The organism is Aeromicrobium sp. EU05-FHT14F07 (assembly GCF_058790455.1).
The window spans coordinates 109,463-165,579 of record NZ_JBYTCR010000001.1 but is presented as its reverse complement, the minus strand read 5'-3'; the positions used below and the strand labels follow the sequence as shown (position 1 = coordinate 165,579).

At 71.3% G+C, this 56,117-nt stretch carries 53 protein-coding genes, 1 tRNA gene and 1 pseudogene (1 of these 55 cut by a window edge); 31 read left to right on the top strand and 24 right to left on the bottom strand.

Annotated features, from left to right (window positions below; genetic code table 11):
• From AC3WRM_RS00865 to AC3WRM_RS00820, 10 genes are all read left to right on the top strand, one after another.
• A protein-coding gene (locus tag AC3WRM_RS00865; RefSeq protein ID WP_492246814.1) for a hypothetical protein crosses the window boundary here: on the top strand, positions 1-152 show its 3' portion. Its footprint begins 112 nt before the window's first position; the window shows 152 of its 264 coding nt (coding positions 113-264); its start codon lies off the left edge, out of view; it ends in the stop codon at positions 150-152.
• Complete coding sequence (locus AC3WRM_RS00860; RefSeq protein WP_492246815.1) at positions 149-340, top strand: hypothetical protein; 192 nt, start codon at positions 149-151, stop codon at positions 338-340. The genes AC3WRM_RS00865 and AC3WRM_RS00860 overlap by 4 nt, the downstream gene beginning before the upstream one ends.
• Before the next feature lie 13 nt (positions 341-353).
• On the top strand, positions 354-524 hold the full coding sequence (locus tag AC3WRM_RS00855; protein ID WP_492246816.1) for a hypothetical protein: 171 nt from the start codon (positions 354-356) through the stop codon (positions 522-524).
• A 13-nt stretch (positions 525-537) separates the two neighbouring features.
• Positions 538-699, top strand: a complete 162-nt coding sequence (locus tag AC3WRM_RS00850) for a hypothetical protein (RefSeq protein WP_492246817.1) — start codon at positions 538-540, stop codon at positions 697-699.
• A 154-nt stretch (positions 700-853) separates the two neighbouring features.
• Positions 854-1,039, top strand: a complete 186-nt coding sequence (locus AC3WRM_RS00845; protein ID WP_492246818.1) for a hypothetical protein — start codon at positions 854-856, stop codon at positions 1,037-1,039.
• Positions 1,036-3,132 (top strand): type IV secretory system conjugative DNA transfer family protein, encoded by a 2,097-nt coding sequence (locus AC3WRM_RS00840; RefSeq protein ID WP_492246819.1) that lies wholly within the window; start codon positions 1,036-1,038, stop codon positions 3,130-3,132. Before AC3WRM_RS00845 ends, AC3WRM_RS00840 begins: the two co-directional genes overlap by 4 nt.
• The gene (locus AC3WRM_RS00835; RefSeq protein ID WP_492246820.1) at positions 3,129-4,079 is read left to right on the top strand and encodes a replication-relaxation family protein; all 951 of its coding nucleotides are present in this window, start codon (positions 3,129-3,131) and stop codon (positions 4,077-4,079) included. The genes AC3WRM_RS00840 and AC3WRM_RS00835 overlap by 4 nt, the downstream gene beginning before the upstream one ends.
• The gene (locus tag AC3WRM_RS00830) at positions 4,076-5,095 is read left to right on the top strand and encodes a DNA-methyltransferase (RefSeq protein WP_492246821.1); all 1,020 of its coding nucleotides are present in this window, start codon (positions 4,076-4,078) and stop codon (positions 5,093-5,095) included. Before AC3WRM_RS00835 ends, AC3WRM_RS00830 begins: the two co-directional genes overlap by 4 nt.
• Positions 5,092-5,664: an antirestriction protein ArdA gene (locus AC3WRM_RS00825; protein WP_492246822.1), complete on the top strand. Its 573-nt coding sequence runs from the start codon at positions 5,092-5,094 to the stop codon at positions 5,662-5,664. Before AC3WRM_RS00830 ends, AC3WRM_RS00825 begins: the two co-directional genes overlap by 4 nt.
• Before the next feature lie 127 nt (positions 5,665-5,791).
• The gene (locus AC3WRM_RS00820; protein WP_492246823.1) at positions 5,792-6,067 is read left to right on the top strand and encodes a hypothetical protein; all 276 of its coding nucleotides are present in this window, start codon (positions 5,792-5,794) and stop codon (positions 6,065-6,067) included.
• Positions 6,068-6,155: 88 nt separating this feature from the next.
• On the opposite strand, the gene AC3WRM_RS00815 is transcribed toward AC3WRM_RS00820, so the two are convergent.
• Positions 6,156-6,431: a DUF3892 domain-containing protein gene (locus AC3WRM_RS00815; RefSeq protein ID WP_492246824.1), complete on the bottom strand. Its 276-nt coding sequence runs from the start codon at positions 6,429-6,431 to the stop codon at positions 6,156-6,158.
• 189 nt (positions 6,432-6,620) lie between these two features.
• Here AC3WRM_RS00815 and AC3WRM_RS00810 point away from each other — a divergent pair, with 189 nt between their 5' ends.
• The 3 genes and pseudogenes from AC3WRM_RS00810 to AC3WRM_RS00800 all read left to right on the top strand — a co-directional run.
• Positions 6,621-7,007 (top strand): helix-turn-helix domain-containing protein, encoded by a 387-nt coding sequence (locus tag AC3WRM_RS00810; RefSeq protein WP_492246825.1) that lies wholly within the window; start codon positions 6,621-6,623, stop codon positions 7,005-7,007.
• Positions 7,008-7,051: 44 nt separating this feature from the next.
• On the top strand, positions 7,052-7,702 hold the full coding sequence (locus tag AC3WRM_RS00805) for an ImmA/IrrE family metallo-endopeptidase (RefSeq protein ID WP_492246826.1): 651 nt from the start codon (positions 7,052-7,054) through the stop codon (positions 7,700-7,702).
• Positions 7,699-8,721: pseudogene (locus tag AC3WRM_RS00800) on the top strand (recombinase family protein); the annotation flags it as partial. The gene AC3WRM_RS00805 and the pseudogene AC3WRM_RS00800, both read left to right, overlap by 4 nt.
• Before the next feature lie 162 nt (positions 8,722-8,883).
• Here AC3WRM_RS00800 and AC3WRM_RS00795 read toward each other — a convergent pair.
• On the bottom strand, positions 8,884-9,270 hold the full coding sequence (locus AC3WRM_RS00795) for a hypothetical protein (RefSeq protein ID WP_492246827.1): 387 nt from the start codon (positions 9,268-9,270) through the stop codon (positions 8,884-8,886).
• 229 nt (positions 9,271-9,499) lie between these two features.
• Positions 9,500-9,576, bottom strand: a tRNA-Met gene (locus tag AC3WRM_RS00790).
• 129 nt (positions 9,577-9,705) lie between these two features.
• On the opposite strand from AC3WRM_RS00790, the gene AC3WRM_RS00785 reads away from it, so the two are divergent.
• Entirely contained in the window at positions 9,706-11,139 is a 1,434-nt protein-coding gene (locus tag AC3WRM_RS00785; protein WP_492246828.1) for a serine/threonine-protein kinase, read from the top strand.
• Between the two features lie 2 nt (positions 11,140-11,141).
• Here the strand turns inward: AC3WRM_RS00785 and AC3WRM_RS00780 are convergent, their stop codons facing one another.
• Genes AC3WRM_RS00780 through AC3WRM_RS00770 form a run of 3 tightly spaced genes read right to left on the bottom strand, consistent with a single transcriptional unit; the run spans position 11,142 to position 13,835 of the window.
• Entirely contained in the window at positions 11,142-11,555 is a 414-nt protein-coding gene (locus AC3WRM_RS00780; RefSeq protein ID WP_492246829.1) for a hypothetical protein, read from the bottom strand.
• Positions 11,552-12,739 (bottom strand): fatty acid desaturase family protein, encoded by a 1,188-nt coding sequence (locus AC3WRM_RS00775; protein ID WP_492246830.1) that lies wholly within the window; start codon positions 12,737-12,739, stop codon positions 11,552-11,554. Before AC3WRM_RS00775 ends, AC3WRM_RS00780 begins: the two co-directional genes overlap by 4 nt.
• A 10-nt stretch (positions 12,740-12,749) precedes the next feature.
• Complete coding sequence (locus AC3WRM_RS00770) at positions 12,750-13,835, bottom strand: ferredoxin reductase (protein ID WP_492246831.1); 1,086 nt, start codon at positions 13,833-13,835, stop codon at positions 12,750-12,752.
• A gap of 246 nt (positions 13,836-14,081) precedes the next feature.
• On the opposite strand from AC3WRM_RS00770, the gene AC3WRM_RS00765 reads away from it, so the two are divergent.
• On the top strand, positions 14,082-14,903 hold the full coding sequence (locus AC3WRM_RS00765) for an alpha/beta fold hydrolase (protein WP_492246832.1): 822 nt from the start codon (positions 14,082-14,084) through the stop codon (positions 14,901-14,903).
• 247 nt (positions 14,904-15,150) lie between these two features.
• Positions 15,151-18,534: a S8 family serine peptidase gene (locus AC3WRM_RS00760; RefSeq protein ID WP_492246833.1), complete on the top strand. Its 3,384-nt coding sequence runs from the start codon at positions 15,151-15,153 to the stop codon at positions 18,532-18,534.
• Here AC3WRM_RS00760 and AC3WRM_RS00755 read toward each other — a convergent pair whose 3' ends face one another.
• The 5 genes from AC3WRM_RS00755 to AC3WRM_RS00735 form a co-directional block, all read right to left on the bottom strand.
• Positions 18,535-18,912 carry a hypothetical protein gene (locus tag AC3WRM_RS00755; protein ID WP_492246834.1) on the bottom strand — a complete coding sequence of 126 codons (378 nt, stop codon included), beginning with the start codon at positions 18,910-18,912 and terminating at the stop codon, positions 18,535-18,537. It lies immediately after the preceding gene.
• Positions 18,913-19,592: 680 nt separating this feature from the next.
• Positions 19,593-22,508: a UPF0182 family membrane protein gene (locus AC3WRM_RS00750; RefSeq protein ID WP_492246835.1), complete on the bottom strand. Its 2,916-nt coding sequence runs from the start codon at positions 22,506-22,508 to the stop codon at positions 19,593-19,595.
• Positions 22,509-22,572: 64 nt separating this feature from the next.
• Entirely contained in the window at positions 22,573-23,121 is a 549-nt protein-coding gene (locus tag AC3WRM_RS00745) for a PPA1309 family protein (protein ID WP_492246836.1), read from the bottom strand.
• A complete protein-coding gene (locus AC3WRM_RS00740; protein WP_492246837.1) occupies positions 23,118-24,239 on the bottom strand; it encodes a YlbL family protein in 1,122 nt (373 codons plus the stop codon). Before AC3WRM_RS00740 ends, AC3WRM_RS00745 begins: the two co-directional genes overlap by 4 nt.
• A 35-nt stretch (positions 24,240-24,274) precedes the next feature.
• Positions 24,275-24,697 (bottom strand): molybdenum cofactor biosynthesis protein MoaE, encoded by a 423-nt coding sequence (locus tag AC3WRM_RS00735; protein WP_492246838.1) that lies wholly within the window; start codon positions 24,695-24,697, stop codon positions 24,275-24,277.
• Between the two features lie 96 nt (positions 24,698-24,793).
• On the opposite strand from AC3WRM_RS00735, the gene AC3WRM_RS00730 reads away from it, so the two are divergent.
• Positions 24,794-26,173 (top strand): zinc-dependent metalloprotease, encoded by a 1,380-nt coding sequence (locus tag AC3WRM_RS00730; protein WP_492246839.1) that lies wholly within the window; start codon positions 24,794-24,796, stop codon positions 26,171-26,173.
• Positions 26,170-26,724, top strand: coding sequence for an NUDIX hydrolase (locus tag AC3WRM_RS00725; protein WP_492246840.1), 555 nt, complete (start codon positions 26,170-26,172; stop codon positions 26,722-26,724). Before AC3WRM_RS00730 ends, AC3WRM_RS00725 begins: the two co-directional genes overlap by 4 nt.
• Here AC3WRM_RS00725 and AC3WRM_RS00720 read toward each other — a convergent pair.
• Positions 26,678-27,169, bottom strand: coding sequence for a M48 metallopeptidase family protein (locus tag AC3WRM_RS00720; RefSeq protein WP_492246841.1), 492 nt, complete (start codon positions 27,167-27,169; stop codon positions 26,678-26,680). The two genes, AC3WRM_RS00725 and AC3WRM_RS00720, sit on opposite strands and share 47 nt — an antisense overlap.
• A 408-nt stretch (positions 27,170-27,577) precedes the next feature.
• Between AC3WRM_RS00720 and AC3WRM_RS00715 the strand changes: the two genes are divergently transcribed.
• Together AC3WRM_RS00715 and AC3WRM_RS00710 are read left to right on the top strand one after the other, a co-directional pair.
• Positions 27,578-28,378, top strand: coding sequence for a hypothetical protein (locus tag AC3WRM_RS00715; RefSeq protein ID WP_492246842.1), 801 nt, complete (start codon positions 27,578-27,580; stop codon positions 28,376-28,378).
• 25 nt (positions 28,379-28,403) lie between these two features.
• The gene (locus AC3WRM_RS00710) at positions 28,404-29,777 is read left to right on the top strand and encodes an ABC1 kinase family protein (RefSeq protein ID WP_492246843.1); all 1,374 of its coding nucleotides are present in this window, start codon (positions 28,404-28,406) and stop codon (positions 29,775-29,777) included.
• Positions 29,778-29,990: 213 nt separating this feature from the next.
• Here the strand turns inward: AC3WRM_RS00710 and AC3WRM_RS00705 are convergent, their stop codons facing one another.
• Positions 29,991-30,629 (bottom strand): LysE/ArgO family amino acid transporter, encoded by a 639-nt coding sequence (locus AC3WRM_RS00705; RefSeq protein ID WP_492246844.1) that lies wholly within the window; start codon positions 30,627-30,629, stop codon positions 29,991-29,993.
• 69 nt (positions 30,630-30,698) lie between these two features.
• On the opposite strand from AC3WRM_RS00705, the gene AC3WRM_RS00700 reads away from it, so the two are divergent.
• Positions 30,699-31,586, top strand: a complete 888-nt coding sequence (locus AC3WRM_RS00700) for an ArgP/LysG family DNA-binding transcriptional regulator (protein ID WP_492246845.1) — start codon at positions 30,699-30,701, stop codon at positions 31,584-31,586.
• Here AC3WRM_RS00700 and AC3WRM_RS00695 read toward each other — a convergent pair.
• Positions 31,567-33,609: an ATP-dependent helicase gene (locus tag AC3WRM_RS00695; RefSeq protein ID WP_492246846.1), complete on the bottom strand. Its 2,043-nt coding sequence runs from the start codon at positions 33,607-33,609 to the stop codon at positions 31,567-31,569. The two genes, AC3WRM_RS00700 and AC3WRM_RS00695, sit on opposite strands and share 20 nt — an antisense overlap.
• A 152-nt stretch (positions 33,610-33,761) precedes the next feature.
• Between AC3WRM_RS00695 and AC3WRM_RS00690 the strand changes: the two genes are divergently transcribed.
• Positions 33,762-34,004, top strand: coding sequence for a mycoredoxin (locus AC3WRM_RS00690; protein ID WP_067855885.1), 243 nt, complete (start codon positions 33,762-33,764; stop codon positions 34,002-34,004).
• A gap of 229 nt (positions 34,005-34,233) precedes the next feature.
• The gene (locus AC3WRM_RS00685) at positions 34,234-35,541 is read left to right on the top strand and encodes a dicarboxylate/amino acid:cation symporter (protein WP_492246847.1); all 1,308 of its coding nucleotides are present in this window, start codon (positions 34,234-34,236) and stop codon (positions 35,539-35,541) included.
• Positions 35,542-35,593: 52 nt separating this feature from the next.
• Here AC3WRM_RS00685 and nudC read toward each other — a convergent pair whose 3' ends face one another.
• The 5 genes from nudC to moeZ form a co-directional block, all read right to left on the bottom strand.
• Complete coding sequence (gene nudC, locus AC3WRM_RS00680; protein ID WP_492246848.1) at positions 35,594-36,484, bottom strand: NAD(+) diphosphatase; 891 nt, start codon at positions 36,482-36,484, stop codon at positions 35,594-35,596.
• Positions 36,481-39,627, bottom strand: a complete 3,147-nt coding sequence (locus tag AC3WRM_RS00675; protein WP_492246849.1) for an ATP-dependent helicase — start codon at positions 39,625-39,627, stop codon at positions 36,481-36,483. The genes nudC and AC3WRM_RS00675 overlap by 4 nt, the downstream gene beginning before the upstream one ends.
• Positions 39,624-42,884 (bottom strand): ATP-dependent helicase, encoded by a 3,261-nt coding sequence (locus AC3WRM_RS00670; RefSeq protein WP_492246850.1) that lies wholly within the window; start codon positions 42,882-42,884, stop codon positions 39,624-39,626. Before AC3WRM_RS00670 ends, AC3WRM_RS00675 begins: the two co-directional genes overlap by 4 nt.
• Positions 42,885-42,915: 31 nt before the next feature.
• Positions 42,916-43,218, bottom strand: a complete 303-nt coding sequence (locus AC3WRM_RS00665) for an MGMT family protein (RefSeq protein WP_492246851.1) — start codon at positions 43,216-43,218, stop codon at positions 42,916-42,918.
• Between the two features lie 829 nt (positions 43,219-44,047).
• Entirely contained in the window at positions 44,048-45,220 is a 1,173-nt protein-coding gene (gene moeZ, locus AC3WRM_RS00660) for an adenylyltransferase/sulfurtransferase MoeZ (protein WP_253027166.1), read from the bottom strand.
• Positions 45,221-45,390: 170 nt separating this feature from the next.
• On the opposite strand from moeZ, the gene AC3WRM_RS00655 reads away from it, so the two are divergent.
• Genes AC3WRM_RS00655 through AC3WRM_RS00645 form a run of 3 tightly spaced genes read left to right on the top strand, consistent with a single transcriptional unit; the run spans position 45,391 to position 47,002 of the window.
• Positions 45,391-46,032 (top strand): TetR/AcrR family transcriptional regulator, encoded by a 642-nt coding sequence (locus AC3WRM_RS00655; RefSeq protein ID WP_492246852.1) that lies wholly within the window; start codon positions 45,391-45,393, stop codon positions 46,030-46,032.
• Positions 46,033-46,076: 44 nt separating this feature from the next.
• Entirely contained in the window at positions 46,077-46,313 is a 237-nt protein-coding gene (locus AC3WRM_RS00650) for a DUF3107 domain-containing protein (protein ID WP_492246853.1), read from the top strand.
• A 56-nt stretch (positions 46,314-46,369) separates the two neighbouring features.
• A complete protein-coding gene (locus AC3WRM_RS00645) occupies positions 46,370-47,002 on the top strand; it encodes a DUF2461 domain-containing protein (protein ID WP_492246854.1) in 633 nt (210 codons plus the stop codon).
• Positions 47,003-47,059: 57 nt separating this feature from the next.
• Here AC3WRM_RS00645 and AC3WRM_RS00640 read toward each other — a convergent pair whose 3' ends face one another.
• Positions 47,060-47,818, bottom strand: coding sequence for a ferritin-like fold-containing protein (locus AC3WRM_RS00640; RefSeq protein WP_492246855.1), 759 nt, complete (start codon positions 47,816-47,818; stop codon positions 47,060-47,062).
• 209 nt (positions 47,819-48,027) lie between these two features.
• On the opposite strand from AC3WRM_RS00640, the gene AC3WRM_RS00635 reads away from it, so the two are divergent.
• Positions 48,028-49,524 (top strand): DEAD/DEAH box helicase, encoded by a 1,497-nt coding sequence (locus AC3WRM_RS00635; protein WP_492247077.1) that lies wholly within the window; start codon positions 48,028-48,030, stop codon positions 49,522-49,524.
• A gap of 58 nt (positions 49,525-49,582) precedes the next feature.
• On the opposite strand, the gene AC3WRM_RS00630 is transcribed toward AC3WRM_RS00635, so the two are convergent.
• Positions 49,583-50,341, bottom strand: a complete 759-nt coding sequence (locus tag AC3WRM_RS00630) for a ParA family protein (RefSeq protein ID WP_492247078.1) — start codon at positions 50,339-50,341, stop codon at positions 49,583-49,585.
• 66 nt (positions 50,342-50,407) lie between these two features.
• On the opposite strand from AC3WRM_RS00630, the gene AC3WRM_RS00625 reads away from it, so the two are divergent.
• The 4 genes from AC3WRM_RS00625 to AC3WRM_RS00610 are packed head-to-tail and all read left to right on the top strand — an operon-like array spanning position 50,408 to position 53,344.
• A complete protein-coding gene (locus AC3WRM_RS00625; protein WP_492246856.1) occupies positions 50,408-51,163 on the top strand; it encodes an SDR family NAD(P)-dependent oxidoreductase in 756 nt (251 codons plus the stop codon).
• The gene (locus tag AC3WRM_RS00620) at positions 51,160-51,999 is read left to right on the top strand and encodes an alpha/beta fold hydrolase (protein WP_492246857.1); all 840 of its coding nucleotides are present in this window, start codon (positions 51,160-51,162) and stop codon (positions 51,997-51,999) included. Before AC3WRM_RS00625 ends, AC3WRM_RS00620 begins: the two co-directional genes overlap by 4 nt.
• Positions 51,996-52,616: a sulfite oxidase-like oxidoreductase gene (locus AC3WRM_RS00615; protein WP_492246858.1), complete on the top strand. Its 621-nt coding sequence runs from the start codon at positions 51,996-51,998 to the stop codon at positions 52,614-52,616. Before AC3WRM_RS00620 ends, AC3WRM_RS00615 begins: the two co-directional genes overlap by 4 nt.
• Positions 52,613-53,344 (top strand): FAD-binding oxidoreductase, encoded by a 732-nt coding sequence (locus AC3WRM_RS00610; RefSeq protein ID WP_492246859.1) that lies wholly within the window; start codon positions 52,613-52,615, stop codon positions 53,342-53,344. Before AC3WRM_RS00615 ends, AC3WRM_RS00610 begins: the two co-directional genes overlap by 4 nt.
• Positions 53,345-53,459: 115 nt before the next feature.
• Here the strand turns inward: AC3WRM_RS00610 and AC3WRM_RS00605 are convergent, their stop codons facing one another.
• Genes AC3WRM_RS00605 through AC3WRM_RS00595 form a run of 3 tightly spaced genes read right to left on the bottom strand, consistent with a single transcriptional unit; the run spans position 53,460 to position 55,728 of the window.
• On the bottom strand, positions 53,460-54,107 hold the full coding sequence (locus AC3WRM_RS00605) for a TetR/AcrR family transcriptional regulator (RefSeq protein WP_492246860.1): 648 nt from the start codon (positions 54,105-54,107) through the stop codon (positions 53,460-53,462).
• A 47-nt stretch (positions 54,108-54,154) separates the two neighbouring features.
• Entirely contained in the window at positions 54,155-54,919 is a 765-nt protein-coding gene (locus AC3WRM_RS00600) for a DUF4166 domain-containing protein (RefSeq protein ID WP_492246861.1), read from the bottom strand.
• The gene (locus AC3WRM_RS00595) at positions 54,916-55,728 is read right to left on the bottom strand and encodes a hypothetical protein (RefSeq protein ID WP_492246862.1); all 813 of its coding nucleotides are present in this window, start codon (positions 55,726-55,728) and stop codon (positions 54,916-54,918) included. The genes AC3WRM_RS00600 and AC3WRM_RS00595 overlap by 4 nt, the downstream gene beginning before the upstream one ends.
• Positions 55,729-56,117 lie beyond the last annotated feature (389 nt).

The following is a 56,117-nucleotide window of genomic DNA, read 5'->3' as shown; positions in this document are numbered from 1 at the left end:
ACCCTGAGGAGCACGACGACCTCGAGGCGAACTTCGCGGCGCACATCGCCTCGATGCGCAGCCAGGTGAGCGACTTCGCTGACAAGCTCGCCGGAGACGACCCGCTGCTGCGTGAGCGGCTGCGCGTGTTCGAGGGTGGTGACCTCCCGTGATCGCCTTCCTGCTCATTCTGCTGGTGCTCGGCGTCATCAGCTTCGTCGTCTGGTGCGCCGAGTCGACGGAGGCGGAGCTGCAGGAGCAGCAGCGCCGCGCCGAGCTGACCATCGACCGCCAGGCCGAGTCGGCCAAGCGGGCCATGAACGACGCGGCGGGTCAGTCCTGGCGCAATCTCGTGGACTAGAGAGGAGACGGACATGCTCACGTTCTGCTCGCACATCGAGTGCCTGGACAAGGAGCTGGCGTTCCTCGCCGAAGTCGACAGCAGCTTGTCGCAGCAGGCGGTGGTCCACGCGGTGTCGTACCGGCGGCTGTCCGCTCGCTTCCGCCGCGACTTCGCCGGACAGGCGACGCATCGTGAGCCGTGAACAGGGCAGGAGCGTGGGCGAGCGCATCGTGAACTTCTGTATCGGTGCGCTCGTCTGCGCCATCTGCCTAACGCTGGCGTCCGACCTGTTGCTGTCGCTCTGGCCGTGGCTGGTCGTCATCGTCCTCAGCGGCAGCGTGGCGACGGTCTTCTACTGGCGAAATCGGCGCTGGTAGTCCAGATCAGCCAGCCTTCCGCTCGCTGTTGTCGAATGCACAAACTGCATTGACCGTTGCATAAATGCAACGCATAGTAAAGGCAGACCGTTGCATAAATGCAACATGTGTCGCCAACGCCAAAGCACCAACCCTGAAAGGAGGTCTATTTCGCATGTCCACAAACAAGCCATCCAAACCAACGAGGCGTCGTCGTGAGCGTCGTGCTCGCATCCGTGCGGACGTTCGCAAGCAGCCCGACCTCGCCCGCATCGCCCTCACCATCCAGGCGTTGGCGCTCGCGCAGGCCGAGAAGGAGGCCCAAGCCGAGGCCGACGCTCACAAGGAGAAGTCCTCGTGAGCGGGCCCTTCATCTGGACCGACCTCTTCATCCCGGCCCCCGTCAGCGAGGACGCTGCTCGCGCAGCCCTGTCCTCACTGGCGGGGCTCAGCGGACAACCGCGCATCGTTCTCGAAGCCACTGGTCGGCAGGGTGCGGTCACCTGGAAGCTCGGCGCCAACGCCACCGATACGCCGCGCATCCTTCGCGCGCTCGGCGGCCAGCTGCCCGACCTACGCAGTCAGCGCCGCGCCTCCACCTTCGACGGACTGCGAGCCGACACCGCCGCCGCACTCAAGGTCCGCGGTGACCGCGCAGCGCCGCTCAACCACAACGCCATTCAGCCAACGACCCGCGGCGTCCTCACCGTACTGGCGAGCGCACGAAAGGGAGAGCTCGTTCATCTCCAGCTTGTCCTTGGCCCGCGTTCTCGTCCGAGTCGGCCACTCCCCCCGAACCGCCGCCAGAGTCCGAAACGACTCGAGCACCGCTTCGCCTGCGGGGTGCGCGTTGGCGCCTCCACGTCGGACCCGGCCCGCTCACGCAGCCTCATCGAAGGAGTCATCGGAGCGCTCCGTCAACTCGAAGCACCGGGCCTCCGACTCAGCGTCAGCCGCGCCTCGCTCGGTCAGTTCTCGTACGCCAAGAGTCCACTCGTCTGGTCCAACTCCCTCAGCGTCTCGGACCTCGTCCCCCTTACTGGCTGGCCCGTCGCTGCTTCGTCGGATCGGCTGCCCGGTGTCCGGTCGCCGCATCCGCGGCTCCTCACCCCGTCCGACGCGGTGGCGCGCAGCGGTCGGTCAATCGGCGTCTCTTCTACCTCGTCCACTCGACGCGTCGCGCTCTCTGTCGAAGACTCACTCCGCCACCTGCACCTCATCGGGCCAACCGGCGTCGGCAAGAGCACGCTGCTCACACACCTCGCGCTGCAAGACATCAACGCCGGTCGCGGCGTGGCAGTCATCGACCCGAAGGGCGACGTCATCGACGACCTCTTGACCCGGATCGACGAGCGTCACCTCGACCGGGTCGTGGTGCTCGACGCCCGCGATCAGATGCCAGTGGGGCTCAACCCGCTTACGGGCACGAGTGACCCCGATCTGGCTGCCGACGTGCTGCTGGCGTTGTTTCGCTCGCTCTACGGCGAGGGCTGGCTGCCACGAACACACGAGCTGCTCCAGGCCAGCTTGCTGACGCTGGCACGTCGCGGTGACGCCTCGATCGCCATGCTGCCGCTGCTGCTCTCTAGCCCCGGCTTCCGTCGCTCCATCGTGGGGCAGGCGAGCACGGACGACCCAATGGGGCTCGGTGCGTACTGGGGGTGGTACGACGCCATCTCAGACGCCGAGCGGCAGCAGGCCACCGCGCCGCTCCTACGTCGCCTCCGACCCATCCTCATGCGCCCCGGCATCCGCGCCATCTTCGGGCAGCGCAAACCCAAGTTCGACATGCGCGACGTCTTCACCAAGAAGAAGGTGCTCCTCGTCAGCCTCGCCAAGGGTGCCGTCGGGCCCGAGGCCGCCGACCTGCTCGGCTCCATCGTGGTGTCGCAGCTCTGGACGGCCGCGCTTGCCCGAGTCGATCTGCCGTCGGCGAAGCGCCATCCCGTCATGGTGCACATCGACGAGGTGCAGGACTACCTGCGACTGCCCGGCGACCTCGGTGACGCGCTCGCCCAGGCCCGTGGCCTCGGCGTCGGCTACACGCTGGCTCACCAGCACCTCGACCAGCTGCCGCAGCAGCTGCGTAGAGCCGTCCTTGCCAACGCTCGTTCCCGCGTCGCCTTCGGGCTGCCACACGCGGATGCCCGCGACATCGCGGCGACGACGCGCGGACGCCTAGTGCCTCAGGACTTCGAGTCGCTGCCGGCCTTCGCTGCCTACGCCTCGCTCCTTAGCCGCAACGAACCCGGCGACTGGGTCAGCGTCACTACCGAACCGCTCCCCCAGGCGCTGCGGACCGCCGACGAGCCGAGAGAGCGCTCCCGCCAGCGCTACGGCCAGCCGCTGAGCGAGGTCGAAGCCGATCTGCTCGGCCTCATCGAGCCACCGCGCTCGTCCCGCGAAACCTTCGGCCGCGCTCCGCGTCGTCCCGCAGATGGAGGCTCCTCATGACCCGTTACATCCCCGGTAGAGGGCTTCCGCTCGCCCTTCCGCTCGGCACCGAGCCGGATCGGACATCTTCGCTGGTCAGGGCAGAGTTCCGCGCCCTTCGGGGGACGAATACTCCGGCGACTCTGTCTCCGGAGCTCACCCCCAGCAAGCGTCGCCGCCGCGTCGACGCTGACGTGCTGGCCCGCATCGCCGAACTCATGCCAGAGCGCGACTGGGAAGTGCTCCGCCGCATCTCTGAGCACCGCTACCTGACGACCCACCACATCCAGTCCTTCGTCTTCACGACCCTCGGCACGCCTGAGTCTGCTGCTCGCACGACCCGGCATGTGCTGCAGCGCCTGGCCCGTAACGCCCTGATCCGGGTAACCCAGCAGCGCGTCGGCGGCAGCCGTGCTGGCAGCGCCGCGAAGGTCTGGCAGCTTGCCCCAGCCGGCGCTCGCCTCATCCAGGACGACGGCGCCACCAAGCGCACCCACGAACCATCACTGCGCTTCCTCAAGCATTGCCTCGCGATCGCCGACGTCCACCTCGGTGCGCTCGATCTCGAGAAGATCAGCAACGTCACCAAGGTCCACGTCGAAACAGAGCCGACCTCGTGGCGGCGCTACACCGGTCCTGGTGGTGAACCGCGCTGGCTGCAACCAGACCTGGCGGTGATCATCCACCTGACCGACTTCAGCGACCGCTGGTTCATCGAGGTCGACCTCGGCACTGAGTCGCTGCCGACACTACTCAAGAAGTGCGGCCAGTACGAGGCCTATCGGGCGAGCGGCATCGAGCAGGAGACGCACGGCGCCTTCCCGCTGGTGCTCTGGATGTTCAGCCGGAGCGACCGGGCAGAGAAGCTGAAGGCTGCCATCCTGCGTTCGCCGCGCCTGACGCCTGAGCTCTACCGCTTCGCCACCGCCGACACCGTGCAGGCTGTGCTCCGGGAGCCGCTGCCATGACGAGACATCTCCCCCGCAATCAGATCCTGACCGGAGACGCCACCGAACGGCTCGCCGACCTCCCGGACCACTCCATTGACAGCCTCGTCACCAGCCCGCCGTACTTCCGCCTCCGCGACTACCAGGCGACCGGACAACTTGGCCTCGAGTCACATATCGACGACTGGGTCAGCCACCTCCGCGCCGTGCTGCAAGAAGCCGCCCGTGTCCTCGTTCCGACCGGCACCGTCTGGCTCAACCTCGGCGACAGCTTCAGCACGCACAAAAGAGAAGGGGCGACGCGTAAGAGCCTGCTCTTTGGTCCCGAGCGATTAGCACTGGCGCTCATCGAGGACGGATGGACGATCCGGAACAAGGTGGTCTGGGCCAAAACCACCACCGTGCCCTCCAGCGTCACCGACCGCCTCAGCACTCGCTACGAACTCGTCTACCTGCTGGTCCGCTCCCGCACGTACTACTTCGACCTCGACAGCATCCGCGAGCCGCACACCAGCCGCGTCCCGAAGAAGCGCGCCATCACCATCCGCGACGAGCGACCGGCCTGGCTCGGCCCCAACAGCGACGGCGACAGCGGACTCGCCAAGCTGCATGCCCGGGGTATCCGGGGCCACCCGCTCGGCAAGAACCCGGGCGACGTCTGGCGGCTCGGCGTCAGCGGCTTCCGCGGCGCCCACTTCGCGACTTTCCCCGAAAGTCTGGCGCGCCGCATGGTCGAAGCAGGGACGCCGCGTATCCGCTGCAGCCAGTGCCGCGCGCCGTGGACCCGAAAACTCATCCGCACCGGGGACGCAGCAGAACGAGCACCACCACGCCCGACCTGCGACCACGAGTCCGCCGAACCGGGCATCGTGCTCGACCCGTTCATCGGGTCAGGGACAACTGCCATCGCCGCAAGCAAGCTCGGCCGCGACTGGCTGGGTATCGAGCTCAACCCGGACTTCGTCGAACTCGCCAACGAGCGCATCGAGCAGGCGGTCCGCCACCCATCAACAAGCAACCGAAAGGAGGTGTCATGAATGAACAGCAACCAGCAAGTCCAGAGCACGAATCAACCCCGGACTCGCCTCGAGTCTGGATCGCCAGCTTGGCCGACTACAACGCCGGCCGGCTCCATGGCGACTGGGTCGACGCGGCCGTCGAGGGAGAGGAACTCGTCGCCGCAGCAGAGGCCATCCTCGCGACGAGTCAAGAGCCTGGGGCAGAGGAGTGGGCCATCTTCGACTTCGACAACTTCGGTCCGTACCGCGTCGGTGAGTACGAGGACCTGCACCAAGTGGCCGCCGTCGCCCGAGGGATCGCCGAGGACGGGGAAGCCTTCGCCACCTACGCCCAGCTATCCGGCGCACGTGGCGAGGACCTCGAGACTGGCTACGTCGAGGCCTTCGTCGGTTACTGGCACTCCCTCAGCGCCTTCGTCGACGACCTACTCGACGATCTCGGCATTCGTGAGTCACTCGCCGACTCGTTGCCCGACTGGCTCGCAGCCCACGTCTCAATTGATCGCGACGGCGTGCTGCGAGACCTGCTGGTCGACCTGCACTACGAAGACGCCTCGGACGGCGGCGTCTACATCTATCGGCTCTGACCGACGGCCTCATCGGGGGCCTGCGACCGCTGATTGCGACGGCATCCGCCGTCGCCGGTCGCACCACCCCGAGGAGGTGCTCCGAGCAACACCCTCGGACAAGTCCCTCAGGAAGGAGGAGAGGCACATGAAGACACTCGCCGTACGACTGGAAGATGAGCAGCACGCTCGTCTGACCATCCTGTCGAAGCTCGCCGAAGTGGCCGTCACGGACACCATCCGTACTGCCATCGAGGAGCGCCTCACCAAGATGTCGAACGACCCAGAGATCTCAGCCAAGGCTGAGTCGCTGGCCGCCGAGATCGACCGTGAAGCTGCCGAGCAGCGCGCCGCCATCGCCGGACTCTTCGGAGATGGCACCAAGCCGCGCACAAGCTCCCGCTCGAAGAGCGCCGGAGCCTGAGGTGAAGTCACGCCTCTCTCGCGACAGGAACCGTCGACGCTGCCCACCCGGCACGTCGCTCGGTTCCTGTCGCGCTGAACAACCAGAACTAGAAGCGGGGCAGGCTCAGCAGGTTGTCGGTGTACGTGCCGTTCGCCGCCGTCCTCAAGTAGGGCGGGCTGGCATTCACGACGTGCACCTTGACGTCGTACCGGCCGTCAGCCGACACCCGGGCCTCGCCGCCACCGTTGATCCAGTCGACCGCCCGCTGCTTCGTCCACCACGCCTCATTGGAAGTGCCGTACTCAGACCAATAGACATGCGTGATGTGCTCGTGCTGCTGCGAGTCCTTCGGACTCATGCTGATCCCGGTGATGTAGATCAAGGCTCGACTCCCTGGCTGTCGAGGACGCCGTCTGCTCGAACGTCCGCTCTCCTGAGCATCCCCCGTCGCGCTGACAAATCTGCACGTTCGTCCCAGCGGTCAGGCCCGGAAAGCGCAAATTGGGTGGTGCATTTATGCAACACAAGGCGTATAATGAGAGCAGAACCAATTAATTGCATGGAGAATCAAATGGACGAAAAGCAAGCTCGGAAACTCGGGAAAATGCTGCAGCAGTCACGCGAAACTCAAGGGCTCTCAGCCCGTGAAGTAGCGACTCGAAGCGGCCTCGTCGCCTCAAGCGTCAGACGCCTGGAACAGGGCGCGATTGCGAACCCGGGAATCGAGACGCTCAAATCTCTAGCTGACGTGCTCGACCTCGATGCTTCCGACCTCTACGCCACCGCTGGCGTCATGCCGACCAACGGACTGCCGAGTTTCGCGCCCTACCTGCGCAGCAAGTACAGCGACCTTCCTGACAGCGCTCAGGCAGAGCTCGAAAAGACCTTCGCCCGTATCGCTGCCAAGCATGGCTACGACCCCGGCGGGCCGAACCCCGGCGAGGACGAAGCGCAGTAACCAGACAACCAACTAAACAGCCCGACTAGGGAAAGGAGGCTTACATGAACACATCACCATCACCATCACCACTCTCGAGCCTCCGCGCCCTGCTGCCGCACCGCGTCGTGAACTTCGCCGAGGCGCTGCAGATCGCTGAACAGCAAGCCCGCCGACTGGTCGACCTCATTGATGACGTCGACGGCATCCACGAACTTCATGTGGCTGCAATGCCGCGCATCCGCGTCGTGCACGAAGTCCTGCCGGTATCCGGTCTGAGCTACTGGAACGGCAAGCACTGGGTAATTGCTCTCTCGAAGACCGAGAGTGTCACGCGCCAACGTTTCACCTTGCTCCACGAGTTCAAGCACATCGTCGACCATGGTTCGACTGATCTGCTCTACACCGGGGATCGCCGCCACACGGCTGAACAGCAGGCCGAGTCCGCCGCCGACTATTTCGCCGGCTGCGCGCTCGTCGACAAGCGCGCCCTCAAGTCAGCATGGGGCAACAGGGTGCAGCGCGTTGAAGACCTCGCGTCACAGTTCAGCGTCAGCCCCGACGCCATGCGCGTCCGTCTGTCTCAGACTGGTCTCGACGTCGTCGTCGATAAGGTCCCGGCGCCTCGCTGCGCCCGTCCCGTCGCCACCCCTCGATCCAAGGCGCAGCGGTTTCGTGCCACCCGTCCTCGCTACTCCCAGAGGAGATACGCATGAACGACATCGCACTGGCTCCGATCGGTATTCGCCCGATGGCCGTCATCTACCTACGGGTGAGCACCAAGGACCAGGCCTCACGCGGCGGTGAGGCGGAAGGCTTCTCCATCCCAGCGCAGCGCGACGCGTGCCTTCGCAAAGCCGAGTCCCTCGGTGCCGTCGTCGTTGCTGAGTTCGTCGATGCCGGGGAAAGCGCTCGCTCGGCCAACCGGCCCGAGCTCAAGAACATGCTGAAGTTCATCAGACAGAACAAGGTCGCCCACGTCATCGTGCACAAGGTCGACCGCCTCGCTCGTAACCGAGCCGACGACGTCGAGATCAACCTGCAGCTCCAAGCATCCGGCGCACAGCTGGTGTCGTGCTCCGAGAACATCGATGAGACACCGAGCGGTGTGCTCCTACACGGCATCATGAGCTCGATCGCGGAGTTCTACTCGCGCAACCTGGCTGCTGAGTCCAAGAAGGGGATGCGCCAGAAGGTGAAGAACGGGGGCACCGCCGGCATGGCGCCCTTCGGCTACATCAACACTCGTACCCGCAACAACGATGGCCGCGAGGTTCGCACTGTCGAGCTCGACTCCGAGCGCGCCGAGTGGGTGCCGTGGATCTTCGAGCACTATGCATCCGGCGACTGGACCGCAGCCGCACTTCGTGACGAACTCAACCGACGAGGCGTCATGACACGTCCACGTCCAAATCGGCCGAGCCGTCCAATCGCCACCTCTCACGTCCACGCCATTCTTCGCAATCGCTACTACCTCGGGTTCGTCACCTTCGAGGGCGTCGAGTACCCGGGGCAGCACGAGGCACTGGTGTCCGAAGAACTGTTCCAGCGCGTCCAACGCATGCGCGCCGCCAGGGCACAGAGCAAGGAGAAGCCTCGCGTCTTCAACCACTACCTGAAGGGATCCGTCTTCTGCGGGCAGTGTGGTGAGCCGCTGACCTTTGCCAGGTCGCGCAACCGCCAAGGCACCACCTACGACTACTTCATCTGCATCGGCCGCAATAGCCACCGGAACGGGTGCACCTTCCGTGCGATCGAGGCCGCTCAGCTCGAACGGCTCGTACAAGAGCACTGGAAGACCGTCACGATGAAGTCCACGCACGTCGCGCAGATCCGCGCCTTGCTTCTCGAGCACATGGGCATCGTGCTCCCGTCGAGCGCAGCCAACCGCGAGGTCTTAGAAGGAGAGTTGGGTTCCGTCGAACGCGACAGTCAGAAGGTGTTGGAGGCGTACTACGCGGACGCGATCGACGTGCAGGAGCTGAAGAGCGAGCAGCGTCGACTGGCGGTGCGCCGCGGTGCCATCGAGGCCGAGTCCTCGAAGCACAAGTTCGACGAAGGTGTCATCACTCGTTCTCTTGAGCTGTGTCTCGAACTCCTGACCAGTGGTCAGAAGCACTACGAGCAGGCGGACAAGCTCGCACGACGCGAACTCAACCAAGCCATGTTCGAGCACCTCTACGTCGATGACGACGAGATCGTGGCGAGCGACATGAATGAGGCATTCCGGCGACTCATCTCCGAAGACCTCGCCGTCGAACTGGAGAGCGAGCGGAAGACCCACCAAAAGCGTCAGACCAGAACTAGTGGCCTCTACGCTCTGCCAGGGGTCGATGAAAACGCCCACAGGGGTGGCGAGCAGGGCTCATGGGACTTGCCGCCGCGCGCCCGTCGAACACGGCCCGAGGACCGGATTCGACCGTTTCTGACCCTCGAACGCCCTCGGGGTCACCTCTCATGGGAAAAGAAAGAACCACGGCCCTCAGAGGACCGTGGTTCCAACGACTTACTTTTGGTAGCGGGGACAGGATTTGAACCTGTGACCTCTGGGTTATGAGCCCAGCGAGCTACCGAACTGCTCCACCCCGCGTCGCACATAGAACATTACGCCACGGTGAACGGGGATCCAAATCGGGGGTGTGAGACGACGCTCACAGGGGTTCTCTCGACTCGCGAGACCGGCGATCCGCTCCTACCGTCGTGTGGAAAGGAGTCGTCGGTGATCGCAGGTCGGTACAGGCTCGAGCGCGAGATCGGTCGAGGTCGCTCCACGAGCGTGTGGGCAGGCCACGACACCCTTCTCGACCGTCGGGTGGCACTCAAGAGACTGGGCTTCTCGCCCGGCTCCGACGAGGTCGACGCCGCACGCGCCGAGCGTGAGGCGAGGCTCGCCGCACGGGTCCACCACCCGCACGTCGTCTCCGTCTACGACCTCGCCGACGACGGCGACTTCACCTGGCTGGTCATGGAGCTCGTCGACGGGCCGACCCTCGCCGACCTCGCACAGCACGGTCCCCTCGACCTCGGACGTGCCGCCCGTCTCCTGGCCCAGGTCGCCGACGCACTCGCCGCGGCGCATGCCGACGGGCTCGTGCACCGCGACGTCAAGCCGTCGAACGTCTTCGTCACCGGCGACGACGTCGCGAAGCTCGGCGACTTCGGGATCGCCCGCCGCGAGGACGACGAGGCGCTCACCCGCACGGGCCTCATCACCGGCTCGCCCGCCTACCTCTCCCCCGAGATCGCCCGCGGGTCCACCGCCACGGCCGCGGGCGACGTGTGGGCCTTCGGCATCACCGTCTACCGCGTGGTCACCGGCACAGCGCCTTATGACGTGGAGGGTGACGACGTCGTCACCGCCGTGCAGAAGATCCTCGAGGCGCCGGCGCCCGCACTGCCCGCCGACCACCCGCTGGCTCCCGTCGTCGCCGCGTCGACGCGCCATGACCCCGCCGACCGCGCCACCATGCGCGACACCGCCGACCTCCTGCAGACGCTCGCCGCGCCCGGCGGCCTCGGTCACCTCCGGCCTGTGCCGGCCGACCTGGCCGTCGCGCGTGCCGCGACCGCACGAGCGACCGAGTCGACCGCGACGATCCCCGTCCTCGACAGGCCGCGCCCCGCGGTCGCGCAGCCACGAGCCGTCCGCGCGACCACGACCACTCCACCAACGCTCCCGCCACCGGCCCGCCGACGACGCGGACCACGTCGTCGCGACCGGCGCACGATCCTGGTCGCCGCCGCCGCGCTCGTCGCCTTCGGTGCGGCCGGTGCCGGCGTGGTCGCGACGACGGGCGACGACACGGCCCCGGTCGCCGCGGCCACGTCGGCACGCCCACCGCTCACCGTCCAGCAGCGCCTCGAGAAGTTCGCCACCGACTACGTCCAGACGGCCGCCAGCGACCCGCAACGTGGCTTCCGACTGCTCACCGCCTCGTACCAGCAGGCCAGCGGCGGCATCGCCGGCTACACCGACTTCTGGGGACGCGTCAGCGACGTGCGTGTCGAGGGGGTGCGCTCCGACCCCGACCAGATGCGGGTGACGTACACGTACTCCTACGAGATCGGCGGGGTCCGCCGGACCCAGGCCCTGACACTGCTGCTCGCGCAGGAGGGCGACCGCTACCTCATCCGCGGCGCGCTCGCGGCCTGAGCTCAGAGCGTCTCGCGCTCCAGCACCGAGTTCGGTCGGAACGACACCGGCTCACCACGACGCGTGGGGCGCACCAGGTCGAAGCCCGCCGTCGTCACCAGCACCCACCGGCGCGGGCGCTGCGCACGGCCCAGCCTCTGGGCGGGATCGCCGGCCACCTCCCGCGCACACGCCACGTGGCACGGCGGGAACCCGAACTCCCCGTCGAGGGCCTCGTCGGGGGTGCCGACGAACGCGACCGGACGCGTCAACGTCTGGCCGCACACCCCGCAGATCCGGCTCAGGGAGCACCGGATGGCCTGCTTCTTCACGACCTTCTCGTGCGTGCCGCGTCCCTCGTCGTCCACGCACGCGAACGGCAGCGCCGAGCCCTCGACCATCGGACCCGACGCCGCCGTCACCGCACCCTCGCTCACGACGTGGCGGCCGCGTTCGTCCAGCGGCCCAGCTCGTGGCGACGTCCGGGGCGCTCGTCGTCGCGCAGTCGACGACTGCGGGGCGCGGGCGGCGCCGGGTTGTCCTTCGTCCGACGGTTCGGCAGCGACAGCTTCATGATGGTGCGCAGCGTCTGGCCGTACTGCTTGTACAGCGGACCGGTCGTGTAGGGGATGCCGTAGCGCTGGCAGAGGTCCTTGACCTTCACCGAGATCTCCGCGTACCGGTTGCTGGGCAGGTCGGGGAACAGGTGGTGCTCGATCTGGTAGCCGAGCTGGCCGCTCATGACGTGGAGGAGCTTGCCGCCCTCGAAGTTGGCCGACCCGAGCATCTGGCGCAGGTACCACTCCGCGCGCGTCTCGTCCTCCAGCTCCTCCTCCGTGAAGTGCACCGCACCGTCCGGGAAGTGCCCGCAGAAGATGATCATGTACGCCCACACGTTGCGCACGAGGTTGGACGTGACGTTCGCCGTCAGCGTGCTCAGGAACGCCGGACCGGTCAGTGCCGGGTAGACGACGTAGTCCTTGAGCGCCTGCTTGCCGATCTTGTCGCCGATCTGCTTGAGCTGGCGCTTGAGCAGCTTCGGGTCCTTCTCGCCCTTGCGGATGGCCTCGATGTCGAGGTCGTGCAGCGCCACGCCGTACTCGAAGAACAGCGCCAGCAGGGCGTTGTAGATCGGCTGGCCGAGGTTGTACGGCGTCCACTTCTGGTCGCGGCTCATCCGCAGGATCCCGTAGCCCACGTCGTTGTCGTGGCCGAGCACGTTCGTGAACTGGTGGTGGATGTAGTTGTGCGAGTGCTTCCACTGCTCGGCCGGCTGGGTCGTGTCCCACTCCCAGCTGCTCGAGTGCACCTCCGGGTCGTTCATCCAGTCCCACTGGCCGTGCATCGTGTTGTGGCCGATCTCCATGTTCTCCAGGATCTTGGCCGACGACAGCAGGGCCGTCCCGAGCAGCCACGCGGGCGGGAACAGGCTCGCGAACAGGGTGATGCGCCCGGCGGCGGCCAGCCGTCGCTGCAGCGCGATGATGCGCAGCACGTAGTCGCGGTCGGCCTGACCACGACTGGCCTCGACCTCGGCGCGGATCTCGTCGAGCTCACGCCCGATCGCCTCGACCTCCTCGTCGGTCAGGTGGGTGTACTCGCGCACGTCGGCGTAGGCCATGGGTGTCTCCTCAGATCTTGAGCGTGCAGTCGGTGGCGGCGACGCTGATGCAGGTCTGCACGTACTCGCCCTCGGTGTGCTCGTCGCCGCTGCGCAGGTCCTTCACGCGGCCGCTGAGCAGCGGCACGTCGCACGTGTGGCAGATGCCCATGCGACAGCCGAACAGCATGTTGACGCCGGCCTGCTCGCCGGCCTCCAGCAGCGTCGTGGCCCCGTCGACCTCGACGCTCTTGCCCGTGTCGCCGAAGGTGATCGTGCCGCCCTCGGCGTCGGTCTCCGTGGCGCCGAGCGAGAACCGCTCGACGTGCAGGTCCTCGTCGCGCCCGAGCCGCTCGAAGTGCTCGACCAGAGCGTCGAGCATGGGCTGCGGCCCGCACGCCCACGTCTCCCGGTCGGTCCAGTCGTGGCAGACGTCGTCGAGCTGGTCGGGCGTCAGGAAGCCGTCACGGTCGGTGAACCGCTCGTAGAAGGTGAAGCGTTCGTGCTTCGCGGCCAGCTCGCGCAGCTCGGCGAGGAACATCATGTCGTCCTCGTCGACGGCGGAGTAGGCGAGGAAGACGTCGGGCATCGAGTCGCGTCGGTCGAGGGTGCGCAGGATCGACATGACCGGGGTGATGCCGCTGCCGCCGACGACGAACAGCATCCTCTCCGGCGGCGGGTCGGGGAGCACGAAGTCGCCCTGCGGCGACTCCAGGCGCACGATCGTCCCCGGCTCGAGGCCGTTGACGAGGTGCTCGGACAGGAAGCCCTCGGGCATGGCCTTCACGGTGATGGCCACCGTGCCCTCGGAGCGGACGGGCGCCGACGACAACGAGTAGGACCGCCAGTGGAAGCGCCCGTCGATCTCCACCCCGATGCCGATGTACTGGCCGGGCTGGAAGTCGAACGACCAGCCCCACCCGGGCTTGATGACGAGCGTCGCCGAGCGGTCGGTCACCTGCTCGACCCGCTCGACGCGGCCACGCAGCTCGCGCGCGGACCACAGCGGGTTGATGAGCTTGAGGTAGTCGTCGGGGTGCAGCGGCGTCGTGAACGCCTTGCCGACCGCACGCACACGACGCAGCACGGTCGACCTCTCGATCAGTGAGTCAGCCATCGGCCCGCCTCCCCGGTCTCGCGCCCTCCAGGACGACCCCTGTCGGCCGTGTGGTGTGCGTCACGGCGAGCGTACGTCCGTCCAGGAGTCCGCGCTCGGCAACGCGGCACATCCATCCACGGGCTGAGACCATGCGTTACATTGCGTACAATGTAATTGTGCACTTTCGAGTTGCGGCATAGCCGTGGGCGACCAGACTCGAAGGTGCCAGAGCGCACGATCCCCGACACAGACGGAGGAACACCCATGAGCACGCTCGAGACCAACGGCATCCAGATCAGCTACACCGACAGCGGCGGAGACGGCCGCCCCGTCGTCCTCATCCACGGCTGGCCCCTCAGCGGCGCCTCCTGGTCGGAGCAGGTCCCGGCCCTGACCGAGGCCGGCTACCGCGTCATCACCTACGACCGTCGTGGCTTCGGCGCCAGTGACAAGCCCGACACGGGCTACGACTACGACACGTTCACCGAGGACCTCGCCGGCCTGCTGGAGCAGCTCGAGGTCACCGACGCCACCATCGTCGGCTTCTCGATGGGCGGCGGCGAGGTGGCCCGCTACCTCGGCTCGCGCGGCTCGGAGCGCATCCACTCGGCCGTCTTCGCCGGCGCCGTGCCGCCGTACCTGCTGAAGACCGACGACAACCCCGACGGCGGCCTCACGCCCGAGGACGTCCAGGGCTTCAAGGACGGCGTCAGCGACGACCGCGCCGGCTTTCTCGAGGGGTTCATCACGAACTTCTTCAGCGCGAACGACGAGCTCAAGGTGACCGAGGCCCAGCGTCAGGAGGCGCTCGGCCTCGTCGAGCCCGCGTCGACGACGGCCATGCTCGGCTGCGTCGAGGCCTTCGGCACCACCGACTTCCGCGACGACCTCGAGAAGATCGACGTGCCGACGCTCGTCATCCACGGCGACGCTGACGCCGTCGTGCCCTTCGAGGTCTCCGGCAAGCGCACGGGCGAGACGGTGAAGGACGCCACGGTCCACGTCGTCGCCGACGGCCCGCACGGGTTCAACGTGAGCCACGCCGGGGAGTTCAACCGCGTGCTGCTCGACTTCCTGCAGCGCTGACCCCGCCCCGCCCCGGCGGACCACCCGCCGCGAAGGCCCCTCCCGGACCCGTCCGGGAGGGGCCTCGTGCGTCCTGGTCGTCAAGGTGACGAAACGGTTAAGCCCGAGATTGCAGGCTCCTCAGCCCTGGCGCAGCAGCAGGCTCGGGGTGAGACTGTCTCCCATGCCTCGCCCCTCCAGGGCAGGCACGCCTTGTCCCACGGGGGGACGCCGGACCACGGTCCGGTAGCAGAGAGGACGCACCACCTTGCGCACACGCCGCACACGGCTGCTCCGTTCAGGAGCCGCCTCCACCATCGCGCTCGCGCTCGCCATCACCTCGGCGGGCGCAGCGAACGCCGCGAACGACGACCCGCGCGCCAAGGTCGAGCAGGCCCCGGAGCGGGCCGCGCAGACCGACGAGGTCAAGGACGCGCCGGCCGGCGACAAGCTCGGCCAGCCCGACCGCGAGCTGCTCGCCGAGGCGCGGCAGAACGGTGACAAGCGCGTCACCGTCATGATCGCCACCCAGCGCAAGGCCACCGGGGCCGTCGTCGACGCCCTCGAGTCGTCGGGCGCCTGGGTCGGTCGCGTCGACGACAAGCTGGGCTACGTCCGCGCCAGCGTGCCCACGTCGCGCGTGGAGAAGGTCGCCGCGCTCTCGAAGGTCACGGCCGTCGACCTCGACGAGACCATCCCGATCGACGACCCCGCCCCCGGCAAGGTCTCGGCCGACGGTTCCGCGCCCACCAGCGCGCCCGGCGCGAGCACCCCGAACGCGAACCCGTACATGCCCACGCGCGAGACCGGCACGACCGACTTCGTCGCGAAGAACCCGAAGTACGACGGCCGCGGCGTCACCATCGGCATCATCGACTCCGGCGTCGACCTCGACCACCCGGCCCTGCAGGAGACCAGCACCGGCGAGCGCAAGATCGTCGACTGGGTCACCGGCACCGACCCGCTCCTCGACGACGACGGCACATGGCGGGCCATGCTCACGTCCGTCAAGGCGACCCCGACGTTCACCTACGCCGAGCAGACCTGGACCGCGCCGCGCGAGGGCACCTTCCGCGTCAACCGCTTCAGCGAGAGCATCACCGCCGGCAGCGAGCCCGACGGCGACGTGAACCGCGACGGCGACACCACCGACCGGTTCGGCATCCTCTACGACGAGGACACCCACGACATCTGGGTCGACGCGAACCAGGACAACGTCTTCTCCGACGACGAGCTCATGCGCCCGTACAAGGAGAAGTTCCAGGTCGGCCACTTCGGCACCGACGACCCGTCGACCGACATCGTCGAGCGCATGCCGTTCACCGTCGAGTACCGCGAGGACGTCAGTCTCGCGCCCGCCGACCTGCCCGGCACCGCCGACTTCGTCAACATCGGCATCGTCGAGGACGCGCACGGCAGCCACGTCGCCGGGATCGCGGCCGGTCACTCGCTGTTCGGTGGCGCCATGAACGGCCAGGCGCCCGGCGCCAAGATCGTGTCGAGCCGTGCCTGCACGTGGGGTGGCGGCTGCACCGCCGCGGCCCTGCTCGACGGCATGGTCGACCTCGTCACCAACCGCGGTGTCGACGTCGTCAACATGTCCATCGGCGGCCTGCCCGCCCTGAACGACGCGAACAACGCGCGTGCGACGGTCTACGACCGTCTGATCGACGACTACGGCGTGCAGCTGTTCATCTCCGCCGGCAACAGCGGCCCGGGCCTGAACACCATCGGCGACCCGTCCGTGGCCGGCAAGGTCGTGAGCGTGGCGTCGTCCATCTCCAAGGGGACCTGGAAGGCCAACTACGGCTCGGTCGTCTCGGCCGCGCTCGCGCTGCACCCGTTCTCCTCGCGTGGCCCGACGGAGTCCGGCGACTTCAAGCCCAACATCGCGGCCCCCGGCTCGGCGATCTCGACCGTGCCCCAGTGGCTCAAGCAGCCCGACCTCAAGGAGGCCGGCTACACGCTCCCGGTCGGCTACGCCATGTTCAACGGCACGTCGATGGCCTCGCCGCAGGCCGCCGGCGCCGCAGCCGTGCTGCTCTCAGGCACCCTCGCCCGTGAGGTCCCGGTGACGCCCAAGCAGCTGCGCAACGCGCTGTACTCGTCGGCGAAGCTCTTCCCGGGCGAGTCGGTCGCGGGGCAGGGTGCCGGCCAGGTCAACGTGCCCGGTGCGTGGAGCCTGCTGCTCAAGAAGGCCGTCACGGCCGACTACCGCACGGACGCGCCGGTCTGCACCCCGCTGTCGGACTTCCTGGCGAAGCCGGGTCGCGGCACGGGCCTGTACAACCGCTGTGCCGCCGACCAGGGCGGTCAGACGCTGAACAAGGCCAAGAAGTACGACGTCAAGATCACGCGCTCGTCCGGCACCTACCGGTCGGTCAAGCACACGGTCCGCATCGTCGGCAACGACGGCACCTTCCGCGCGCCCACCTCGATCACGCTCGCGCGGGGTCGCACGGTGAGCCTGCCGGTGACCGCCACCGCCAAGACGCAGGGAGCGCACTCGGCGATCGTGGAGATCGACGACCCGGCGACCCCGGTCGTCGACCACCGCGTCATGGTCACGGTCGTGCAGTCCACGGGGCTGACCTCGCCGAGCTTCGCCAAGGAGAACCGCGGCACGGTCCAGCGCAACCGGTCCACGTCGTACTTCGTGTCGGTGCCGGAGGGCGCCAAGGCGCTGCAGGTGAACCTGTCCGGCATCGCCACGCGCAGCCAGACCCGGTTCATCGCGATCAACCCCTACGGCGTCCCGGTCGAGTCGACGGCGTCGACGGCGTGCTACACCAACTTCAGCGACGCGAAGGCCTGCAAGCCGACGTCGCGGAGCTACGCCGACCCGCTGCCGGGCGTCTGGGAGATCGAGGTCGAGTCGCGTCGCACGTCGCCGCTGCTCGACAACCCGTTCACCCTGACCGCCGCCGTCCAGGGCGTCACCGTCGACCCGGCTTCCCAGGAGGTCGCCCCGGCCGCCGAGGGTGGAGCGACCGACCTGGAGTGGACGCTCAAGAACGCGTTCGGTCCGGTCACGGTCACGCCGCGTGGTGGCGACCTGGGCAGTGCCCTCGCGGAGCGCAAGACGATCGACGACGGTGCTCAGCAGACGTACACCGTCGACGTCCCGGAGGGTGCGTCGAGCCTCACGGCGACCATCGGCAGCACGTCCGACGCCGGCGCCGACCTCGACCTCGCCGTCCTCAACGCCGACGGGTCGCTGGCCGGCCAGTCGGCGGACGGTGACTCCGAGGAGTCGGTCACGCTCGACGCACCCGCCGCCGGCACGTACACGGTCGTGGTCCAGGGCTACTCCGTCCCGGCAGGAAGCACCGAGTACGACTACCTGGACGTGTTCTACTCCTCGGGGCTGGGCACGCTCGCGGTCGACGACACGCCCGTCCAGCTGGCACGCGGCGGCTCGGCGGTCGTCCAGGGGTCGCTGCAGCCCACGGCGCAGCCGACCGAGGGTCGCTCGCTGTTCGGCGAGATGCAGGTGGTCTCGTCCGAGGGTGCGGTGCTCGGCAGCGGCACGGTCCGGGTGACCGGCTCGGCTCCCGAGCCGACGCCGTCGGCGACCACCACGACGCCGACCGCCCCGGAGACGGCTCAGCCGCTCGCTCCGCAGGCGACGGCGAAGGACGAGCAGGAGTAGTCAGCCGCGCTCGACCTCGACGACGACGAGCACCGGTCCTCGCTGACAGGTGGTGGTCGCGTCGGGGTCGGGCCGGCCCCGCACGGTGACACGGTCGCCGGCCTCCAGGCCGGCGACCGTTCCTGTGAGCACCCACGTGCGGCCGGTCGCGGCGAGCGTGACGCACCGGTCCTCCGGCGAGCGCTCCACGACGCCCGTGACGCTCTGCAGGCCGGCCGACGGCTTGCCCGTCGGGTCGTCGGGCAGCGTCGGTGTGGGGTCGTCCGGCAGCGACGACGACGGCGCGGGCGCCGCTGTGCCGTCCTGCTCGTCTCCCCCACCGCCGCCCCCGCACCCCGCGAGGACCACCGCCACCAGCACCCACCCGACCCGTCTCATCCCCCCAGCGTGCCACCGCCCCCGAAGCCCCCGCTGGTCGAGCAGCGGCCCCGCGCTAGGGGCACCTCCCGCGGCTCCGCGCTGCTCGACCAGCGAAACCGTCCGCTGGTCGAGCAGCAGCGACGGCGAGCGCCAGCGAGCTCGTCGCTGCGATGGAGCCGTCGCACAGGGGGCGTAGCCGCGACGGAGCGAGACCACCCGGCAACGGATCAGCGTGGACCGGCCCCCAGCGAACCCCCAGAGTGGCCTCGATACGCCCGAAGCACGCTCGTTCCTCGCGGCTCCGCGCTACTCGACCAGCAAAACGCTCCGCTGGTCGAGTAGCGGCCACGCGTGAGGGACGAACGCCGTGGACGCGTATCGAGACCACCCGGCAACGGATCAACGCAAACCGGCCCCCAGCGAACCCCCAGAGTGGCCTCGATACGCCCGAAGCACGCTCGTTCCGCCCCCGCAAGCGGGAGGTGCCCCCAGCGCTCCGCGCTACTCGACCAGCGAAACGCTCCGCTGGTCGAGTAGCGGCACGAGCGACGAAGGAGCTCCGTGCCGCGTATCGAGACCACCCGGCAACGGACCAGCGCGGACCAACCCCCAGCGACAGCCCAGAGTGGTCTCGATACGCCCGACCGGGCTCCTTCGTCGCCGGTCGGACTACTCGACCAGCGGAACCCCGGGCGGGGCTACTGGTCGGACTGGCCGAGGGCGTCCTGGGCGTTCTCGACCGCTGCGTTCATCTGGTCAATCCGACGCTGGTACTCGGCGAGGTCGCCCTCCTCGAGGGCCTTCTGGGCCGCGGAGTAGGCCGCCGATGCGTCGCGCAGGTACTCCTGGGTCGTCTTCGCGCCACCGTCGCCACCGCCGCCGGTGCCGCCGCCCGAGGACTCCTCGTCGGGGTCGGGCACCGACCCCTCGGCCAGGCCGAGCGCGACGCGCAGCGCCTCGTCGAGGGTCTGACCGAAGCCGACCTCCTCGCCGAAGGACGCCGCGACGAACTGCAGCACCGGGTACGTGCCCTCGGTCGCCTGCCGTCGGATGTAGACGGGCTGCACGTACAGCAGCGCGTCGCCGACCGGCAGGGTCAGCAGGTTGCCGTTGAGGACCTGCGCGTCGGACTGACGGAACTGCAGCAACGCCTGGGTCACGCCGCGGTCGGAGCTGAACTGGTTGGCGATCTGGCTCGGACCCGGCACCTGCGTGTCGCTCGGCAGCTGCAGGATCTGCATCTTGCCGTAGTCCTCGCTCGACGCCTCCGAGTTCACCGACATGAACGCAGCCAGGTTCTGGCGGCTGTTCGGGAGGTAGACGCTGGTCAGCGAGAACGCCGGGTCCTCCTGGCCGGGACGGGCCGTCGTCAGGAAGTACGGCGGCTGCTGGGTCTTCGTCTGGCCCGACGGGGTCGCCGGGTCCTCGGGCACACGCCAGCGCTCACCGTCCTCGTAGAACGTCTGCGCGTCCGTCACGTGGTAGCGCTCGAGCACGTTGCGCTGGACCTTGAACAGGTCGACCGGGTAGCGCAGGTGCTCCAGCAGGCTCTGGTCGATCTCCGAGCGGGGCTCGACGACACCCGGGAAGACCTTCATCCACGTCTTGAGGACCGGGTCCTGGGTGTCCCACTGGTACAGCTTCACGCTGCCGTCGTAGGCGTCGACCACGGCCTTGACGGAGTTGCGCATGTAGTTGACGTTGTCCGTCGGCAGCGCGGCCTGCGACGTACCCTGCGTCAGCGTGTCGTCGGTGGCCTGGCGCAGCGAGCGGCGCTCGCTGTAGGGGTAGCTGTTGCTCGTCGTGTAGCCGTCGACGATCCACACCACGCGACCGTCGACGACGGCCGGGTAGGTGTCGCCGTCGACCGTCAGCCACGGTGCGACCTTCTCGACGCGGTCGCGGGGGTGCCGGTCGTAGAGGATCTTGGAGTTCTCGTTGACGCGGTTGGAGAGCACGATGTTGGGCTCGGCGAACTTGAACGCGTAGAGCACCTTGTGGAAGAGGCTGCCGACGGGCACGCCACCCTCGCCGTCGTAGGTGTTCTGCGTCGCGCTCTCGGCGCCGTCGTTGCCCGACCCGCCACCGCGCGGGATGTCGACCTCGATCGGTGCGGCGCCGTCCGGACGACCGACGATCGAGTACGACGGGGAGCTCTCGCCGAAGTAGATCCGCGGCGGCACCTCGGTCTCGATCTCACCGACCGGCGGGATGTCCTTCTCGACCCACACGGGCTCGCCCTGCTCGCCCCGCTGGTTGCCGCGCGCGGCGATGATGCCGTAGCCGTGGGTGTAGACGGTGTGGTCGTTGGCCCAGTTGCGCTGCGAGTCCTGCAGGCCGCCCAGGTCGAGCTCGCGGGCCGCGATGATGACGTCCTGCGGGATGTCGTCGTCGCCGAGCTTGTAGCGGTCGACGTCGAGGGTGTCCGGGACGGTGTAGTAGCCGCGCACCTGCTGCAGCTGCTGGAACGCCGGCGAGATGAGCGTGGGGTCGAGGAGCCGGGTGCTGACGCGCGACTCGGCCGACGCGTTGAGCTCCTGCGGCGTCAGCGTCGTGTTCGCGGTGTAGTCCTCGGTCTCGACGTCGGCGACGTCGTAGGCGTCGCGGGTCGCCTCGATGTTCCGGGCGATGTACGGACCCTCCTTGTCCGGCTCCGACGGCCGCACCTGGAAGGACTGCATCACGTAGGGCCAGACACCGCCGATGAGCACCGAGGTGAGGAGCAGCAGGCCGAGTCCCACCCCCGGCAGCACCCACGACTTCACGAAGACGGACGCGAAGAACAGCACGGCGCACACGAGCGCGACGCCGATGAGGATGTTCGCCGCGGGGATCCGGGCCTTCGCGTCGGTGAAGCCGATGCCGGTGAACAGACCGGACCCGTTGACGGCCAGGTTGTAGCGGTCGAGCCAGTAGCCGAACGCCCGCAGCAGCACGCCGAACCCGACCAGCACCGCGAGGTGCACCTGCGCCGCGCGCGTGAAGCGCGGGCCGCGACCGGCGAACCGGATGCCGCCGAAGACGTAGTGCACGAAGACGCTCACCAGGACGGCCACGACGACCAGGGCGAACAGGAACGAGGACAGGAAGTTGAGCCACGGCAGGTCGAAGACGAAGAAGCCGATGTCCTTCTTGAACTGCGGGTCCTGCTGGCCGAAGGACGTGCCGTGGCGCCACAGCTGGAAGGTCTCCCAGCGCGACGACGCGACGGAGCCGGCGAAGACCGTCAGCACGACCGCGAGCACGACGAGCGCCGGACGCTTCACCGGCGAGAGCGCCTGCCGGTACCGGAACGCGGGGTCGTCGCGGCGCACCGGGAGCGCGTCCGGCTGGAGCCGGTGCGCGAGCCACGCGTTGGCGGCGACGACGAGCCCGAACAGCAGGCCGAGCACCGCGAACAGGCCGACCCGGTTCACGATCACCGTGGTGAACACGTTCGAGTAGTCGACGGACCGGAACCAGAGCCGGTCGGTCCACACCGACGTGAAGATCGACCCGAGGAACAGCAGCGCCGCCAGGGTGACGAGCGTGGGCACGAGCACCTTCCGGCGCTTGTCCACCCCGCCGGGCGTCGGCTCGGGTCGGGGACGGGGGGTACCGAAGATGTCGCTCACGGGGCTCCAGGTGTCGTTCTGGGGTCGGGTCCAGCGGTGGGGCTGACGGTGGGGCGAGCCTACGTCAGGCGTTCAGGTCGAGGGTGCGGAGCAGGGCCTGCACCAGACCGGGCACGAGGTCGGGGCCCTCGAGGAGCGCCGCGTCGGCGGGCGTGCGGGCTCGGACGGCGCTGTGCCGCTCCCCCGTCCGGTCGACGGCGGCCACGAGGCGCACGTCCTGGCGGGCGGGGTGGCCGGCGGCAGCCTCCGCGACCGCGGCCGGGTCCGACGGCAGGTCCTGCTCGGCCTCCGGCGGCAGCATGATCCGCTCGACGACGACGGCGCACCCGTCGACGGCGTCGGGCCACTGGATCTCGTCGAGCACGTCCTCGAGCGGTCGTCCCTCGAGGTGCAGTTCCTGCTCGATCGTCGTGAACCCGTCCGGAGCGTCACGCAGCGGGACGGCGAGCTGGGCGGCGAGCGACGGCTCGGCCTCGACGAGTGCGGCCGTGCGCACGAGCGCGTAGAGGCGGGGCGCCTGGTCCCACCCGTCCGCAGCCACGTGCGCCTCGACCTCGAGCGCGGCCAGCCGCAGCGGCGTGGAGGGCAGTGGCTCCTGCTCGGGCGTGGTCACGAGCACGTCCTGACCCGGGCGTCGGGGTCCTTCGCGAGCGCCTCGAGCTCCTTGACGGCCTCGTCGAAGGTGGCGACGCGCACGAGGGTCATGCCGTGGTCCGAGCCCTGCGCGGCCTCCGCGCAGTTCGCGTCGGGGACGAGGAACACCGTGGCGCCCGCCGCGGCGGCACCGGCGATCTTCTGGCGCACCCCGCCGATGGGACCCACGGTGCCGTCGGGGCTCATGGTGCCGGTGCCGGCGATCTTGCGCCCACCCGTGAGCGAGCCGGGCGTGAGCCGGTCGTAGATCGCGAGCGCGAACATGGTGCCGGCGCTGGGCCCGCCGACCTCGTCGCCGACGTTGTTCTCGACATCGATCGGGAAGTCGTAGACGGTGCCGAGCGAGACGCCCACCCGCGGGACGGATGCGTCGCGCGGGTCGGGGCGGGTGGTCACGTCGACGGTGCGCTGCTTGCCGTCACGGACCACGTCGAGGGTGACGGTCGCACCCGGCTTGACCCGACCCACGGCCTCGACGACCGACGCGGAGGACGGCGTGCGTCGACCGTCGACGGCGGTGATCTCGTCCTTCGGCTTCAACCGGCCCGCGGCGCCACCGTCCTGCGCGACGGCGGCGACGGACGACCGCTCGCCCACGCGGTAGCCGGCGGCCCTCAACGCGACGACGAGCGAGCTGTCCTTGGAGCTGGTCAGCTGCGCCTGGCCCTCGGCCTTCGACGCCGCGGCGGACTCGTCGTCGGGGTAGACGATGTCGCGGGGCACGACGGCCACGTCGGAGGTGAGGAACGCCTCGACGACCGACCCGAGGCTCACGTGGGTGTCGGCCCGGGTGACGGACACCGTGGTGAAGTCCAGCGCACCGTCGACCGGGTAGGTCTTGACGCCCTTGCCGAACGTGAACATCTGCCGGCCGCCGATCTCGCCGAACGTGTCGAACGCCGGACCGGGGCGCATCGTCACGTAGGGGGCGGGCAGCAGGAACGCCACGCAGGTGAGGGCGACGACGCTCACGCCTGCGACGAGCAGGGTGACGTAGCGCCGCCCGAGGCGGTGGGCGTCGGGGTCCAGCGGGGCGCCCTCGGGCACGGCGGTGTCTCGTCCAGGGTCGTCGGGCACGGCTCCACCCTAGAGTTCGGCGACAACCCGGCCGGTCAACAGGCCCCGACCCACACGGCGTCGCCGGTCTCGAACGTCTGGTGCTTCCAGACCGGGACCTCCGCCTTGAGCTCGTCGATGAGCCGGCGGGCACCGACGAACGCCTCGGCGCGGTGGGCGGCGGAGACGCCGACGACGACCGCGAGGTCGCCGATCTCCAGGTCGCCCACCCGGTGCACCGCGGCCACCGCGACGACGTCCTCCTCGGCCGCGACCCGCTCCGCGACGTCGCGCAGCCGCTCGACCGCGCTCGGGTGCGCGCTGTACGACAGGGCGCTGACGTCCTGCCCGCCGTCGTGGTCGCGCACCGTGCCGACGAAGAGGGCCACGCCGCCGGCGTGCGGGTCGCGCACCGCGGCGAAGACCTCGTCGAGGCTCAGGGCGGTGTCGCGGACGTCGACCAGGCGGACCGTGCTCATGGGACACCACCGTAGTCGGCGCGACCGCGCCGCGCCGCCCAGCGCGAGCGGCGGCGAACGCCCCGCCCCGTGGGGCCGCCTCGATACGCTGGCGTCATGGCCGACACACCTGACGACCGCGACGACTCCTCCTCCGAGGAGAACCGGGAGCCGCAGCAGCCCAACCCCTTTGCCGGGACCCCCTTCGAGCAGGTCTTCGGCGCGCTCGGCGGGATCCCGGGCGCCGCCGGCGGCCCCGCCGGACAGGCACCCGACCTCGGCGCGATCTTCGGGCAGATGCAGCAGCTGTTCAGCGGCGCCACCCAGGACGGCTCGGTCGACTTCGACACCGCGCGCGACGTCGCGCGCCGCACCGTCGCCGCAGCCGGTCCCGACCCGTCGCCGCACGCGGGCCAGGTGGGGGCGGTGGCCGACGCCGTCCGGCTGGCCGAGACGTGGCTGGACCGCGTCACGGACGTGCCCGCGGCCACGACGTCGTCCGTCGCGTGGAGCCGTGCGGAGTGGGTCGAGGCCACCGGCACGTCCTGGCGTCGGCTGGTGGAGCCGATCGCCGACAACGTCGTGGGGGCGATCGCCCAGGCCATCCCCGACGAGGCGCGTGCCATGGCCGGTCCGCTCATCGGGATGCTGAACCAGGCCGGCAGCGCCATGTTCGCGCAGCAGATCGGACAGGGCCTCGCGGGCCTGGCCACCGAGGTGCTGTCGTCCACCGACATCGGCCTGCCGATGGGTCCGAGCCGCGTGGCCGCCGTGCTGCCGCACAACGTCGAGGCCTTCGGCGAGGGGCTCGAGCACTCGTCGGCCGACGTGCTGCTCTACGTCACGTTGCGCGAGTGCGCGCACCACCGGCTGTTCGCGCACGCTCCCTGGCTGGAGCAGGCCCTGGTCGGTGCCATCGACGAGTTCGGTGCGGGGACGCACATCGACGTCGAGGCGATCGAGGCGCAGGTGCGCGAGATCGACCCCAGCCGCCCCGAGGCCATCGCGGAGGCGATGCAGGGCGGCCTGTTCGAGCCGCGCCGCACCCCCGGCCAGCAGCACGCGGTCGAGCGGCTCGAGACGCTGCTCGCGTTCGTCGAGGGCTGGGTCGACGAGGTCGTCTCGCAGGCCTCCCGGGACATGCCCTCCGCGCCCGCCCTCGCCGAGGCGGTCCGCCGTCGCCGTGCCACGGGCGGTCCGGCCGAGCAGACGTTCGCGTCGCTCGTGGGTCTGGAGCTGCGCCCACGGCGTCTGCGCGACGCCGCGAACCTCTGGGCGGCCGTCCGCGACCGTCAGGGCCCGGCGGCCCGTGACGCCGCCTGGACCCACCCCGACCTCATGCCGACCGCGGCCGACCTCGACGACCCGTTGGGCTTCGCGAACGGCGAGTCCGGCGACGACGACTTCGACGCCGCCCTCGACGAGCTGCTGTCCGGCGAGTCGGGCGACGGTGCCCACGACCGCGACGACGAGCCCGGCACCGGCGACGCGCGGTGAGCCTGCACGCCGACGCGACGCGCACGCTGGCGGCCTGGACGGCACCCGACGCAGGGCAGGAGGAGCTGCGCGTGTCGTACTTGGCGCACCTCGCCGCGCACCCGGACGGGATGCTGCGCCCCTGCCGCCCGGACCACCTGACGGCCAGCGCGCTGGTGATGACCGCCGACGCGCGGCGGGTGCTGCTGGTACGTCACCGCAAGGCCGGGCTGTGGCTGCAGACCGGCGGGCACTGCGAGGCGGACGACGCGAGCCTGGTCGACGCCGCGGCGCGTGAGGCTCTCGAGGAGACGGGCATCGACGGGCTGCAGGTCGACCCCGAGCCGCTCCGGCTCTCGCGGCACGCCGTGCCGTTCTGCTCGCCCGGGGGCCACCACCTCGACGTCCAGCTCCTCGCCGTGGCCCCGGTCGACGCCGAGCCCGTCGTGGCCGACGGGGAGGACCCGGTGGCCTGGTTCGGCGTGGACGAGCCCGTGGACCCGACCGACGCCGACACCCTCGCGCTCATCGCTGCTGCCAGGACACGCCTTCGAGGAACCCCTCGGCCTTGACCGCGTGCGGGTAGTCCGCGAGCAGCGCCCAGAACCTCGGTGAGTGGTTGGGCTCGAGCAGGTGGGCGAGCTCGTGCAGGACGACGTGGTCGACGACGTAGTCGGGCATGTCGCGCACGCGGTGGGAGATGCGGATCGCACCGGTCGCGGCCGTGCAGGACCCCCACCGCTGCGTCTGGTTGGTGACCCACCGCACCGAGCTGGGCACGGCACGACCGTCGAGGTACCGGTCCGACAAGGTGCGCGCCCGGGCCATGAGCTCGTCGTCGCCAGCAGGGGTCCGGGCGACGCGGGCGTCGAGACGGGCCACGAGCCGCGCGACCTCCTCACGCTCCTGCTCCGGCGACAGGTGGGCGGGCACGAGCACGATCGTGCGGTCGCCGTCGCGGTACGCCTGGATGGTGCGACGACGTCGCGTGCTGCGCCTGATCTCCACCTCGCCCACGTCCTCGACGGTAGCCGAGGGCTCAGACCGGCGAGGAATCTTCGTCCACATCCCCCGCTCGACGACGCCGCCGTCCCACCGCAGGTCAGAGGGCGGTTCCATACCGTTGGAACGTGTCGTTCCACGGGCCCCGCCCCGTCTGTCCACCCGTCGTCCACACCGGTGGACGGCGATGCGCACATCTTCCCCACAGGCTTGTCCACAGGAGTGGACAACGGTTCTGCCAAGTCGGTTGACGCGCCCCCGTCGTACCCCTACGGTGTCCTCAGCCGGGCTCCCGAATCAGGTCCGCAGGGGAAGGCAGACCCTCGGGAGCCCGGCTCTCGCACGTCCGGACGCAGCGAGGCCTCTCCCGACGCTGTGGACGTCCGCTGGTCCGAGCCTCTCGGGCCACGCAGGGTGGGCCTCATGACGTTGCGGCCCGTCCTGCTGCCCGGGGGCGACGTCGTGCGTCGTGACGCGCGGACGTTGACGGTGGCGGGCCGGCCAGGCGTGGTGCTGGCGGACCGACCTGGCCTCGTCGCCCTCCTGCGGCTGCTCGACGGTCGCAGCCTGGCGTCGGTCGCGGAGCTGGCTGTGGAGAGGGTGCCGGAGCTCGAGGACGACCCGCGCGCGGTCGTGCACGAGCTGCTGGCCCGTGGCGCGTTGCGGGCGGGCCCGCCGCCGACGCCGCCCCGGCTCTCGGTCCGCATCCGCGCCTGGGCGGGCAGCGAGCACGTGGCGCAGGTCGTGACGTCGGCGGTCGACGCGCTGGGCCTGCGCCCCGACCCGGTCGGCGACGCCGCGCTGCTCGTGCTCGTCGCCGCGGGCGAGCCGGACCGGCAGTGGGTGGCGCGAGCGGTGGAGACCGGTCTGCCCGTCCTTCCCGTCGTCGTGGACGAGCACCGGGCCCGGGTCGGGCCCCTGACGCTCGCGGGACGCACGTCGTGCCTCGGGTGCCACGACGCCGCCCGCGCCACGGCGGACCCGACCTGGGCGGCGGTGGTGCGGCAGCTGGGTCGCCCACTCGTCGCCGCTCCTCCGCCCTCGCCCGCACCGGCCCTGCTGCACCGCGTCGCGGCCGTGGTCGCCGAGCAGACGGCCGCCTGCGCCGGACCGGATCGCCCCGAGACGGTGGCAGGAGTGCTCCACCTGCACGGACGCGACGTCGTGCGCGAACCGGTCCCGGTCCACGAGGGCTGCACGAGCCTGCTCCATCGGGACGCCTGAGCCGATGCCACCTATCCTGGGAGACGTGGAGCCACAGGAGCCGGACGACGCCGCCGACGAGCGCGACACCGGTCGCCGGAGTCGGTCGTCGCTCCCGGTCGGCGCGTTCACCCGTGGTGCGAAGCTCGCCGCGCTCCCCGTCGGCTTCGCCGGCCGCACCGCTCTCGGCGTGGGTCGGCGGATCGGGGGCGCGCCCGCCGACGCCGTGCTGACCGAGGTGCAGCGACGCACCGCCGAGCAGGTGTTCAGCGTGCTGGGCCAGCTCAAGGGCGGCGCCATGAAGATGGGCCAGGCCATGAGCATCTTCGAGGCGGCCCTGCCCGAGGAGATCGCCGCGCCCTACCGCGAGACCCTCACGCGCCTGCAGGACGCCGCACCCCCGATGCCCGTCGACGTGGTGCACCGCCAGCTGTCCGCCGAGCTCGGCGCCGACTGGCGCGACCGGCTCGTCGAGGTCGGCGACCAGCCCGCCGCGGCGGCGTCGATCGGGCAGGTGCACCGCGGCCGATGGCACGACGGACGCGAGGTGGCCGTCAAGATCCAGTACCCCGGGGCCGCGAAGGCGCTGCGCTCGGACCTGCGCCAGCTCTCGCGCATCTCGCGTCTGCTCGGCGTCCTCGCGCCAGGCATCGACGTCAAGGCGTTGCTGCAGGAGCTCGAGGACCGCGTGGTCGAGGAGCTCGACTACACGCTCGAGGCAGCCGCGCAGCAGCGCTTCCACGAGGAGTACGCCGACGACCCGGACGTCTTCGTGCCCGGCGTGGTGCACGGGACCGAGCGCGTCCTCGTGAGCACGTGGATGGAGTCCACGGGCTCCCTGGCCGACCTCATCCGCGACGGCAGCCAGGACGACCGCGACCGCTACGGCGAGCGGTACGTCCGGTTCCTGCTCACCAGCCCCGACCGCGTCGGGCTGCTGCACGCCGACCCCCATCCCGGCAACTTCAGGGTGCTGCCCGACGGACGTCTCGGCGTCGTCGACTTCGGCGCGGTGGCGCACCTGCCCGACGGTCTGCCCCCCGCGCTCGGGCCCCTCCTCACCGCGGCGCTGTCGGGCGACGCGCAGGCGGTGACCGACCACCTGCGCAGCGAGGGGTTCCTGCGGCCCGGCACGAAGATCGACCCCGAGGTGATGGCCGGCTACATCGCGCCGTTCGTCGAGCCTGCGGGCGCGCCGGAGTTCACGTTCTCCCGGGCCTGGCTGCGCGAGCAGGCGGGCCGGGTCGGGCTCGGCGGCGAGGGGATGTCGACGTCGATGAAGATCAACCTGCCGCCGGAGTACCTGCTCATCCACCGCGTCTGGCTCGGTGGCGTCGGCGTGCTGTGCCAGCTCAACGCGACGGCACCGTTCCGCTCGATCCTCGAGGAGTCGATCCCCGGGTTCGAGCCACCGGACTGAACGCAGAGCGCACGCACGATCCTGCCTTCGCGCGCGAGGGCTTGAACGCTTCTGCGTTCACGACGGGATCCCGTCACCAACGCAGCCTCCTCGACCCGCCGACACACGAACGCAGCATCGTGCGTCCACCCCGCGCCGACGTCACAGCCCGAGACCCCGGACCAGCGCCCCGTCCGGCCGCCCGGTCGAGGCCCTGGGGATGACGCACGACGCTCAGCGGAGCACGAGGCCCGCGGCCAGCACGAGCATGACGCAGCCGATCGTGCCGTCGAGCAGTCGCCAGGCGCGCGGCTCGCGCAGCCAGCGGCCGAGGTGACGCGCGCCGAAGCCGAGGGCCGTGAACCAGACGACGCTGCCCGTCATGGCACCTAGAGCGAACCATCCGCGGGCGTCGCCGTGCGAGGCTGCGACCGAGCCCAGCAGCACCACGGTGTCGAGGTAGACGTGCGGGTTGAGCCAGGTCAGGGCGACGGCCGTGAGACCGACCCGTCCCGCGCTCGACCGGACCCGCACGGCCACCGCGCCGCCGGCCGGACGACGCGCCTCGTCCTCGACCTCGAGCGACTCCCCGGGCCCCGTCGCGGCCCGGCGCAGCGCGAGGACCGCGTAGGCGGCGAGGAACGCCGCGCCGCCCCAGCGGGCCGCGTCGACGAACCACGGCACCGACTCGACGAGCCGGCCCAGCCCGACGACCCCGACGGCGACGAGCACGACGTCGGAGAGCGCGCAGACGGCGACGACGAGCCCGACGTGCTCGCGGCGCAGCCCCTGGCGCAGGACGAACGCGTTCTGCGCGCCGATCGCGACGATGAGGGCAAGACCGGCGCCGAGGCCGGAGAGGAGACTGGTCACGCGGCCACGCTAGGACGCCATCACCTTCAGGACCAGCGAAGAATTCTTCACCAGCATTAGCATGGCTTCATGTGGTCCGATCCCGTCGCCGTCCGCACCGTCGCTGCGGTGGTGGAGGCCGGCACGTTCGACGCTGCCGCTCGCGCGCTGCACGTGACCCCGTCGGCGGTCAGCCAGCGGGTGAAGGCCCTGGAGGAGTCGGTCGGTCAGCGGTTGCTCGTGCGTACGACGCCCGTGCGACCGACGGCCGCCGGGGAGGTCGTGCTCCGCTACGCGCGCCGTCTCGCCCTCCTCGACGAGGACGCCGCCACCGAGCTCGGCCTGGCCGGGGCGCGGCTGCCGCGGATCGCCGTCGCCGTGAACTCCGACTCCCTCGCCACCTGGTTCCTCGAGGCGCTCGCGCGTCTCACCCGCACGAGCGACGTGCAGGTGGAGCTGTACCGCGAGGACCAGACCCGCACCGCGCGCATGCTCGAGGACGGCACGGTGATGGCGGCGGTCACCGCCCGCGCCGAGCCCGTGCCCGGGTGCCGGGCCGTCCCGCTCGGCGCACTCACCTACCGGGCGATGGCGTCGCGCGGCTGGCTGCAGCGCTGGGCTCCCGGGGGCGTCGGCGAGACCGAGCTGCGCACCGCGCCGCGCGTCGACTACGACCCGACCGACTCGCTCCAGGCCGACTGGCTGGCCGCGCACGACGTCGACGCCTCTCTCACCCCACGCCACCTGGTGCCGTCGCCGCACGACTTCGCGCGGGCCGTCTCCCTCGGGCTCGGCTGGGGGCTCCTGCCCGCCGAGCATGCCGCGATGTACGGACCCGACCTCGTTGACCTCGGAGGTCCGACGATCCGCTCCCCGCTGTCGTGGCAGCGCTGGCGGACACCCTCGGCCCTCCTGGACCAGCTGACCGACGCGGTGGTGGCGACCGCAGCCGAGACGCTCAGCCCTGCTGGGCGATGACCTCCAGCACGGCCTCGCCGTAGCGCTCGCGCTTCGTCTGGCCGATCCCGGGGATCCCGACCAGGCCGTGCACGTCAGCGGGCCGCAGCTCCGCCAGCGCGAGCAGCGTCGCGTCGGTGAACACCACGTACGCCGGGACCTTCGCCTCCGCCGCGGTCGCGCTGCGCCACTCGCGCAGCCGCTCGAACACCGCGCGCGCGTCGGCGTCGAGCGACTCCAGCTCGACGTTGCTGCGCTTCTTCGGTCGTGGGCCGACGGAGCCGCCGCGGGCCGGGTGGTCCGGCGGCAGCAGCGGGTCGAGGAACCGGGTGGGCTTGCGACCCTGCCGTCCACCGGGCCTGCGGGCTCGCGCCCAGGAGATGGTCAGGTGGCGGCGGGCCCGGGTGACCCCGACGTAGAACAGCCGGCGTTCCTCCGCCACCGCCCGCGGGGTGTCGGCGTGGGTGATGGGCAGCATCCCCTCGTGCATGCCGACGCAGAACACGGCGTCCCACTCCAGGCCCTTGGCGGCGTGCAGCGTGGCGAGGGTGACGCCCTCCGCGGTGGGCGCGTGGGCGGACTGGGCGCGACGGTCGAGGTCGGCGAGCAGCTCCGTGAGCCCGGCCTCCGGCCGGGACTCGGCCAGGTCGTCGGCCATCGTCACGAGCGCGTGCAGCGACTCCCACCGGTCACGTGTGGCACCGGGGCCCGACGGCGCGGTCTCCGTGTGTCCCATGCTCGCCAGGACCGCGCGGACCTCGTGCCCGAGCCTGCCGCGGTCGGGTGCGTCGACGTCGACCGTCGCGTCGGCACCGGCCTCGCCCGCGCGCGCCGCACCGCGCAGGAGCGTGACGGCCTGACGCACCTCGGCGCGCTGGAAGTAGCCCTCGACCCCGCGCAGCGTGACCGGGACGTCGCGCTCGCCCAGGGCCTCCTCGAAGGCCTCCGACTGCGCGTTGATCCGGAACAGGACGGCCATCTCGCGGTAGGGCACCCCGGAACGGTGCAGCCGCACCACCTCGTCGGCGACCGCGGACGCCTCGCTCGGCTCGTCGCTGTACCCCAAGTACCGCACGGGCTCCGCCGGGGCGGCCTGTGCCTGGAGCGGTCGGCCGTGGGCCTCGCCCCGGACGCCGTCGAACACCGCGTTCGCGACCGCCACCACCTGCGGGGTGGAGCGGTAGTTGCGCACCAGCGAGACCCGTTCGGCGTCGGGGTAGCGCTGCGCGAAGTCGGCGAGGATCTGCGGCGACGCCCCGGCGAACGTGTAGATGGTCTGGCGCGGGTCGCCGACGACGCACACGTCGTCGCGTCCGCCGAGCCACAGGTCGAGCAGCGTCGACTGGAGCGGGTTGACGTCCTGGTACTCGTCGACGACGAACCACCGGTACTGGCGCCGGACCTGGGCGGCGATGCGCTCGTCGTCGGCGAGGATCGCGGCCGTGATGAGCAGGATGTCCTCGAAGTCGATGCGGCCCCGCTCGCGCTTGACGTCCTCGTACGCGGCCATGACGGCGGCGACCCGCCCGGGGTCGAGGTCGGCGACCTCACGTCCGCGACGGCGTGCGACGTCGGGGTAGTCGGCGCCGCGGACGTTGCTGACCTTGGCCCACTCGACCTCGCCGGCGAGGTCGCGGATGACCGCGTTGTCGGGCCGACGGATGCCCTCGCGGCTCGCGGCCTCGGCGACGAGACCGAACTTCGAGCCCACCACCTCGGGCAGCTCGGTGCCGTACACCTGCGGCCAGAAGTACCGCGCCTGGCGCAGCGCCGCGGAGTGGAACGTGCGGGCCTGCACGTGGGGTGCGCCGAGCTGGGCGAGCCGCCCGCGCATCTCCCCCGCGGCACGGGTGGTGAACGTGAGCGCCAGCACCTCGGTCGGCACGTACAGCCCGGTCGCGACGCCGTAGGCGATCCGGTGGGTGATGGCGCGGGTCTTGCCCGTCCCGGCACCGGCGACGATGCAGACCGGGCCGCGCAGGGCCTCGGCGGCGGCCCGCTGCTCGGGGTCGAGGTTCTCGAGGAGGTCCTCGGGGCTGGGCACGCGGGCACTTCTCCTTGGTCGGTCGGGGACGGGCGGGGGGTGCGGCGACGGGGCGGCGGGACGGAACAAGCTTGGCCGTGGTGTCGTTGACCTCCGTGGCACCGGTGTCGTCGACGCCGGTACGACCAGCCTAGACCGCACAGGAGACAACGATGACCGGCGACTTCACCCTCTACTCGACCCCGTGGTGCGGCTACTGCCACCGGCTGAAGTCGCAGCTGCAGCGCGAGGGCATCAGCTTCGAGGAGGTCGACATCGAGCAGGTCCCCGAGGCTGCCGCGATCGTCGAGAAGGCCAACAACGGCAACCAGACGGTGCCCACCCTCGTGTTCGCCGACGGCACCGCGCTGACGAACCCCTCCGTGGCCCAGGTCAAGGCCCAGCTCGGCGTCTGACCCGCCCAGGGGTCCGGCGGTCCTCCGACGACCCCGGGCCAGCGCGGCGCTCGACCTGAAACCGACGTCTCGCTCCGACACGGTTCATGAAACCTTGATGTCGCTGGAGCGTGCTCGAAACACCCGGCCTGGAACGTAGGGGCGTCACGATCCGGGCCCGTGGGGGGACGCAGGTGTGGTTGCCCCTCCGTCGAGCGGGCCCTCGTCCCGCACCACCGTCGGAGGCCCCATGACCCTGCTCAAGCACCCCGCCACCCAGATCGGCGCAGCCGCCCTGCTCGGCATCGTCTTCGGTCTGGCCGTCGGCGACTGGGCGGCGAACCTGAAGTTCGTCGGTGACCTGTTCATCCGGCTGATCCAGATGTCGATCGTGCCCCTGGTGATGGCGTCGGTGATCGTCGCGACGGCGGGCATGAGCGGCAGCGGCACCGGGCGGCTCGCGGCGCGGACCTTCGGGTGGATGATCGGCTTCTCCTGCGTGGCGGCCGTCCTCGGATGGGCCCTCAGCAGCCTGCTCGAGCCGGGGTCGGGGATGACCTTCGACGGCCGGCTCGACCCGGCGCTCGAGGGCTCCGCCCAGGCCGCTGCCGACACGGGGTGGCAGCAGACCCTCCTCGGCTTCGTCTCCACCAACGTCTTCGAGGCCATGTCGACGGCGACCATGGTTCCGATCATCGTGTTCTCGCTGCTCTTCGGCCTGGCGCTCCGGACGACCATCAACCAGACCGGCAGCACGCTCGTCCTGGAGGTGCTGTCGAGCGTCCAGCAGGTCGTGCTGACGATGATCCAGATCGTGATGCGGATCGCCCCGATCGGTGTCTTCTGCCTCCTCGCCGCCCTGGCGGGCGACGTCGGCTTCGCCGTCGTCACGACCTCCTTCGCCTACCTGGGCACGACGGCGCTCGGCGTGCTGCTGCTCCTGGTCCTGTTCGTCGCGGTCGTGGTGGTGCGCACCGGCATCGACCCGAGGCGCCTGCCGAGGAAGGTCGCCGACCAGACGGCGATCGCCGTCACCACCACGAGCTCGGCCGTCACGTATCCCACCGTCCTGACGACCGCGATCGACAAGATCGGCGTGAGCCCCCGCGTCGCCAACTTCACCCTGTCGGTCGGGCTCACGATGGGCTCCTACGGCGCGGTTCTCAACTACGTCGTCGTGGTCATGTTCCTGGCGCAGGCAGGCGGCGTCCAGCTCGGGTGGGGCGACATCGTCCTGGGCATGGCGCTGGCGGTGCTGCTCAACATGGGCACCATCACGGTCCCCGGCGGGTTCCCCGTGGTCGCCACGTTCCTGACCACCTCGCTCGGCCTCCCCCTGCAGGCCGTGGGCCTCCTCATCGCCGTCGACTGGTTCACCGGCATCCTGCGGACCTTCCTGAACGTCAACGGCGACACGCTCGTCGCCGTCCTCGTGGCGAGCGCGGAGGGCGAGCTGGACCGTGACGTCTACGACGAGCGTGCCGTCGACGGCGTCCGCGACCGCGACCGTGACGCGACCGTCACGCAGGGTGACGAGATGACGTCGCGAGATCGGTGAGGGCCGGGTGCCGGCCGAGGCGCAGGACGGGACGAGGGCGACGCAGCGTCAGTCAGTACCAGCCAGCCGGGACGCGCTCGCCCAGCCAGCTCTCGATGAGCCAGCTGGAGATCGAGACCCCGCTCGGCGGGAGCAGCAGCGTGCCCGCCTCGCCCTGCGCCAGCAGCTGCTCGCGCGTGACCCACTGGGCCGCCGCCATCTCGACGCCGTCGACCTCGATGTCGGTGGCCGTCGCCCGGCCGAAGAAGCCCACCATGAGGCTGGCGGGGAACGGCCAGGGCTGGCTGCCCGCGTAGGACACCTCGCCGACGACGACACCGGACTCCTCGGCGACCTCGCGGCGGACGGCGTCCTCGAGCGTCTCCCCGGGCTCGACGAACCCCGCGAGCGTCGACCAGCGTCCCTCCGGCCAGCTGGCCTGGTGCCCGAGGAGCGCGCGGTCCTCGTCGTCCGTGACGAGCATGATCACGGCGGGGTCGGTGCGCGGGAAGTGGTCGGTGCCGCACACGGTGCACCGACGCAGGTGACCGGCCGACCGGATCTCGGTGGCACCGCCGCAGCGCGGACAGAACGGGGTGGCGGCGAGCCACCGCGCCATCCCGACGGCGTGGACCGCCAACGAGAGGTCGTCGGCACCCAGGAGGGGCGCGAGGACGCGGATGCTCACCGGTGTCAGCTCCTGCGGCACGCGCTCGACGACGACGGCGGCGTGCGGCACTCCGGCGAGCTCGCCGAGGAAGATCCACGTGCCCTCCGGAGCCTCCTCACGCGACAGCCAGCGCAGGGCGGGTCCGTCGACCGTCGCGACGTGCTCACCGCCGAGCACCAGGACCCGCACCCGCGGACCGTCCCACGCGTCGTCGGCCCGCAGCAGACCGGCGCGGTCGTGGCGGGCCCGGTCGAAGGCGAACGGCGGGGTCGCGGACGAGGTCGAGGCGCTCACCCCGCCAGGTTAGGCCCGAGGCCGTCGCCCGGCGCGAGCAGCGCCTCGAGCGCCTCCCGGTCGAGGAGTTCCTCGGGTGCGTAGCGCACCACCGTGCCGAGTCGCACGTAGTAGAACGCACCCGAGACCTGCGCGGGGTCGAGACCGTGCAGCTCGGCCCACGCCAGCCGGTACAGACTGAGCTGCAGCGGGTCGGCGTCGGCCTGGCGACTCGTCTTCCAGTCGACCACCTCGAACCCGCGGCCGGTCGGCGTGGTCGTCGCGAACACGGCGTCGATGCGCCCGACCACCTGCTGGCCCGCCAGCAGCATCGAGAAGGGCGCCTCGATCGTGTGCGGCGTGCGGTGCCCGTACGGGCCCGCCTCGAACCGCTCGATCACGTCGGCGAGCTCGGCGTCGTCCGCGAGCTCGACGTCGCCCTGACCCGGCAGCTCGGTGGGCTCGAGCAGCGGTCGCTGGCCGTAGTGGGACTCCACCCACGCGTGGAACCGGGTGCCGAACCGCGCCGCGCCCGAGGGCTGGCGCGGCATCGGCCGTGCGAGGCTGCGCGCGAACGACGACTCGTCCTGCGCCAGCGCCAGGACGGACGTCGCCGACAGCGTGGACGGCAGCTCGACCGGCCGGCCCTCCGCCTCCGCCGACTCGGCCTCCGCGAGCAGCAGGTCGATCTCGAGCGACAGCTCGGCCACCCGGTCCCCCGGCACCGGCAGCTCGGGCACCGGCGCCCCGCCGCCGTCGAGCGCCGCGAGGACCTCCTCGGCCAGCGCGCGCCGCCCGTCGAGCGCCGGCGGCTCGACCGGCCACGCGATCCCGTCGGCGACCACGAGGTGCGGGTTGGTCTCGTCCTCGGCGGGCGGTTCGGCCCAGTGCAGCGGGTCGAGCCCCTGCTCGGCCAGCCAGTCGCGCGTGGTGAGGAGGAAGTCGGAGGGCCCGAGCGGCTTCAGCTGGGTGCGTCCCCACCAGTGACCGCTCACGACCACGCGCTCCTTGGCGCGGGTGTAGGCGACGTAGCCGAGGCGCAGCTCCTCGAGCAGGTCGGCCTCCCGACTCGCCGCGCGCAGCTCGCGGCCGGCGGCCGGAGTCCACTCGGCGAGGTCGGGCAGGCTCGCCGCGTCGCCACGCAGCGACGTCGGCAGCGCGCTGCCGTTCGTCAGCCAGCTCGGCCGACCCCGACCGGACGGGAAGACGGTGCCCGAGACGAGCGGCACGAAGACCGCGCCCCACTCCAGGCCCTTCGAGCGGTGGATGGTCAGCAGCTTGACCGAGTCCGCCTCCGAGGGCGTCGTGACCTCCATGCCCTCGTTGAAGTCGGACTCGGCTCGCAGGTAGGTCACCAGGCCGGTGAGCGACGCGTAGCGGTCGGTGGCCCCGTAGTCGGCCACCGCGTCGAGGAACGTCGCGAGGTTGTCGGACGCACCCTCGACGTCGCCCGCCTCGAGCTCGACGTCGAGGTCGAGCGCACGGACCGCCCGGCGTGCGAGGTCGAGCAGCGGCTCGCCGACGTGCGCGCGGACCCGGTGGACGACCCGCGACAGGTCGGCGAAGCGGTCGAGCGCCCGCGGGTCGTAGGGCAAGTCGCCGGGGTCGTCGAGCGCCTCGGCGAGCGAGACGACCTCCGTGGGGTCCGTGCCCTCGACCGCTCGCGCCAGCTCCTCGGCGAGCGTGGCGTCGTCCTGCGCCCCGTGCCCGCGGCCGCTCAACGTCGCGGCGCGTCGACCGAGGAGGGCGAGGTCGCGCGGTCCGACGTTCCAGCGCGGCCCGGCCAGCAGCCGCAGCACTGCCGGGTTCGCGGTGACGTCCTCGACGACCTCGAGCAGGGAGACGACGTCGAGCACCTCGGGCTGCACGAGCAGCCCTGCCAGGCCGACGATCTCGAACGGCACGTGCGCGTCGCGCAGCGCCTTGACGATCTCCCCGTTCTCGCGGGCCACCCGCACGAGGACGGCGATGTCGGCCCAGGGCCGGCCGGCCTCGTGCTCGGCGACGACGCCGGCCACGAGGGCGGCGATCTCCTCGTCGACGGTGCGGTGCAGGGCGACGTCGACCCGTCCGGTCAGGTCGGCCGCCGAGACGAGCGGGGAGACCACGGACGACGACGCGTAGAACGGCTGGGCGAGGTGGTTGGCGGCGGCGATGACCTCCGGCGCGCACCGTCGGGTCTCCACAAGGGCGAACTGGCGACCCCGGCTGCCGTCGGCGGCCGGGAAGTCGTCGAGGAACTCCTCGAGGTTGCCGGTGGCGGCTCCCCGCCAGCCGTAGATCCCCTGCGCGGGATCACCGACGGCCGTGACGGGAAGGCCCGAGAACAGCGCCTGCAGCAGGTCACGCTGGGCGACCGAGGTGTCCTGGTACTCGTCGAGCAGCACGACGTCGTAGCGCTCCCGCAGGGCGTCCCTGACCTCCGGCAGCTGCGCGAGCTGGGCGCCCCACGCCATCTGGTCGGAAAAGTCCATGACGCCGTCGGCCGCCTTGGCGGCGCGGTAGGCCTCCACCAGCAGGCTCAGCTCGCTGCGCTTGAGCGCGGTCAGCGCGGCGTCGCGCAGCAGCGCGGGCTTGCCGACGGCCTCGAACTCCGCGACGACGGCGGCGTCGTGCTGGCGCAGCTGCTCCGGGCTGACGAGGTGCTCGGACAGCTGGGAGTCCAGCGCCATCACCTGGCCGACCAGCGTGGGCACGTGGGTGCCGATGAAGCGCAGCTCGCGGTCGTAGGAGGAGATGACGCGGGCCATGCGCTGGAACCGCGACGCATCGGTGACGACCTGCAGGTCCGGCTCGATCCCGAGCCGCAGCCCGTGCTCGGTGATGAGCGACCCGGCGAACGCGTGGTACGTCGAGGCCGTCACGTCGCCCCACGGGTCGCCCGGGTCGGCGGGCAGGTGCTCCAGGCTCGCCCGGATCCGCTGCCCGAGCTCCGCGGCCGCCTTGTTCGTGAAGGTCAGTCCGAGGATCCGCTCGGGTGCCACGCCGAGGTGCCCGACGAGCCACAGCACCCGCGCCGCCATGACGGTCGTCTTGCCCGACCCGGCACCGGCGATGATGGCGCCGGGACGGTCGAGCCCGGCCGTGATGGCAGCGACCTGCGGCTCGGAGAACGGGATGCCGACGAGGTCGCGCAGGTGGTGCGCGTCGCGGACGAGGCTCATCCCTGCTCCTCCCCCGTGACCGTCCCGCGCTGCCGGACGAGGATGCTGGCACCGTCGTCGTGGGCGGGACAGACGCGACGGAACTGGCACCAGCCGCAGGCGTTCGGCGAGGCCGTGGCGACCAGCTGCTCCTCGGCCACCGTGCGCACGCTGCGGCGCAGCTGCTCCACCGCGAAGAACGGCTGGTCGTCGCGGGGGCCGTCCTGCGGCTGGACCTTCGGTGCACCGGAGGCGTCGACGCGCAGCTGCACCAGCTCGGCACCGGCCGCCCGTCCCTCGGGGGCGACGTCGGCGGTGGCCCCGTGCTCGACGGCGAGCTGGTAGACGCCCAGCTGCGGGTGCACGGCGATGTCGCGCGAGGACGGCGGGTTCTTGGAGGTCTTGAGGTCCACGACGTGCACGCCCCCCTCGTCGTCGACCTCCACGCGGTCCATCGATCCGCCCAGGCGGACCGCCCGGCCCTCGCCCTCCACCTCGACGTCGAACGGGTGCTCGGCCGCGACCACGGTGCGCGGGTTCTCGGTGTGCCAGGTGGCGAACCGGCCGAGCGCGTCGACGGCGGCCGCCTTCTCCCGGGCCCCGACCCACGGGGGCAGGTCGAGCTCGTGCCAGACGTCGTCGAGGTGCGCCGACATCGCGGCGACGTCGGGGGTGGCACCGGTGCGCACCACGTCGGCCGCGATGGCGTGCACGATCGAGCCGAAGCCCTGCGCCGACGTGGTGGCGTGTGCGCCACGGGCCTCGTGGTCGAGGAACCACTGCAACGGGCACTGCTCGAGGGCGGACACCTGGCTGCCGGAGAGCCGGATCGGCTGGTCGGCGGGCCGCAGCGGTGCGTCGGAGGCCGTGCGGGGCGCGAGACCCCACCACCGGTCCGGGTGGGCCGCCCGGCCCGCCGGGTGCCTGGCCAGGCGGGCGAGCTGCTCGGCCACGCGCCGACGCTCGACCGGGTCGTCGGTGTTCTCGCCGATGCGTCGGAGCTCGGCCACGGCGGAGCGCAGCGACAGCGCACGGCGCGGCCGGTGCTCCGTCTCGGGCAGGGTCCGCCGTGCCGAGCGGCTCTCGTCGGGACGGGTGAGGGACGTGTGCAGCTCGCCGACGAAGCGCGACGGCTGGTCGCCGTCGTCGGACCCGCTGGCCACGGCGGTGACCACGAGCCGCTCCCGGGCCCGGCTGCACGCGACGTAGAACAGTCGACGCTCCTCCGCGATCGCGGCACGGGTGCTCGGGTACGGCGCCACGCCGTCCCTGGTCAGCCGTTCGGGCTGCAGGAGGCTGCTGCGCAGCCGCGTGTCCGGCCACTCGCCGTCCTGGACCCCGGCCACGACGACGAGGTCCCACTCCAGGCCCTTGGAGCGGTGCGCGGTCATGAGCCGCACCGCGCGGGTGTCGTCGGGGGCCTGGGCCAGCGTGTCGGACGGGATCTGCTGCGCCTCGAGGGCGAGGACGACCTCGCCCACCGAGCGGTGGGCCTCCCGCTCCTCGGCGCGGGCCGCCTCGGCGAACAGCGCGCAGAGGGCGTCGAGGTCGTGGTGCGCGCGGGCCGCCCCCTCCCCGCCGGACTCCGCCTCGGCGCGCAGCCGCTGTGGCCAGGCGGTGCCGTCCCACAACGTCCAGAGCACCTCCTCCGCGGACGCGCCGGCCGCGAGCTGCTCGACGGCGCGCACCAGCAGGCCGCTGACCCGTCGCGCCTGCTGCACGGCGATGCCCTCCGGTCCGTCGGCGGCGAGCGTGGCGAGCCGCGGCGGGTCGGCGAGCACCTCGGCGACGAGGAGGCGCGAGGGTCGGGGCCGACCGTGCTCGGCGGCGTCGTCGCGGCGCAGCACCCGGCCGAGCCGTCGCAGGCCGGCCGCGTCCATCGCCCCCAGGGGGCCGGTGAGCAGCGACGTGGCCGCCTCGGGGTCGAGCGGCTCGCCCGCGTGCAGGGTCTGCGCCGCGTGCAGCGCGGCGAGCAGCGTGCGCACGGCCGGCTCGACGGCGAGCGGGAGCTCGTCGCCGGCCACCTGGACCGGTACCCCTGCGGCGGAGAGCGCCCGGTGGAGCCGGTCGAGGTGGGCCGAGGACCGGACGAGCACCGCCATGCGGTCCCACGGGACGGGACGGTCGGCCACGAGGTGCGCCTCGCGCAGCAGCAGCGCCACGTGCTCGGCCTCGGCCGTGGCGGAGGAGAAGGTGCGGACCTCCACGGCGCCCGAGCGCGCGGGGTCGGTGGCGGGCGAGCGCAGGGCGGCGAGACGCTCCCCGTCGGGACCCGGGACCGCTCCACGGTTCTCCACGACCGAGCGGACCGCCGCGGCGATCGCGGCACCGTAGCGGTTGGTGCGCGCGAGGGTGAGCACCGCGGGCTCGCCCCGCGGCGTCGCGAACTGCTCCGTGAAGCGCAGGATGCCGGTGACGTCGGCACCGCGGAAGCCGTAGATGGACTGGTAGGGGTCGCCCACCACCACGAGGTCGCGCCCGTCGCCGGCGAGCGCCTGCAGCAGCGCGACCTGCAGCGGGTCGGTGTCCTGGAACTCGTCGACGACGACGAGCCGCAGGCGGTCGCGCCAGCGGCGCCGGCACTCGGGGTCCTCGAGGAGGGTGACGGCCTGGAACACGAGGTCGGTGTGGTCGATCGTGTTGGTGAACGCGGCCACCGAGGTGACGTCGTCGAAGAAGCGGGCGGCGGCCTGCCAGTCGGCCCGCCCCGTCCGCTGCCCGACGGCGAGCAGGTCGACGCTGTCGAGACCCTGGGCGCGGGCGGCGCCCAGCAGGCGTTGCAGCTCGGCCGTCAGGCCTCGCGTGCGCAGCGCGGGCCGCAGCGCCTCCGGCCACTCCTGCGGGTCGGTGCCGGCGAGGAGGTCGGCAAGGACCGCGTCCTGCTCCGGCGCGCTGAGCAGCGAGACGGGGCTGCGGAAGTCGGTGGTGTCCTGCTCGGCACGCACGAGCGCGTAGCAGAAGGAGTGGAAGGTCATGGCCGGCGTGGTGGCCACGGTGCGGCCCAGGCGTCGGGCGATGCGCGCCTTGACCTCCTGCGCCGCGGCGCGGCTGAACGTGAGCACGAGGACCTGGTCGGCCGCGAGCGCACCGGACTCGACACGCTGCGCCACCAGCTCGACGAGCGTCGTCGTCTTGCCGGTGCCGGGACCCGCCAGCACCTGGAGCGGGCCGCCGACCGTCGCGACGTGGTCGAGCACCGCCTGCTGGCTCGGGTCGAGCACCACACGGCGCGCCGACGTCGCGGGCTCGGGGCGCTGGAGGTGGTACTGGACGGTCACGAGACCATCCCAGCAGAGGGCTCCGACAGCCTCAGGACGCCCCCGCCTCGCCCCACAGCGCCTCGGCGACGTGGACGCGGCCGTTGCGCACCGGCGTGCCCTCCTCCGCCCAGCGCTGCTGGGCCTCCATCATCAGCGGGGCGGGCAGCGTGCCGTCGGCCCGCGGCACCCGCCACCAGCACACGGCGTGCCCGTACAGCGACATGATGCGCCCGACGTAGCGGGGCCCGTACCCACCCGCCAGCACCTCCGCCACCCGCCCGTAGGGCAGCACCCTCCCGGCCGGGATCCGCTCCACCAGCCTCAGCACCCGTTCCACGTACTCCTCGTCCACCCCTTGATCATGCCTGGCGCGAGGTCTGGTCCTGCGGCTGCGGCGGTCGGGCTTGTCGTCGACCTGCGGCTGCGCTGGTGTGGGTTCGTGGTCGGGTGGGTTGTGTGGGCGTGGCTCACCGCTCGGGTGGGGCTGCGTCGGTGCGGCTCACCGCTCGAGTGGGGCTGCGTCGGCGCGGGTTCTCGTGGAGGTGGTCTCCGAAAGGGCCTCGACCGGGCGGCTGGCGGGCCGGTGGTCTGGGTTCTCGGGCTGCGGCCCGCGTCGGACGCAAGAATCTGCATTCGTGCGTGCCGGCGGTGGATCTGCCACCTTCTGAGCGCTCTTCAGGTGGCGCATCCACCGCTGACGGGGCCAGACGGGTGAAGGATTCTTCCTTCTCGTGGAACGGTCCACGAGAAGGAAGAATCCTTCGTCACCCCAACGCAAAGGGCACCCAAGATTCTGCATTCACGCGAACCAGACCGAACGCTTCTGCGTTCACGACGGGATCCCGTAGCAAACGCAGCATCCTTGCCCCTCCCGCACACAAACGCAGCATGTTGCGTCCCACGCAGGCCACAGCCCGGGACCCGAAGCCGACCCCCGCCCAGCCGCCCGGTCAAGGCCCTTTCGGAACGCAGGACGAGTCAAAGCCGCGCCGACGCAGCCCCACTCGACCACGAAGCCGCACCAGCGCACCCCCACCCGAGCGAGGAGCCACACCGACGCACCCCCACCCGAGCGGTAAGCCGCTCCACCGCAGCCGCAGACCGACGCGAAGCACCCCCTCACACGCACCGACGCCGCGGGCGGGTGCTCGAGGCACCCGACCCGCGGCGTCGGGGTGGGGTCAGTACGACGGCTGGCTGGGGTCGATCTGGTCGACCCAGGCCACGACACCGCCGGCGACGTGGACGGCGTCCTTGAAGCCGGCGCCCTTGAGGACGGCGAGGGCCTCGGCGGAGCGGACGCCCGACTTGCAGTGCAGCACGATCTGCTTGTCGTCGGGGAGCTCCGAGAGCGCCTTGCCGTTGAGGAAGTCGCCCTTGGGGATGAGGATCGAGCCGGGGATGTGGTTGATGTCCCGCTCGACCTGCTCACGGACGTCGACGAGGACGAAGTCGCGTCCACCGTCGTTGCGCTCCTTCAGCCACCCGTCGAGCTGGGCGACGGAGATCGTCGACCCGGCCGCGGCGTCGGCGGCCTCGTCGCTGATCGCACCGCAGAACGCCTCGTAGTCGCTGAGCAGCTCGGTCGGCAGCTCGCCCTCGGGGTCGCGCTGGATCTTCAGCGTCGTGTACCGCATCTCGAGCGCGTCGTACACCATCAGACGGCCGATGAGCGGGTCGCCGATGCCGGTGATCAGCTTGATCGCCTCGGTGACCATGATCGACCCGATCGACGCGCACAGGACGCCGAGCACGCCGCCCTCGGCGCACGAGGGGACCATGCCGGGCGGCGGCGGCTCGGGGTAGAGGTCGCGGTACTGCGGACCCTCCTGCGCCCAGAACACCGACACCTGGCCCTCGAAGCGGTAGATCGAGCCCCACACGTACGGCTTGCCGAGGATGACGGCCGCGTCGTTGACGAGGTAGCGCGTGGCGAAGTTGTCGGTGCCGTCGACGATCAGGTCGTACTGGCTGAAGATGTCGAGGACGTTGTCGTTGTCGAGGCGCGCCTCGTGCACGATCGTCTTCACGTACGGGTTGACCTCGGCGACCGACTCCGCGGCACTGACGGCCTTGGGCCGGTCGATGTCGGACTGGCCGTGGATGATCTGGCGCTGCAGGTTCGACTCGTCCACGACGTCGTCGTCGATGATGCCGAGCGTGCCGACGCCGGCGGCCGCCAGGTAGAGCAGGGCCGGCGACCCGAGCCCGCCCGCGCCGATCACGAGCACCTTGGCGTTCTTGAGCCGCTTCTGACCGTCCATCCCGACATCGGGGATGATCAGGTGCCGGCTGTAGCGGCGGACCTCGTCGATGGTCAGTTCGTCGGCGGGTTCCACGATGGGGGCGACCACGGCTGCTCCTCGCAGTGACGGTGAAGGGGACGTCCGGCACAACGCCGGTCGTGTCGTCCATTGTTCCCCGACCGTCCGACATGCGGTACCGACGTCCGTCCCGTGGACGCCAGGCGCCGACACGGGTGCGCGCCGACGAGCGTGTGGGGACCGGGCACTAGGCTGTGCGGGTGAGCGAGACCCCGATCCTGCGCACGCGCGCCGGCCGACTGCCGCGCCGCGCCCGCCGCGCCCAGCTGCTGGAGGTCGCACTCGAGGTCTTCGTCGAGCAGGGCTACCACGCCGCCTCGATGGACGAGATCGCCGAGCGCGCCGGTGTCTCCAAGCCGGTCGTGTACCAGCACTTCCCCGGCAAGCTCGACCTCTACCTGGCCCTGCTGGAGTCCTCGTGCGACGAGGTCGTCGACGACATCAAGCGCGCCCTCGCGTCGACGCAGGACAACCGTCACCGCGTCGAGGCGACGATGCAGCTCTGGTACCAGTACGTCGCCAACCAGGGTGCGGCGTTCCGCCTGGTCTTCGAGTCCGACCTGACCAACGACCCCGACGTGCGCGAGCAGGTCGACCGGGTCGTGCGCGAGTCGGCGCTGGCCATCGCCGAGGTCATCCGCGAGGACACCGGCCTGCCCCAGGACGCCGCCTACCTGCTGGCCGTCAGCCTGGTCGGCATGGGTCACGTGGGCGCCCGCAACTGGCTCGCCGAGGCGTCGTCGCTGTCCCAGCAGGACGCCGTGCGCCTGGTCGGGCGGCTCGCCTGGCGGGGCATCGGCGGGTTCCCGCGCGACGTGACCGACGCCGACGGCGCCGAGTAGCCCCTTCTCCACCCGCCCCACCCGCACGTCAGAGAGGACCGACCATGGAGGTCAAGATCGGCGTCCAGAACGCCGCCCGCGAGCTGTCCGTCGAGACCAGCGAGGCGCCCGACACGGTGCTCGCGAAGCTCGACTCCGCCCTGAAGGACGAGGCCGTCTTCAGCCTCACCGACGACAAGGACCGCACGGTCGCCGTGCCGGCCGACAAGGTCGCCTACCTGTACTTCGTCGCCGACACCGGCCGCAAGGTGGGCTTCGGCGCGGTCACGCAGGAGAACTGAGGTCTGCGGGTGCCGCCACGCAGCGGCACCCGCAGCCCCGGCCTAGGCTCGCTCCCGTGATCTTCGCAGGCTTCCCCGTCGCCGCGCTCGACTTCTACGACGACCTCGAGGTCGACAACACGAAGACGTTCTGGGAGGAGCACCGGCACGTCTACGACGAGGCGGTGAAGGCCCCGATGGTGGCGCTCACGGCGGCCCTGGAGGACGAGTTCGGCCCCGCCAAGATCTTCCGGCCCTACCGCGACGTCCGGTTCGCGAAGGACAAGACGCCGTACAAGACCCACCAGGGCGCGTTCGTGGCCGTCGCCCCCTCCACCGGCTACTACGTCCAGGTTGGCGCCCCCGGCGTGCGCACCGGCGTCGGGTTCTACCAGGCGCCGCCGGCGCGGCTGGCGTCGTTCCGCGAGGCCGTCGACCACGAGAGCTTCGGGGTCGGGCTGCAGCGGATCCTCGGCCGGCTCGAGCGTCAGGGCTGGACGGTCGGGGGCGACGCCGTGAAGACGGCCCCGCGCGGCTGGCCGGCCGACCACCCGCGCATCGACCTCCTGCGGCACCGCTCCCTCACGCTCGGCCACGACCACGGCTTCGCGCCGTACCTGCACACCGCGGAGCTGCTCGACCACGTGCGCGCCGACTGGCGCGCCGGCAAGCCGTTCCTCGACTGGATCCTCACGCACGTCCGGGGGTAGCGGCGCGGACGCACGCTGGGCCCGAACAGCTGCCCGTCGGTCTCGTTCCGTCGCGGCTCAGGCGGCGAGACCGAGCCGCGCCATGCGCTCGGTGTGCGCCTCGGTGATGCGGGTGAACATGCGTGAGATGGCGGTGAGGTCGAGGCCAGGGGTCTCCACTCCCCCGACGAGCACGGCGCTCAGGGCGTCGCGCTCGGCCACCAGGGTCTGGGCCTGGCGCAGGGCCTCGCCCATGAGCCGACGTCCCCAGAGCGCGAGCCGTCCGCCGACCCGCGGGTCGGCCTGGATCGCGGCGCGCACCTGCTCGACGACGAACTCCGAGTGCCCGGTGCCGCTGAGGGTGTCGATGACCGTCGTCCGCGTCACGGGGTCGAGGTAGGCGGCGATCTCGCGGTAGAAGTCGGCCGCCAGGCCGTCACCGACGAACGCCTTCACGAGGCCCTCGAGGAAGTCGGCGGGCTTCGTCTTGCGGTGGAAGTCGCCGAAGGTCGCGGCGAACGGCTCCATCGCGTCGAACGGGTCCTCGCCCATCTCGACGAGGCGGTCGCGCAGCACCTCGAAGTGGTCGAACTCGGCGGCGGCCATGGTCGCGACCTCCACCTTGCTGCGCAGGTCAGGAGCCATCTGGGAGTCGGCGACGAGCCGCTCGCAGGCGCTGATCTCGCCGAAGGCGAGCACGCCGAGGAGCTCGACGACACCGCGCCGGTACTCGGGGTCGTCGAGGGCGCTGGCGAGCGGCGCCGACGGAGTGGGATCGTCGGGCGTCGCCGCGTCCTCGGGGGCCGACGGGTCGCTCGACTCTGCGTGGTGGGCCATGCGCCGCAGCGTAGCGCTCCCCGGCCACACGCCTCCTGATTCCCGGGACGCACGCCGCAACCGGTACCCTGGTGGAGCCCTTGGGGCCGTATCTCCGTCGTGAGCTCTCGGACGCACCGCCGTCGACGCCGCCTCACGACTCGACCCGAGCATCCTTTGTTCCCTCACGAATTAGAGATCCTGTGACCACGTTCACCGACCTGGGCGTCATGCCCGAGATCGCCGACGCGCTCGACGCCGTCGGCATCAGCAGCCCGTTCCCCATCCAGGAGATGACCCTCTCCGTCGCGCTGATGGGCACCGACCTCATCGGCCAGGCGCGCACCGGCACCGGCAAGACGCTGGCGTTCTCCATCCCCGTCATCCAGCGCACCGTCGCGCCGCACGATCCCGACTATGACCAGCTGGCCGCGCCGGGCAAGCCGCAGGCGCTGGTCGTCGCCCCCACCCGCGAGCTCGCGCTCCAGGTGGCCAACGACATCAAGACGGCGTCGGCGAACCGCGGCACCCGCAACCTCACGATCTACGGCGGCGTGCCCTACGAGGGTCAGCTCGAGGCGCTCGAGCGGGGCGTCGACATCGTCGTCGGCACGCCGGGACGCATCCTCGACCTCGCGAACCGTCGCGCGCTCGACCTCTCGCACGTGAAGTCGCTCGTGCTCGACGAGGCCGACGAGATGCTCGACCTCGGCTTCCTGCCCGACGTCGAGGCGATCCTCGCGAAGACCCCGGAGACCCGCCAGACGATGCTGTTCTCGGCCACCATGCCGGGCGCGATCGTCTCGCTGGCGCGCAAGCACATGCGCCACCCCATGAACATCCGTGCGGAGTCGCCGGAGGAGAACCACACGGTCCCCGCCACGGCGCAGTTCGTATGGCAGGCCCACGAGCTCGACAAGCCCGAGGTCATCGCCCGCATCCTGCAGGCCGAGGACGTGCAGCGCGTCATCATCTTCACGCGCACGAAGCGCACGGCGCAGCGCGTGGCCGACGACCTCATCGACCGCGGCTTCCCCGCGTCGCCGCTGCACGGCGACATGGCGCAGGGTGCACGTGAGAAGGCGCTGCAGGGCTTCCGCGACGGCAAGGTCGACGTGCTCGTCGCCACCGACGTCGCCGCCCGCGGCATCGACGTCGCCAACATCAGCCACGTCATCAACTACAACTGCCCCGAGGACCACAAGACGTACGTGCACCGCATCGGTCGCACGGGTCGCGCGGGCGCCTCGGGCATCGCGGTCACCTTCGTCGACTGGGCCGACCTGTCGCGCTGGAAGCTGATCAACGCCGAGCTGGACCTGCCGTTCGCGGACCCTCAGGAGACGTACTCGACGTCGGACCACCTCTTCCACGACCTCGGCATCGACCGGTCCGTGAAGGGCCGGCTCAAGCCCCCGTCGCCGAAGGAGCCCCGCAAGGACGGCGACCGCGGTGGCCAGGGTGGTCGCGGTCAGGGCGGCGGACGCGGCCGTGAGGGTCAGGGCGGACGCGGCCAGGGCGGCGGACGTCCGCAGGGCGAGCGCTCCTCGGCTCCCCGCACCGACCAGCCGAGGGACGAGCAGCCGAAGGACGGCCAGAACGGCGAGGGCACCGGCTCGAGCCGCAACCGCAACCGTCGGCGCCGTCGCACCCGCAGCGGCCAGAAGGTCGAGGGGCAGAACGGCCAGGGCGGCGCTCCGGCGTCCGCGCCGGTCTCCGCCGACTGACCCACCGCGACACGACGAAGGGCCCCACGCCGTGCGTGGGGCCCTTCGCCGTGCGGCCTCAGAGCAGGCTCTTGGCCACCTCGCGGTAGGCGTCGGCTCCCTTGTGGTTCTTGTGGACGCTGAGGATCGAGCGGCCGATCGCGGGCGCCTCGGCGAACCGGATCGACTTCGGGATGGGCGGGCTCAGGACGGGCAGCTCGAACTGCTCCTCGATGGAGGCGAGCACGGCGCGGGCGTGGTTGGTCCGCCCGTCGAACATCGTCGGCAGCACGCCCGCGACCTCGAGCTCGGAGTTGATGAACTGCTTGACGTCGTGGACCGTGTCGAGCAGCTGGAGCACCCCGCGGTGCGAGAGGGTCTCCGCCTGCAGCGGGATGACGACCTTCTGCGACGCCGAGAGCGCGCCGACGGTGAGCACGCCGAGCGTGGGCGGGCAGTCGATGACGACGAGGTCGTAGTCGTCGGCGACCTTGTCGAGCGCGACGCGCAGCCGCTGCTCACGCCCCGTGCGGCTGACGAGCGCCTCCTCGGCCTGCGTGACCGTGACGTTGGACGGCAGCAGGTGCATGCCGTCCTCGGTGACGACGATCGCGTCGGCGGGCTTGGCCTTGCCGAGCAGCACCTCCCCCACGGTCACGTCGACGTCCTCCGGGTCGATGCCCAGCGAGAACGTCAGACCGCCCTGCGGGTCGAGGTCGACGAGCAGCACACGCTTGCCGAGCTCGGCGAACGCCGCGCCCAGGGAGGCGACGGTGGTCGTCTTGCCGACGCCACCCTTCTGGTTCACCACGGAGATCGTCGTCGTCACGCCGCACATCATGCCACCGGAGACGGCCTCCTGGCTGCGACGTCCGCCACCGTGGCGGCATGGCATGCTGACGGTATGACCCGCGCTCTCGTCACCGGCGCCACGGCCGGCATCGGACTGTCCTTCGCCCGCGCCCTCGCCGCTCGCGGCGACGACGTCGTGCTGCTGGCACGTGACGCACAGCGTCTGGAGCAGCTGGCCGCCGAGCTGCGCGGCGCGCACGGCGTGCAGGCCGACGTCGTCGTGGCCGACCTGACCACGGCGGACGGACTGGCTGCGGCCGAGGCCGCCCTCGCCAGCACCACCGCACCCGTCGACCTGCTGGTGAACAACGCGGGCGCGTCGCTCGCGGGCTGGTTCGGCACCACCGACGTCGCCGACGAGGACCGTCAGCTCGACCTGCTCGTGCGGGCGCCGATGCACCTCATGGACACCGCCATCAAGTCGATGGTGGGACGGGGGCGCGGCCAGGTGGTCAACGTCGCGAGCGTCGCCGCCTTCACGCCGCGCGGCACGTACTCCGCGCACAAGGCGTGGCTGGTGAACCTGTCCCAGTGGGCCGACTGGCACTACGCGTCGTCGGGCGTGCGCGTCATGGTGCTGTGCCCCGGCTTCGTGCGCACGGAGTTCCACCAGCGCGCCGACATGGACATCTCCGGGGTGCCGCGGTGGATGTGGCTGAATAGCGACAAGCTCGTGGCCGCCGCCCTCGCCGACCTCGAGCGCGGCCGCACCGTGTCGATCCCCAGCCTGCGCTACAAGGTGCTCGCGACCCTGGCCAGGCACGCGCCGACCTCGCTCGTGGCGCGGGCCGCCAAGCGCGGACGATGAGCACGCCGCGCTCCCTCGACCTCCCGCCCGGCGTGGTGGCCTCGACCCTGGACACCTCGCGCGGGCGCTTCGCCGTGCACCGTGCTGACGTCGAGCACCCGCGGGCCCACGTGCTCCTGGTGCCCGGCTGGACGGGCAGCAAGGAGGACTTCACACCGCTGCTGCCGCTCCTCGCGGGTGCGGGGTTCGCGGTGGCGGCCTACGACCAGCGCGGCCAGCACGAGACGCGGGCCGACGACGCCGACGACTTCTCGCTGAGCGGCCTGGCCACCGACGCCGCCGCGCTCGCCGAGGCCGTCGCCACGACGCCGGTGCACCTGCTGGGCCACTCCTTCGGTGGGCTGGTGGCACAGACGGCGGCGATCGAGCACACCGCCGCGTGGGCGAGCATCAGCCTGCTGTGCACCGGCCCCGCCGCGCTCGGGGCGAGCCCCGAGCGGCCCCTCGACGAGCTCGTCGCCCGGCTCGACGGGCCTGAGCCGATCGGCGACGTCTACCGGGCACTGAAGGCGTCGACCCTCGGCACCCACCCGCCCGAGATCGAGGCGTTCCTGCTCCGTCGGTTCGAGGGGAACTCGCGGGTGGGGCTGCGTGCCCTCACACAGCACCTGCTGGACGCCCCCGACCGGGTGGACGACGTCGCGGCGACCGGGCTCCCGGCCTGGGTGGGCCGGGGTGCCGGTGACGACGCGTGGCCGCACGCCGTGCAGGACGACCTGGCTGCGCGGCTGGGGACCACCGTGCAGGTGGTGCCCGGCGCCGACCACTCCCCCGCCGTCGAGAACCCGGTGGGGCTGGCCGCTGCCTGGCTCCCGTTCCTGGAGGACCTGTCATGAGCGACGCACCCGTCACCCGCGGCTTCGTCGGCCGACGTCGGCCTGCGCAGTCGGACCGTCTGCCGCCAGGTCAGTACGACGCGGGCCGCCAGTGGCCGGTCCTCTCGGCCGAGCCGACGCCCCAGGTCGATCTCGACCGGTGGACGTTGACGGTCGACGGCGCCGTGCTCGAGCCGCACACGTGGGACTGGTCGGCGCTGCACGCCCTCCCGCACGCGACGACCACCGTCGACATCCACTGCGTCACGACGTGGTCGCGGTTCGACACGCCGTTCACGGGCGTCAGCGTGGAGACGCTGCTCGACGTCTGCGGCGTCGCGTCGGACGCCACGCACGTGGTGGCGCACACCGCGTCGGGGTACACGACCAACCTCCCGCTGGACGACGTGCGCAGCGACCGGGCCTGGGTGGTCTGGGAGGCCGACGGCAGGCCGTTGACGGCCGACCACGGCGGGCCGGTGCGTCTGCTGGTGCCGCACCTGTACTTCTGGAAGTCGGCGAAGTGGCTGACCCGCCTGGAGCTGCTCGACCACGACGAGCCCGGGTTCTGGGAGCGCGGCGGCTACCACGACCGCGGCGACCCGTGGCTCGAGCAGCGCTACCAGGGGGACCCGTGAGCAGTCAGCCCGCCGGGTCCGACCCCGTCGTCGAGAACCCCGGCGGCACGGGCTGGCAGCTGGCGACGGTGCGCGCGAAGGACCACCCGACGGAGGGGTTCGTGCGGCTGCGCCTGGAGCTGCCCGAGCCGGCCCCGCACCGGGCCGGTCAGCACTACGTCGTGCGGCTGCGCGCGGAGGACGGCTACACGGCGCAGCGGTCGTACTCGACCGCGTCGGCGCCGGGCGACCCGCTCGTGGAGCTGATGGTCGAGCGGATGGACGACGGCGAGGTGTCGGGGTTCCTGCACGACGAGGTGCGTGTGGGCGACACCTTCGAGGTGCGTGGCCCGATCGGGCGCTGGTTCACGTGGGACGGCCGGGAGCGGGCGCTGGTGTTCGCCGGTGGCTCGGGCGTGGTGCCGATGGTCTCGATGCTGCGGCACGCGATCGGCACCGGTAACCCGGACGCGCTGCGGGTGGTGGCGGTGGCGAAGTCGCTGGACCGGCTGCCGTACGCCGACGAGCTGCTCGCGTCGGGGGCCTTCGTGGCGCTGACGCGCGAGAACCTGGGCGCTCGGGTGGCCGCGCCGCCCTACCCCGACGAGGTCGCGCCGCTGCTGGACGACGTGGACGCCGCGTTCGTGTGCGGGTCGGTCGGCTTCGTCGGCTACGCCACGCGACTGCTGCGCGAGCAGGCGTTCCCGTCCGACGCGATCCGGGTGGAGCAGTTCGGCGAGACCGGCTGATCCCCCCACCCCTCCCCCAACTTCTGGACAGTTCCGGGGCACTCGAGGTCGTCAGAGTGCCCCGGAAGTGTCCAAAAGTTGGGGGTGGGCTGGGGTGGGCGGGGGTGGGCGGGGGTCAGGTGCGCTGGGTGCCGCGCAGCACGCTGCGGACGGCGCGGCGGGCGATGGGGCCCAGGCCGTCGAGCAGCTCGGCGACGGGCCGCAGGCGGGCGAGCGGGTCGTCGGCCGGCCGGCTCCCGCCGGTGCGCGTGGGCTCCATGAGCTCGATGCCGACGAACGCCGACGCGGCGAGGTCGGTGAGCACGTCGGCGTTGAACAGCTCCCCCACCGGCGACGTCGCGAGGAGCCGCTCGAGGGTGGGCCGGACCGCGCCGGTCCAGAGTCCGATCGCCTGGCCGGCGGCGGACGCGAGGTCGGGGTTGCCGTGGGAGGCGGCGAGGATCTGGCCGAGGACGGCGACGTTGCCCTCCTCCCGCTCGTCGGCGCGCACCTGCTCGGCGACGTCGATGAGCCCGGCCCAGCTGGTGACCGCGTCGAGCGCCGGTCGGTGCCGGTCGACCCGTTCGCCGGTGAGCACGCGGCAGGCCTCGGCGACGAGCCCGTCGACGGTGCCGAAGTGGTAGAAGACCAGCGCCTGGTTGACGCTGCCGGTGGCGGCGATGGTGCGGGCCGAGAGCTTTGCCATCCCCTGCTCGCGGATGGTCTGCATCGTGGCGTCGACGAGTCGGCGCCGGGTGGCCAGCGTGCGGGGGTCGTCGCTCACGTCGTGAGCCTAGCCTCGGCGCCGGACGGCGGTGCGGAGCGACGCCGTCACATCCGTGGCTGCTCACGGTAGGGCCGGACCGCGGCGGGAAGCCTGGACGCGTCGACCTCCGTGGTGGTGAACCGCCCGTGGTAACCGAACACGGGGCCGACGACGTCGTGCAGCACCTCGACGCGGATGCGGAAGCACGCCTCCTGCTCGTCCCAGCGCTCTCGGACTACCGCGCGGCCGCACACCAGCGGCGACATCGTGAGGCTGACCGGGCCCTCGTGCAGGCGCATCACCCGGCTCTCGATCCGCAGGCTGCCGTCGGGCTCGGCCGAGAGCTCGAGGTCGGCAGCGACGTGCTGGTGCGTGCCGAGGTAGTCGACGACCACCGGACGTCCCCGGTCGCGGGACGTGTCGAGCACCATCGTGGCGTCGAAGCGCCGCCGACGGCCGCGTCCCACCTCGAACGTGCGCACGAAGGTCACCGTCTCGCGGCCGTGGTCGTCCACGTACGGGTAGTTCTCGATGGTGAACGGCACGTCTCGGCCGGTCTCGGGGAACAACAGGTTGCGTCGGGTGCCCAGGTGCAGGAACGGGACGACCACCGGCCGCCCCCGCCAGACCTCGTCCATCACACCGCGCCCGACCACACCGACCCCGTCGTGCGCGTTGACGCCGAAGCGCTGCTGCAACCGAGGGTGCAGGCGCTCGACGTCGCTGCCCAGCGCGCGGGCGAAGATCGAGCGGTGCGGGTCGCGGGCGGCCACCGGTGCCACGTCAGGGCGAGGGGTCGGGCCCAGCGGGCGGATCGGCGTGACGGTCATCGGAGGCTCTCCTCGGGTCGGCTCGCGGAGCGGTGGTCGGTGGTCGCGGCGGGCTGCCACGACCAGGTGGTCCGGCCCGCGGACGGACGCCAGGGCAGGGCGGGGACGTGCAGGAGGAGCCCGACGACGGCGAGGGCGCCGGCCGTCGCGGCCGCGGGCCCGGCGGCTGCGAGCAGCAGCACGACGGCGAGGACGGTCGCGGTCCGGGCGGCGACCTCCAGCAGCGCGAGCGCGAGCGACAGCTCGGGCGCGACGCCCCGGTCGGCCCAGAGTCGGAGCCGGTCGAAGGACCACGCCGTGCCCCACGCCATCGCAGGGCGGAAGAGGCGGTCGAGCACGGGGTACCGGCAGCGGTAGTCGTAGCCGGTCTCGAACGAGGTGCCCTCGCTGAGGGGCCGGTAGCGCCAGTACCCCGAACCGACCTCGATCGGCGACAACGGGTTCGGGCAGGCGAAGGTGAGCGCCGAGGTGGCGCCCCCGTCGGCGGAGCGCCGCTCGCCCGCGTGCGTGCCGGTGCCGCTCACCCCGAAACGTCGGTAGGTGAAGGCACCCGGCGTCGTCGGCTCGATGCGGCCGAAGCGGACGTCCCACCGGGCATGCACGGCGGGGTCCTGAGTCAGCTCCCAGAGGCGGTCGACATCGGCGCTGGTGACGACGGCCACGTGGATGCCGTGGCGGGGTGCGCGGTTCTTGCCGTCCCCGGCCGACCTGGCGTGCCCGCCCCGCGCGGTCCGGCTTACTCGGGATCGTCCCAGCGCGTCCAGTCCGAACGGCGGCCTGGCGGTGGCTCGCGCAGTGGGCTGCTTCATGGGTCCTCCTCGCATCTTGAGCGGTCGCTCAAAGAGAGCATGACATGTTTTGAGCGTTTGCTCAAGGGGCTTCGTCTCCAGGAAGCGTGATCTGGTCGGCCACGTCGTGCCGGCAGCTCGCCGACCTGCGGCTGCGTCGGCGCGGCTTCTCGCCGACCTGCGCTCCGAGAGGGCCTCGACCGAGCGGCTGGGCGGTCGCTGGTGCGGTGTTCCGGGCTGTCGGTTGGGCTCGGGCTACGCAAGGATCTGCGTTCGTGCGGTGGAGGGCCGAGGATGCTGCGTTTCCTACGGGATCCCGTCGTGAACGCAGAAGCGTTCGACCTTCGGCGCGCGAAGGCAGAATCTTGCGTGCCCCTGGGACGGGTCACGAACGATGCTTCCTTCTCGTG

Excerpts from the sequence above, each read along its gene's own strand:
- AC3WRM_RS00620 (WP_492246857.1), top strand. The coding sequence starts at position 51,160 with ATGAGCACGCCGCGCTCCCTCGACCTCCCGCCCGGCGTGGTGGCCTCG.
- AC3WRM_RS00775 (WP_492246830.1), bottom strand. The coding sequence starts at position 12,739 with ATGGCCTACGCCGACGTGCGCGAGTACACCCACCTGACCGACGAGGAG.
- AC3WRM_RS00715 (WP_492246842.1), top strand. The coding sequence starts at position 27,578 with ATGACGTTGCGGCCCGTCCTGCTGCCCGGGGGCGACGTCGTGCGTCGT.
- AC3WRM_RS00650 (WP_492246853.1), top strand. The coding sequence starts at position 46,077 with ATGGAGGTCAAGATCGGCGTCCAGAACGCCGCCCGCGAGCTGTCCGTC.
- AC3WRM_RS00690 (WP_067855885.1), top strand. The coding sequence starts at position 33,762 with ATGACCGGCGACTTCACCCTCTACTCGACCCCGTGGTGCGGCTACTGC.
- AC3WRM_RS00755 (WP_492246834.1), bottom strand. The coding sequence starts at position 18,912 with ATGAGACGGGTCGGGTGGGTGCTGGTGGCGGTGGTCCTCGCGGGGTGC.
- AC3WRM_RS00685 (WP_492246847.1), top strand. The coding sequence starts at position 34,234 with ATGACCCTGCTCAAGCACCCCGCCACCCAGATCGGCGCAGCCGCCCTG.
- AC3WRM_RS00730 (WP_492246839.1), top strand. The coding sequence starts at position 24,794 with ATGGCCGACACACCTGACGACCGCGACGACTCCTCCTCCGAGGAGAAC.
- AC3WRM_RS00770 (WP_492246831.1), bottom strand. The coding sequence starts at position 13,835 with ATGGCTGACTCACTGATCGAGAGGTCGACCGTGCTGCGTCGTGTGCGT.
- AC3WRM_RS00855 (WP_492246816.1), top strand. The coding sequence starts at position 354 with ATGCTCACGTTCTGCTCGCACATCGAGTGCCTGGACAAGGAGCTGGCG.
- AC3WRM_RS00635 (WP_492247077.1), top strand. The coding sequence starts at position 48,028 with ATGCCCGAGATCGCCGACGCGCTCGACGCCGTCGGCATCAGCAGCCCG.
- AC3WRM_RS00825 (WP_492246822.1), top strand. The coding sequence starts at position 5,092 with ATGAATGAACAGCAACCAGCAAGTCCAGAGCACGAATCAACCCCGGAC.
- AC3WRM_RS00700 (WP_492246845.1), top strand. The coding sequence starts at position 30,699 with ATGTGGTCCGATCCCGTCGCCGTCCGCACCGTCGCTGCGGTGGTGGAG.
- AC3WRM_RS00675 (WP_492246849.1), bottom strand. The coding sequence starts at position 39,627 with ATGAGCCTCGTCCGCGACGCGCACCACCTGCGCGACCTCGTCGGCATC.
- AC3WRM_RS00845 (WP_492246818.1), top strand. The coding sequence starts at position 854 with ATGTCCACAAACAAGCCATCCAAACCAACGAGGCGTCGTCGTGAGCGT.
- AC3WRM_RS00820 (WP_492246823.1), top strand. The coding sequence starts at position 5,792 with ATGAAGACACTCGCCGTACGACTGGAAGATGAGCAGCACGCTCGTCTG.
- AC3WRM_RS00625 (WP_492246856.1), top strand. The coding sequence starts at position 50,408 with ATGACCCGCGCTCTCGTCACCGGCGCCACGGCCGGCATCGGACTGTCC.
- AC3WRM_RS00830 (WP_492246821.1), top strand. The coding sequence starts at position 4,076 with ATGACGAGACATCTCCCCCGCAATCAGATCCTGACCGGAGACGCCACC.
- AC3WRM_RS00765 (WP_492246832.1), top strand. The coding sequence starts at position 14,082 with ATGAGCACGCTCGAGACCAACGGCATCCAGATCAGCTACACCGACAGC.
- AC3WRM_RS00600 (WP_492246861.1), bottom strand. The coding sequence starts at position 54,919 with ATGACCGTCACGCCGATCCGCCCGCTGGGCCCGACCCCTCGCCCTGAC.
- AC3WRM_RS00835 (WP_492246820.1), top strand. The coding sequence starts at position 3,129 with ATGACCCGTTACATCCCCGGTAGAGGGCTTCCGCTCGCCCTTCCGCTC.
- AC3WRM_RS00805 (WP_492246826.1), top strand. The coding sequence starts at position 7,052 with ATGAACACATCACCATCACCATCACCACTCTCGAGCCTCCGCGCCCTG.
- AC3WRM_RS00615 (WP_492246858.1), top strand. The coding sequence starts at position 51,996 with ATGAGCGACGCACCCGTCACCCGCGGCTTCGTCGGCCGACGTCGGCCT.
- AC3WRM_RS00630 (WP_492247078.1), bottom strand. The coding sequence starts at position 50,341 with ATGTGCGGCGTGACGACGACGATCTCCGTGGTGAACCAGAAGGGTGGC.
- AC3WRM_RS00595 (WP_492246862.1), bottom strand. The coding sequence starts at position 55,728 with ATGAAGCAGCCCACTGCGCGAGCCACCGCCAGGCCGCCGTTCGGACTG.
- AC3WRM_RS00735 (WP_492246838.1), bottom strand. The coding sequence starts at position 24,697 with ATGAGCACGGTCCGCCTGGTCGACGTCCGCGACACCGCCCTGAGCCTC.
- AC3WRM_RS00640 (WP_492246855.1), bottom strand. The coding sequence starts at position 47,818 with ATGGCCCACCACGCAGAGTCGAGCGACCCGTCGGCCCCCGAGGACGCG.
- AC3WRM_RS00810 (WP_492246825.1), top strand. The coding sequence starts at position 6,621 with ATGGACGAAAAGCAAGCTCGGAAACTCGGGAAAATGCTGCAGCAGTCA.